The sequence below is a fragment of the Comamonas sp. C11 genome, from assembly GCF_024496285.1.
Classification (GTDB): Bacteria; Pseudomonadota; Gammaproteobacteria; order Burkholderiales; family Burkholderiaceae_C; genus Comamonas; species Comamonas testosteroni_F.
Map to the genome: position 1 here is coordinate 454,784 of NZ_CP101743.1, position 55,302 is coordinate 510,085.

Below are 55,302 nucleotides of genomic sequence, written 5' to 3' on the forward strand. Positions count from 1 at the left end.
GCCGTGGCAGCATGGCCAGCTATGCCGCCTACGCCGAGGTGCTGGAAAGACATGGGCAGGGCAAGGGGCGCGGCTTTGCCGCCGAGGCCGAGCACCGGCAATGGGTGAGGGACGTGCTGGCCGCCTTCGACCGCTACCGCCTGCTCTGCGCCGTGCGCGATGGCAGCTGGGGTGTGGCGGGCCTGAACCGCGCGGTGGAGCAGGCATTGCAGGCCATGGGCGCCATACGCAAGGAGGGCGAGTGGTATATGGGCCGTCCGGTGATGGTCACCCGCAACGATGCGCAGCTGGGCGTGTTCAATGGCGATATCGGCATGGCACTGCCCAGCTTTGCCGACCCGGCGCGGCTGCGCGTGTACTTCATGCAGGGCGAGCATCTGCACCATGTCAGCACGGCGCGCCTGGCCCATGTGGAGACCGCATTTGCCATGACGGTGCACAAGAGCCAGGGGTCGGAGTTCGAGCACACGGCGCTGGTGCTGGCCGCGCAGGGCGGCAATGTGCTCAGCCGCGAGCTGGTCTACACCGGCATCACGCGGGCGCGCAAGGCGTTCTCGCTGTGGACCGAAGTGCCCGGCCTGCTGGTGTCGGCGATGGGCAGTCCCACGCAGCGCAGCAGCGGTTTGCTGGGATTCATGGAGCGTGCTCAGTAGCCTATGGGGGAGACTCTGTTTTGATAGCCGCTACCGCAGTTCAGGTAAGCACTGGAGGCTTGTTTCGCTCAAGCTGTACAGGTTTCCCATTTGGCCTGGCTCGAAGTGATGAGCCTGTGACGCCGGCGAAGTCCAAGCGCGAGACGGCCAGCAAGGGCCGCCCCGCAGCCAGGGGTGTCGCCCCTCTTCGGGGGAAGGCGCGGGGCCGCCCAGGCGAAGCGGCTCAGGGGATCAGTGTTCGTAAACCGCTTCCCAGTTGGCAAATCCCTTGACCTCGATCGGGTTGCCGCAGGGGTCGGTGAAGAACATCGTCCACTGCTCGCCGGGCTCGCCTTCGAAGCGCACCTGCGGCTCCAGAATGAAGGCCGTGCCAGCGGCTTTGAGGCGTTCGGCCAGGGCCAGCCAGTCGGGCTTGAGCAGGATCACGCCCAGGTGGGGCATGGGCACCATATGGTTGCCGACCTTGCCGGTGTTGCTCACGGCAAAGGGTTTGCCCAGGTGCAGGGAGATCTGGTGGCCGAAGAAGTCGAAATCGACCCAGGTGTCGGTGCTGCGACCCTCGCGGCAGCCCAGCACGCTGCCGTAGAAGCGGCGGGCCTGGTCAAGATCGGTCACGTGGTAGGCGAGATGAAAAGCGCTTTGCATGATGGAGCCGAGCGTAGCATCACCGGATCGAGCCAGGCGCCCAGGCGCATCAGCGCGCAGCCTTGGCCTGTATCCGTGCCATCAGTTCCTCGGTGTTGCTCTTGCGGTCGGCGTTGACCTTCTGCACCGTGGGACGTTCGCCCATGCGGGCCAGATAGTCGCGCACCGGCAGCTCGGCCAGCAAATCGCTGCCGCCCACGATCTTGCAGGCGCTGCTGACCAGGGGCAGGTGCACGATGGCGCTGCAGTCGGCCAGCGTGAAGCTGTCGCCCGCGATGAACGGGGTGTCGAAGCGGGCCAGCTTGGCGAAGGCTGCAATGTTCTTTTTCAGCTGCTCCAGCGTCTTGTCGCGCGCGCCGTCACTGATCTTGCCGCCGAAGAAGGCCTGGGGGTAGAGGTTGCGCGCCACCAGCTCCAGGTGCAGGTTCAGATAGACGCAGAGTTCGCGGACCTTGGCGGCAGCAAAGGGGTCCGAGGGCAACAGCGGCACCTTGCTGGACAGCGTTTCCACATATTCGATGATGGCGTCGGACTCGCTGATGGCGCCATGCTGGGTGCGCAGATATGGCACCTTGCCCAGCGGCGATTCCTCGGGGTTGGTGCTGCCCAGCCAGGCGAGTTCCTCCGCGAAGGGAATCTGCTTTTCCATCAAGGCCAGCTTGACCTTGTTGTAGTAGTTGCTGGCCGAAAATCCGCACAAAGTCAGCATGCTTGTCTCCTGAACGGTTGCTGTGAATAGGTCACGACTTACGCAAAACGGGTCCAGCCAAGACGACTGCCTTGGGAGGCAGGCCGATGCTGCATTCTTGTTTGCGTCAGTCCCATAGAGATAGGTATCCGTGGCCACGCTATCGTAGAGGCAAGTGGTGCAAGCCCTGCGTCGCCAACCGGATAGCGGGCCAGCTCCTACAATCGCCCCATGCATTGGCGCGCACACCCTCCTCGGCACGAACCGGCAGCCCTTATGGCGCGCTGGGCGCTGGGGGCATGGTTCTGCGTGCTGCTGGTCAGCATGATCACGCCCTGGGCGCGCGCCACGCCGCCTGCCGGCTGGGAGGCTGTGTGCACGGCCAGCGGCAGCACACACTGGGTGCCCAGCCCCGCCAGCGACGATGCCGCCACCCCGCATGGACTGGATTGCGCGCTGTGCCTGCCGCTGCTGGCGCCGCCGCCAGCGCAGCAGCCAGATCCGGGCAGTCACCGTGCCATTCTCGATGCCCTGCCTTGGGCCGATGTTGCTCGCAGAGCTTTTGTCTCCACCCTGCCGCCCGTACGCGCACCGCCCTTTGAGACTCTGAAAAACATAGCTGAGGGCGCTTGATGGTCAAGCGCTTCAGATCGATTTGAGATTGATACGACTTATGCCAATCAGGCTCAAGCAAGGGCTTCGTTTCAAGAAGACCATCTTGATGCACCCTTGTTTGCGTAAGTCCAGACTGAATTTGAATGGAGATGGTTTCATGAATATGCGTCGTTTTACCGTGATGGCCCTGGGTTCGCTGGTCGGTTCGCTGCTGGTTTCCGGTGCCGCCTGGGCCCATGCCGATGCTGCCCATGTCAAGGTTGAAAATGCCTGGGCCCGCGCCAGCGTGGAGGGTCAGCAGGCCTCGGGGGCCTTTATGCGCCTGACGGCCCAGGAGCCGCTCAAGCTCGTGGGCGTGGAAACCACGGCTGCTGCAGTGGCCGAGGTGCACGAGATGAAGATGGAGGGAGACGTGATGCGCATGCGCGCCATCGAGGCGCTGGATCTGCCTCAGGGCGTGGCCGTGGAGCTCAAGCCCGGTGGCTATCACCTGATGCTGCAGCAGCTCAAGGCCCCGCTGGTCAAGGACAGCCAGGTGCCCGTGACCCTGGTGTTCAAGGATGCCAAGGGCGCAGTTTCGCGCCTGAGCCTGCAGCTGCCGGTGCGCGTGGCAGCCCCTGCGGCGGCCGGTGCCGGGCATCAGCACATGGGCCATGGCGCGCATCAGCATTGATGACTTGAGCCAGGGCTGCGGCCTGCTCCCTTGTTTGCTGCGAACATCGCAAGTGCAGTAAGCTAGTTCCGCATCCGGCCCTGTCCGGATGCGGATTCTGGTATCCATCCCTGCAGTGGAGAGCACTATGAGCGGCGACGCATCGGCATTTGGTTTCGGCAAGTTCATTCCTGGCTTTGATTTTCTGCAGGGGCTGGCGCAAAGCGCTGGCGCTGCGGCCAACCCCATGGGCCGTGTGCCGCAATGGGTGGCTCCCACCGTCAGCGTGGAAGAGGTTGACAAGCGCATTGCCGAGCTGAAAGCCGTGCAGTTCTGGCTGGAGCAAAACAGCCGCGCTCTGGCCGCCACCATCCAGGCGCTGGAAGTGCAGCGCATGACACTGTCCACGCTCAAGGACATGAATGTCAGCATGAGCGAGCTGGCCAAGTCCTTTCCTTTCCCCGGTGCAGCGCCGGTAGAACCCGCAGCGACAGCCAATACCGGCTGGCCCATGGGCAGCGCCACGGCCAAGGCTGCGGTAGCAGAGCCGTTGGCAAGCCCTGTGCCCGAGCCTGAAGCACAGGCTGCGGCCCAAGAGGAGCAGATCCATGCCGAGGCTCCTTCTCAGGCTGCCTTGAGTCAGGCCATGCAATGGTGGGGCGCGCTGACCCAGCAGTTCCAGCAGATTGCGGCCAAGGCCATGGCAGAGCCCGTTCCGCCCGAGACCCTTGCCGCTGCCCAGCGTGCGACCGAGATGGCCAGCGGTTTTGCCAAGTCCACCATGGAAAAGGTGATGGCGCAGGCTGGCGGCTTTGGCGCTGCAGGTGCAGCAAAGAGTGCAGCAAAGAGTGCAGCAAAGAGTGCAGCGGCGGCCGAGCCCAGGCCTGCACGCAAGGCGGCGGCCAAGACCGGTCAACCCCAAGCGGCAGCCGGCAAAACGGCAGCCGCTAAAAAAACTGCTGCCAAGCAGCCTGCTGCTAAAAAGACGGCCGCCAAAACCTCTGCTACCTCGCGCAAGCCCTGAGCAATCCCTTCCCGCTAAGGTGGAAAATCGTGGTTGCAAGGCATCCACGCTCCAGCAAGAACAGGAGGGCTTATGTCACTGTTTCCCGTCGCTCATGCCAGCCATGAAGACTGGCGCGCTGCGACTGAGCAAGTCGTGCTGCAGCTGCGTGGGCAGTTGCTGCGCCAGTCACTGCAGCCGCACCGGCTGGGTCTGGTCTATATCGCGCAGGGGCTGGTGCCCCATGCGCAGCCCCTGTTGGCGCTGCTGGCGCGCGAGTTGCCCCAGGTCACCGACTGGGTGGGCAGCTCCGGTCACGCCGTACTGGCCATGGAGCACGAGTATTCCGAAAGCTCCTCGCTGGCGGTCATGCTGCTGGACCTGCCCGCCGCCCATTACCGCGTCTATTCCGGCGTGGCACCGCTGGCGCAAAGCGGCGCCGAAGCAGGATTCGAGGCGCATTCGGCCCTGGTGCACTCCAGCATCGATCAGCCCGATCTCGCTGAGCTGCTGCTGGAGCTGTCCGAGCGCATCAGCACTGGAAATCTGTTCGGGGCGCTCAGCAGCGAGCAGGGCGTGCAGTTTGCCTGCCGCGCGGAAGATCTGCCCCGGCTGAGGGCGCAGGCCAGCGTCGGTATCTTTCATGCCGGCTTTTCCGGCGTGGCCTTCGATGCCGACGTAGCCTGCATTTCAAGACTGGCCCAGGGCTGCGCGCCTTTGGGTGCGGGGCTTGCGATTACCGAGGCCAGAGGCCCGGTGGTGCTGGAGCTCGAAGGCGAGCCTGCCTTGCCACGACTGCTGCAGATGCTGGATGTGGAAGCCAGCCCCAGCGCCGGCGGCGGCTGGCAGGCTGCGTTGTCGCAGCTGCGCAAGACCCAGGCCGCGATTGCACCGCTGGGCCGGGGTCTGGAGCGCGGCGCGCTGACCGACGAGGCCCAGGTGCTGCATATCGTGGGGCTGGACCCGGTGCGCCAGGGCGTTGCGCTGTCGTCGCCCGTGGAGGCCGAGCATACGGTGATCTTCTGCCAGCGCCAGAACAGCGCGGCCCGTCATGAACTGATGCAGATGGGGGCGGCCCTCAAAGATGCGCTGCAGCCCGACTTTGCCGATGCCGGCCCCGAGACCATGGCCGAGGCGGCCCAGCCCCAGCACATACGCGGTGCCATCTATGTGAGCAGCAAGGGACGGGGCAGCGAGCTGTTTGGCGGCGCCGATGCCGAGCTCAAGCTGCTGCGCCATGCGCTGGGGCCTGTGCCCCTGATCGGCCTGGTGGCCGAGGCACAGCTGATGGATGCGCATGTGCATCAGCTGGCCGGCGTGCTGACGGTGTTTACCGGTAGGTAGCCCGAAATTTGATAGCTGCTAGCGCTTGATAAAAATGGCTTTCAAAATCAATTGGCTCTGAAGTCATGCATTAACTAGCGCAAGCAGCTATCAAAAAAGAGAGCCGCCCCAAAAACTGGCGCGGCCTGAAATCAGCGATGCGGAGCAAGAGCCGCGTCGCGGCGATGGCATCGTCCCCCTCGGCAAAGCCGCTCAGGGGGTGGAATACAGTTCCACGCCCAGATTCAGCATCAGGCGATTGGCCCAGCCGAACAGTGCGGCCGAGTGCAGCATGTCCAGGATTTCCAGATCGGACAGACCTGCATCACGCAGCGGCTGCAGATTGTGTTTGCCAAAGTTGCCCGGCGTACGCGTCAGTGCCAGCGAAGCCTGGATGATGGCGCGCTCGCGGGCATTGGTGCCGGCGGTGTCGGGCTCGTCAAACAGCTGGGCCATCACATCGTTGCGCTTGGCCAGCTGCTCGAAGCGCTGGGCATGCACCGAAGCGCAGTACACGCAGCCGTTGGAGCGAGAGACGGCAGTTGCCGCCACTTCACGCTCGGCGCGGGACAGGCCGCCGGGCGCATACATGATGGCGTTGAAGGCCTGGGAGCGCTCCAGCAGCACCTGGGGCTGGCGAGCCAGCAGCAGGTAGAAGTCCATGCTTTTGGCCTTGGGGTGGCTGACTTCCAGCACATGCTGCTGCTCGGGCGTGGCGGTGTCGGGGTCCAGCACCTGCAGCCAGGCCTTCCAGTCCAGTGTCTCGCTGGTAAAGCCGTTGCGGCGCAGCGGCTCGCCGGGCGGAGGCAGATTGGCGGGGTGGACAAAGGGCGCGGCATCGGCAGGCTGGGCGGCAGGCGCTTCGGTCGCGCCGCCCAGCTCGCCCATGGCCTTCACACCCGCCAGCAGGCGGGCCTGATAGGCCACAAAGCCGATCAGCTGAGCCAGCAGCACGGTGTCGTTGAGCGACAGACCGGCGGCCGGAATGGCCAGCAGCGCTGCCTGATCGCTCTGGGCCGGGTTCAGGGCCAGCGTGCGCACAAAGTGCAGCATGGCATCCATGCGCGCCTTGCCAGTCTGGGCGCCGGGCTGGTCGAGGATGGCGCGCAGCTCGGGCGTGATGGCTTGGCCCAGGGCCTCGGCGCGCGCACGGTATTCTGCTTCGAGCACGTTCACGCCGCTGACACGGGCCTGCTCGGCAGCCAGCACCAGGCGCTCGGCCTGGGTCAGCGCGCTGTCCAGCTGATTGCCCAGCAGCAGGTCTTCGCAGGCCTGGGTGGCCAGAGCGACTTTTTCGCGCTCGTGGCGGGTGGTGAATGTGGGGCCGCCTTGCTCGAGGCCGGCCAGTCGGTCTATGGTGTCTGTCATGCGAAGTTTCCTGATTTAGGGGTGCAGCTGGCGGATGCGCGCAGCGCTGTCGGCTGCGGTCCATTCCGTGCCGTCCAGTTCGGGCTCGGCATAGGCCTTGAGCTTGTCGAAGTGCTGCTCGATATCGTTCAGATAGAATAGCGAGGCCAGACCTTGCGCGAGTTTGCGCGCCCCGTCGCTGATGGCGGGAATATCGCCCGACACCGTGCCGTGCGAGAGCGCAGCGGGGTAGCAGAAGCAGTGGATCCGGTCGAGACCGGGAAGGTCTCCCTGGAACTCGAACAGCGGCCCCAGATCGGGCGATGCCGACAGCTCGGCATCTTCATCGCCGGCCTCGGGCGTGAAGCGGCTGTTCCACAGCTTCACGTGCGGCGCGATGTCGGCAAACTCGGGACGCAGGCTCCAGTCGATGGCAAAGCCCGTGGAGACGATGAGAAAGTCCAGCAGGAACACGCCGGCCGAGGTCTGCACCTGCAGCTTGTCGCCCGCTTTCTCCACGCCCTGCACGGCGCAGCCCAGATTGAAGAAGGCGTTGTCATGGCGCGAGACGCGCAGCGTGCTGCCGTGGGGCGGCGGCACCTGCTGGGCGTTGATGTAGTGGCGGATGCGCCATTTCCAGGCATCGGGCAGCAGATACTGGCCGTGGGTCAGACCGGGCACGCCCGAGCCCTTGGACTTGTTGATCAGCGGCAGCTGCTGGCGGCGGATCAGCATGTCCACGCTGGCTGCGCCGTTTTCGAGAGCCGTCGCTGCGCTGTCCATGGCCGAGGCGCCGGCACCGACCACGCCCACATGCTTGCCGGCCAGCGTGGCGTAGTCCATGGCGTCCGAGGAATGGGCCCAGAACTTCCTGTCCACGCCCCGCATGAAGGCGGGAACCGTGGCGCCGCCCAGACCGTCGCGGCCTGTGGCCAGCACCAGGCGGCGGGTCTGCCAGGTGGCGATCACGCCATTGGCCTTGACATCGACTTCCACCACGCCATCGGCCTGCGGGCGCACGGCTATGACTTCATGGCCGTTGCGCACATCGGCGTTGGTCACGCGGCGGTACCAGCGCAGATAGTCCATCCACTGCAGGCGCGGGATCTTGTCCAGCGCCGTCCAGGCGTCCAGACCGAACTGGGCGATGAACCAGGCGCGAAAGGACAGGGCTGCAACTCCCATGGCGGGGCCGGTCAGCTCCTTGGGCGAGCGCAGGGTTTCCATGCGCGCCGTGGTGGCCCATGGGCCTTCGAAGTCCGGAGCCGACTTGTCCAGCAGCACGGGCTTGATGCCGACCTGCTGCAGCGCCATGCTGAGCGCGAGACCGGCCTGACCGGCGCCGATCACGAGCACGTCATGCACCGGCAGCCCCTTGCGCGTGGAGGGGGGAATCCAGGCCTTGGCAGGCCAGCCCAGAGTGACGAAGTCGTCACGCAGGCGCTCTTCCAGCACTGCAAGCCCCGTGGCGGCTGTCGTAGGAGTTGAAATTGACATAGCTAAAACCCAAAAGCGCCTGAGGCTTGAGCCGCAGACGCATCAAACAAACACCGATAACTTAACACTGCTTGAACTCGAAGCAGGACCAAGCGAGAGACACCGAGGAAGGGCCTGGGCGGCCCCGCCGCCCCGCACCGAGGGTGTCGTTGCTCTCCCTTAGCGCGCAGTGCGTAGAGAGAGGGGGAAGCGGCAGGGCCGCTCAGGGGGTGTTAGTCAATACTTATCTTGGCATCCTTGACCACCTTGGCCCATTTGATGCGATCTTCATGCACGGTCTTCTTGAACTGCTCGGGTGTCTCTTCGCGGATGGTGTTGCCCTGGGAGACAAAGCGCTCGCGCACCTCGGGTTGCTTGAGCACGTCGTTGACCGCCAGGTTGAGCTTCTTGATGATCACCGGGTCCGTGCCCTTGGGCGCGAAGATGCCGAACCAGATGGAGCTGTTGAAGCCCTTGGTGCCCGGCAGGCCGCTGGCGGCAATGGTGGGCACTTCCTTGACGGCTTCCACGGGCTTGGCCGTGGTCACGCCCAGCAGGCGCACCTTGCCGGCCTTGTAGTGGCTCAGCACGGTCTGTACCTGGTTCATGATGCAGCAGGTCTCGCCGCGCAGCACCGAGGTGATGGCTTCGGGGCCGCCCTTGTAGGGCACATGCACCATGTCCAGGCCCAGACGCGAGTTGAACTCTGCGAACGCCATATGGGTGCCTGCGCCATTGCCGGTGGAGGCGTAGTTGTACTTGCCGGGATGGGCCTTGACCTCGTCGACGAACTCCTTGAGGTTCTTGACGTTGATCACATTGGGATTGATGGTCAGCACATTGGCCACGTCCACCAGCGGTGCGACGGGCACAAAGTCGGCCTCCACGTCGAACGGCAGCTTCTTGTACAGCGCGGCATTGCTGCCATGGGTGGCGGCAGTGCCGAAGTAGATGGTGTAGCCATCGGGCTTGGCGCGGGCCACAAACTCGCTGCCGATATTGCCGGCTGCGCCGCTCTTGTAATCAATGATGACGGGCTGGCCCAGGATCTTGCCCAGCGGCTCTTGCGCCACACGACCGATCACATCCACACCCGAACCCGCGTTGAAGCCCATGATCATGGTGATGGGCTGGTGCGGATAGCTGGCGGCGCCGGGGTCGGCTGCCTGGCTGGCCAGAGGAAACAGGGCGGCGGCCGCCGCTGTGGCTACAAGACCGGAGATGGAACGGGGCAGCAAACGCATGATGGGACTTGTCCAGAGGAACCTTGAATGCCGTGAATTGTGTCCGTAATTTAATGATTTGCTTCTATATGCTTATGCAGCATTAAGCTTGTGGGGTTAATGCAAAAAAGCCCAGGTCTCTTGCGAGACATGGGCTGAAATCCGCTGGAAAGTGATGACTCGGAGGGCCAGCGGAGGGAGCGATCAAGGCTTGAAGCGTCAACAGGCGCTTAGCGACGATACGGGTTGTGGGGGTTGCGGTCATGGCGGTTGGGCACGCCGTCACCGTCCCTGTCCCAGCGGCTGGCCCGGTAGTCCCAGCGGTTGCCGTGCTGCACCCAGGCGGGCTGGCGGTACACATAGCCGGGGCGGTTCTGCACCCAGTGGCCGGCGCGCCAGACATGGCGGTGGCCGCGCGGCTCCCAGTAACCAGGGGCCCAGACATAGCCGCGGCGCGGAGCGGGCACGGCTTCATAGCGGACAGGGGGCGGTGCGTTGAACTGCACGTTCACATAGGCGCCCTGGCTGGCGCCCGCCCAGTAAGCGCTTTGGGCCTGTGCGCTGCCGGCAAAGCCCAGCAAGGCGAGTGCGCCTGCGGCAGCGACGGTTTGGATGGTGTTGCGGATTGTCAGCATATACGCCTCCTTCATGGGTAGCGGGCTGTCTGTGGGTCCAGGCATCCCTTGGGCTTCATGTTGGAAGGCCAGCGTCAACCGTGGGTTGCCGCTGTGCGAAGTCTTGCAATCTTGTGTGTCTGTTTGGTGAAGAATGTATAAAACAGGCAGATAACGCAGATGCAGCAAGCGCATTTAGCTACATATTTGGGAGTGGCCGTCTACCGGCGCAAGGCCGCAAAGGCGGGCAGCTCCCATTTGCGCATGCCCAGCACCAGGGTGTAGCCCTCGATCTTGTTGGGCCCCAGGCGCTGATCCTGCAGATGCTGCTGCGAAAAGTCCTGACCGATGCGCTGGATACGCTCCACGAAGCTGGGCGCCAGGCTGGGGGCGATGGAGCCATGCACCAGCAGCATGGTCTCGTCCTCGCCGGCAAAAGTGCCGCCGAAGTAGTCCAGCACGGCGTTCTCGCGGAAGAAGTCCATCACCGGGCCGTTGGTCTGCCAGCGGAAGGTCTTGGCCAGGCGCAGCTTGTAGCGGTTGCCGGGACGCAGCTCGATGATGCCGATGCGGTCCAGCTGTGCCAGATAGCCTATGCCCTCGGGCTCGCTGATGCGGTAGGTGGCGACGATCTGCTCCAGCGTCCATTGGCTGAGCACGCAGATGGCCGTGAGCAGCAGCTTGCGGTCGGCAACCACGGCAATCTCCTGCTCGCGCGTGATCTGTTGCAGCAGCGGCCGGCTGTCGGCCACATTGCGCGCCAGATCGGCAAAGTCCAGGTGCAGGGCGCGGCAGATCTCGTCGATGCGCGACAGCGGCATGTCGCCCTTGGCCAGCATGCGCTTGACGCTGGATTCGGCCATGCCTATGGCCTGTGCCAGGTCGGCATAGGTCATCTGCGCGGCCTTGAGTTCTTTCTTGATGGCGGTGACGAGATCGGCGGTCGTGCTCATGGTATCGGTTGGTAGTACTGGCAGTGCAGCGATATGGGGCAAGTTTAGAAGATTGATGCCGCTGCTTCGGCTGATTTCCATACTGCGCGGCAATCACACAAGGAAGCGCCATGCAACTGCATACCTCATCGATCACGAACGTGGAAATGACGAGCCCCGAGACCTCGGGCACGCTGGAGCAGCGCTTTGCCTTGTTCGGGGGCATGGCCTTGCTGTTCACGCTGGCACTGCTGATGCCCGGCATGGCCCAGCCCGAGCACTATCACGCCTTTGCCGACCAGCGCGGCTGGCTGGGCCTGCCGCATGCAGCCGATGTGTTGAGCAACCTGGGGTTTGTGCTGGCCGGACTGGCGGGCGGGCTTGCGCTGTGGCGTGCCGACTATCAGAAGCTCAATGGCACGGCGCGTGCCCTCTGTGCTCTCTTCTTTGCGGGCCTGCTGTGCTCGGGGGCGGGCTCGGCCTGGTATCACTGGGCGCCGCAGGATTCGAGTCTGGTCTGGGACCGGCTGGGCATGAGCCTGGCTTTCGCCGGCTTGCTGGGTCTGGCGGTGCAGACGCGCATTGACGACATCAGCGCCTGCATCACTGCCGGAGTATTGCTGGTGGCAGCACCCGCCAGCGTGGCAGTCTGGGCGCAGACCAGCAATGTGCTGCCCTGGGTGCTGGTGCAGGGCGGCGGCATGCTGACTCTCCTGTGGCTGGCCTTTGTGACGCCGCGTCGTCACGCACTGCCCGTGGAGCTGGGCTGGGTGATCGGTCTGTACTTCGTGGCCAAGCTGCTGGAGTTGTCGGACGGCGATGTCTTCGATGTGACCGCGCACGCAATCTCCGGCCACAGCCTCAAGCACTGGGTGGCCGCCGCCGCCGCATGGCCTGTGCTGCGTGCCTTGCAGCAGTGGCGCGAGTCGTAATATTCATAGCGGCTAGCGCATGTTCAACAAGCGCCAGCGGCATAAAACCTACAAAAAAATCCGGGCAAGTTGGCACAATGCCAGCAGCGCCACAGGGAGAGATCCATGAATTCCACGCCGACCGTCCATACGGCCGCCACTGCACAGCAGCATGCCCACCCCAACCAGTTTGCCCTGCTGGGCCAGCGCCGCTTTGCGCCGTTTTTCTGGACGCAGTTTGCCGGTGCGGGCAATGACAATCTCTTCAAGTTCGCCTTCACGGTGATGGTTACCTATCAGCTCAGCGTCTCGTGGCTGCCGCCTTCCATGGCGGGCCTGGTGATCGGTGCGCTGTTCACCCTGCCTTATCTGCTGTTTTCGGCCACTTCGGGCCAGCTGACCGACAAGTGGGACAAGACCCGCATGTTCCGCCTGGTCAAGAATCTCGAGATCGCCATCATGCTGATTGCGGCCTGGGGCTTCGTTCAGGCCAATGTACCGGTGCTGCTGCTGTGCGTGTTCCTCATGGGACTGCACTCCACGCTGTTCGGCCCCGTCAAGTTCGCCTATCTGCCCCAGGTGCTCAACGACCGCGAACTCACGGGCGGCAACGGCATGGTGGAGATGGGCACGTTTGTCGCCATCCTGCTGGGTCAGGTCGCCGGTGGCCTGCTGATCGCCGTGCCAGAGGTCGGTCATATGCAGGTCGCCATGGCCTGCGTGGCCGTCGCGGTCGTGGGCCGCATCTGCGCGCAGTTCATTCCTCACGCACCGGCCACCGATCCGGGCCTGATCATCAACTGGAATCCGTTTACCGAAACCTGGCGCAACCTCCAGCTGGCTCGTCAGCAGCCCGTGGTGTTCCGCTCGCTGCTCGGTATCAGCTGGATGTGGTTCTTTGGTGCGGTGTTTCTCTCGCAGTTTCCCAGCTTTGCCAAGGAGGTGCTGCATGGCGACGAGCATGTGGCATCGCTGCTGCTGGTGATCTTCTCGGTGGGCATAGGCATCGGCTCGCTGCTGTGCGAGGTGTTCAGCCGTCGCCAGGTTGAGATCGGCCTGGTGCCGCTGGGTGCGATTGGCATGAGCGTGTTTGCGATTGATCTGTTCTTTGCCACGCGCGCGCTGCCTCCGTCCGAGCTGATGGGCGTGAGTGCCTTTTTTGGAGAGGCCAAGCACTGGCGCGTGATGCTGGATCTGGGCCTGCTGGCGCTGTCGGCGGGCATTTACAGCGTGCCCATGTATGCGCTGATCCAGATGCGCAGCCAGCCCACGCACCGCGCGCGCATCATCGCAGCCAACAATATCCTGAACGCGCTGTTCATGATCGCCTCGGCTGTGCTGGCCGGCGCCCTGCTGGCCGCAGGTTGCAGCATTCCACAGGTGTTTCTGATCACCGGCATCGCCAATGCCATCGTGGCGCTCTATGTGTTCCTGCTGGTGCCCGAATATCTGCTGCGCTTTGTGGCCTGGGTCATTACCCACTTTGTCTACCGCTTCAAGGTGCGTGGCGACGAGCATATTCCGCACGATGGCGCGGCCGTGCTGGTCTGCAACCATGTGAGCTTTGTCGATGCCATCTTGCTCATGGCGGCCAGCCCGCGCCCCATTCACTTCGTGATGGATCACCGCATCTTCCAGGCACCGGTGCTGGGCTGGTTGTTCAAGCTGGCCAAGGCGATCCCGATTGCGCCGCACAAGGAGGACCCCGCGACCTATGAAGCCGCGTTCGCGCGGGCCGCAGAGGTGCTGCGCGAGGGCGATCTGCTGGCCATCTTCCCGGAGGGCGGCATCACCTCAGACGGCCAGCTGCAGCCGTTCAAGGGCGGCATCATGAAGATTCTCGACCATGCGCGAGACGACGGCCTGCAGGTTCCCGTCATTCCCATGGCGCTCACCAATCTCTGGGGATCCTACTTCAGCCGCATTGAGTTGCGCGGCGGCAAGAATGTGGCCATGGTCAAGCCGTTGCGCCGCGGCCTGTTCAACCGGGTGGGGCTGGAAGTGGGCGAGCCCGTGGCGGCTGCCGCTGTCACGCCGGCCCTGCTGCAGCAGAACGTGGCGGATTTGCTCAGGCGTTGAGGCTGGACGATCAGGGCAGGAGTCGGATATCACCCATGTAGGCAAGTCCTTCGCCATGGGTGTTGTCCGAGTCCGCCGATACGGTGATGCCGATGATGGTGGGCATGGTCTGCGACTCGTCGCCAAAGGCGTGCATATAGTCGGACGTCAGATTGCGCTGCTCCGTCACCCACTGGCCTTTGTGCGTGCTGCCGCTTTGCAGCACGATATAGCGCATGCGATGCGTGAACGCGTTGTGCATGACCGTCCCTGCGGGCTGCTTGTTGTCCCAGACATAGCACAGCGTCTCGGCCGGAATATCCTCTCCGGTGCTGATTCTGCCCAGACGCAGCTTTGCCCGTTCGCCAAAGCTCAGCTGCGATTTGTCAAAGTCGAAGGACACGCAGAGCTTGAGCGCCGCATCGTCACCGGCTCTGGTTTTGATATCGGCCTTGTCGATCAGCTGATCCACGCGCCAGCGCCACTGCAGCTGCAGATCGGGCGAGGCAGTCAGGTGCAGCGTGTGAACCATATTGCCGTAGGCGTCCTGTGTGCTCACGCGCAGCACATGCCCGCCATCCTGGTCCACCACATTGAAGGCCGTCGGGTTCTTGTTGGGCAGGGTGGCAAAGTGCCAGGGCCCGCCCAGCGGGCCCGGCGGCATCTGCGAAAAAGCGGGAACGCTGCTGCCCTGCGCCAGTGCCGAGACAGCTAGCGCGGACATGGCCGTGGCGAGCACCGCCGCAAGCCGGCTTTGCCGGCGTGAAGGTTTGTGCAGGGCGAAGGTCTGAGAGTGAAGCCGCATGGATTGCCTGATGATTTTTGAAAGTTGTGGGCGCGGGAGTGGGGCAAGATGCACAAGCTGCAGCTGGTTTGAGAGCTGGAAGCGGGCGGTGAGTATCGATTTGCGATACTGCGAGACCTGCCGCTTGCTGATTTTGACAAAACACAGGGCCGAAGTTTCGGGCGCGTGGATGATTCGTTCGTCGCCGCACGGAAATTGCGGCCATTTCAACAACCACCGGGAGCCATTTGTGATCAACGTCCTGACCTTTATCCGTCCTCTTCGCAAAAGCCTGTGCGCCCTGGGCGCGGCCTTTGCCTTGCTGGGCGGCAGTGCGGTCCACGCCCAGAGCGAAGCCTCTCTGGTGCTATCGGCCCTGCCCGTGGCATCGGTGGTTGCAGCGGTATCGGGTGGCGCTTCGGAGGAAGTCGTGGCAATACCCCTGTTTCTGTCGGCCGCTGGTGCATCCGTGATCGTTGAGGCCGTGGAGAGCAGTGCCACAGGCGTGACCTATGTGCTCAAGAATGTGGCAGACGGCACTTCGGCCGTGGTCAAAGTCTCTGGCCAGGCCGCAGGCGCCCTGTCGGTCGGCGTGGGCACGGTGGTGCAGACCAGTGCCACAGCGGCCGGCGTGATTCTGTCCACGGCAGGCAAGGTGCTGGCCTTCATCCCCAACGAAATCGGCAAGGCGCTGATGCACAACGAGCGTCTGTAATTCAAGAAGCTGGAGGCTCGCATGATCAAGGAACCGAAAAGCGTTGTACAAGCCATGGCGCCCGCTCAACGCACCGGCATGCCCATTCCCGGCCCTGTGGTGCTGGCGCTGGGCGCCGCGCTGATTGCCTGGGCGGGCTCGGCCCAGGCCGGTCGCAGCTGTGAGGACCGTCCGCTGACTGCCGATGTCATGGCCAAGGGGCTGAATCTGGCCGCGCGTACCGCCAAGGCGCTGGATGCCGAGTTTCAGAAGAACGGCACCCAGGTCGTGCTGCTGGCGCGCCAAGGGCAGGACTTGAGCAAATACGATCTCAAGTATTCGCACTATGGCTGGGCTTACAGAACACCCGCCGGCCCCTGGCGCGTGGCGCACAAGCTCAACGAGTGCGGCACGGCATCCGGCCATATCTACCGGCAGGGCCTGGGCGAGTTCTTTCTTGACGATATGTGGCGCTACGAAGCCGCCATTCAGATCCCGACACCGGCGGTGCAGCAGGCCCTGCTCAAGTTCCTGAGCGCTCCCACGGTACTGCGCCTGCAAAACGAACCCTACAGCATGGTCAGCTATGTCTGGAGCAGCAAGTACCAGCAGTCGAACCAATGGGCAACCGAGACGCTGGCCGCGGCCATGGAGCCGGCGACGATTCAGAACCGCGCACAGGCTCAGGCCTGGTTGCAGGCCAGGGGCTATGAGCCCGGCGCGCTCATCATTCGCGCGTTCTCGCGACTGGGGGGGCGCATGACGGCAGCCAATATCGCGTTTGACGATCATCCGAATGAAAAGCGCTTTGCCAGTCGCATAGAGACGGTGACGGTGGACTCCGTGACCCAGTGGTTGCAGCGCACGCAACTGGCTTCGGCCGTGCGCACCGTGCAATGAGCTTGAGCCTTGTTGGCTTCAAGATCTTGCTGAATATGCGCATGGCGCTATGTTTTTGGAGTAGTTGAAATGAGCAAGTCTCTGCGTTTGCCCGAAAAATGGTTTCGCCGCGGTCTCTGGCTGGTCGCGTTGGTGTTTGCCTTTTTCCTGATCGGTCTGGGTGGGCTGGTGGTGGGCAATCTACCGCAGCCCAATCGCTCGCTGGAGGTGGAATCCTTTATTCCGCAGGCCGATGCACAGCGCGTGCAGGCCGAAATCGACCAGGCCCGGAAGACGGCCGGCGTGACCCAGAAGGCACTGGACAGGGCTCAGCTCAAGTTCGACGCCGAGCGTGCGCGCTACCAGTCGGCGCGCGACACCTTTGACAACTGGGTGGCGACCCGCCGGGCCACGGAGCGCCCCGAGCAGGATGCAGAGCTGGTGGCGCGCAGCAAGGCTCTTGATGCGCTCAAGCAGGCCGAAGACATGGCCCGTCAGGAGCGCGAGAAAGAGGCTCAGACCCATCTGGAAGCCAACCAGGCCGTCTCCAATGCCGAAGCCGAGATGAGCAGTCTGCGCGAGCAGGCCTATCCTCAATACGAAGCTGCCATGCGCTCCAGCGAGCTGCGCGTGTTTCTGTTCCGCCTGGCCATCACCTTGCCTCTGCTGGGAGTGGCGGGCTGGTTGTTCGCCAAGAAGCGCAAGAGCACCTGGTGGCCATTTGTCTGGGGCTTCATCTTTTTTGCACTGTTCGCCTTCTTTGTCGAGCTGGTGCCCTATCTGCCTGACTACGGCGGCTATGTGCGCTACATCGTAGGCATTTTGGTGACGGTATTGCTGGGGCGCTATGCTATTCTGGCGCTCAACCGCTATCTGGAAAAACAGAAGCTGCAGGAGTCCCTGCCGGAAGAACAGCGCCGTGAGGAGCTGAGCTATGACGTGGCGCTGGAGCGTCTGTCCAAGAATGTGTGCCCGGGCTGCGAGCGCCCAGTGGATCTCAAGAACACCGAGATCGACTTCTGCCCCCATTGCGGTATCGGCCTGTTCGACCATTGCGGCAGCTGCAATACCCGCAAGAGCGCGTTCTCACGCTTTTGCCATAGCTGCGGCACTGCGGCGGGGAAGGTCTTGCCGCGTCTGGATGGGGCGCCGGCGGCTCAGTCGGCGTCCGGGGCGAATGAGGTGAGATGAGTGCTGGCCGGGCAATCCGGCCGCAGGGAGCAGGCCGCGTGTCGGGCTCAGCAAAGCTGTGAACTGACGCGATCGCGCCCGGTGGCCTTGGCCTCATACAAGGCCTGGTCTGCCTGCAGCAGCAGCATGTCCAGGCTTTGATGGGCTTGCAGGCTTGCGGCATGGACCAGGCCAATGCTGACCGTGGCACTCATCGTCTTGTCATTCATGGGCACGCGCAGCTCCCGGATGGCGCGGTTGATGCGTTTGGCGATCTCCTGCGCAGCGGTTGCGTCCACCTTGGGCAGGGCCACGGCGAATTCCTCGCCTCCCATGCGGCCCACGATGTCCTGAGCGCGCAGCACCTGACTCAGGGTCTGGCTGAAGCTGCGCAGCAATTGGTCGCCTCCCGCGTGGCCGAAGCTGTCGTTGATCTGTTTGAAATGGTCGAGATCCAGCATCAGAATGGCGAAGGGCTGGCCATCCTGTCGGCAACGCTCCAGTATTCTTTGTCCCTGTTTCATGAAGGCACCGCGTGCCAGCATATCGGTCAGAAAGTCGTGGTTGACGGCATGGCTGAGCTTTTGCATCAGCTCGTTGCGCGCCATATGCGATCCTGCCACCGCAAGTGGGCCCAGCACCAGCATGCATAGCCCCACGCGAAATGACAAAGCCTCCAGAAAATGTGCGGGTGTGAATTCAAGCGTGCCGAGTGAAATGAAAATGATGTTGCTCAGGCAAAGTGATGCCGTGATCAGCGTCAGACTGAAGATGCGATAGCTCAGCGCGCACCATATGAGAGCCGGCAGCGAGAACGCCAGCGAGCCTGGACCTTTGATCCAGTAGCTGATGGCTTCCAGCGCAATGACAGACAGCAAAGGCAGGATGCGACGCAAGGGGGAGGGCTCGTCCAGATGCCCAGCCGGCTGCTTGCGTGTCGGCCAGGCCAGGATAATGGGCAAAAGCATCATGTAGTTCAGCCATTCGCTGCTCAGCCACATGGAAAAGGCCTGCCAGTGCGGCGTCCCGAAAACGGCGCTCAGCACCGGAGTTCCCAGCAGGGCGGCCGTCAGTGCGCCCAGGCCGCTGCCCACAAACAGCAGCAGGGCGGAGGACTGGCGTTGCATGAACAATGTGGCGTGGCGCTGCCTGTGCATCAGCGCCCAGGCTGCGCCCACACCGGCCATATTGGCGATGCTCAGCAGGATTGCCACATCGAGCCGGCTGCCTGTGAGCAGATCGGCTGCGATATAGGCGGCAGAAACCGCCAGTACCGAGCTCGGGCGCAGCCAGTCAGGGCGGTGCAGCAAAAAGCCCAGCAACAGCGCGTTTGCGGGCCAGATCGCCGATAGAAATCCCATGGGGCGCCCCAGTATGCCCAGCAAGGAGGCCAGAAACACCAGGCTCCCAAGCCCGAGCGCCGCTGCCCATGTCCTGGGGGCAGCGGTCTGCAGCAGCGGCGTTGGCTTGGGTGCGGAGGCGTCGGTCATGGGAGAGGGGTCGCGAGCGTTTCGTGGAGTTTTCTTCAGGGGCTCTTTGCGAATTCGATATCAATCGCCAAAAATGCCTGTTGTTGACGTCAAATGTTGTGGTTTTAACAAAGACATACAGGAAAACGATTACCGAAGCGGTTTTGTAGCGCGCAATTGACGATGTTTTTCATTTGACGGACTCCAGGCAAGCCGGAGGTCGCCGCTGAATGAAAAAAGCCAGAGACTCGCTCTGGCTTTTTGGCGGTTCTGCTGCGGCAGACGATGGGTGGCTCAGACCCCGCGTGCGCGGTCGGCCTTGAATTGGGCGCGGAACTCGGCAAAAGTGCCTGCGTCCAGTGCGTTGCGGATTTCCTGCATCAGGTTCAGGTAATAGTGCAGATTGTGGATGGTGGTGAGCATGGGACCCAGCATCTCGCCGCAGCGGTCCAGGTGGTGCAGATAGGCACGGCTGAAGCCTTCGCGGCCGCCATCGTCCCAGCTCACGCCGCTCTTGCCCGCGCAGGCGTGGCAGGTACAGGTGGTGTCTATGGGCTGGTGGTCCACCTTGTGACGGGCGTTGCGGATCTTCAGATCGCCGTAGCGCGTGAAGATGGTGCCGTTGCGTGCATTGCGGGTAGGCATCACGCAGTCAAACATGTCGACGCCATCGGCCACGCCTTGCACCAGGTCTTCGGGTGTCCCCACTCCCATCAGGTAGCGCGGCTTGTTGGCGGGCAGCAGATGCGGCGTGTGGGCCATGATCTCCAGCATTTCGTCCTTGGGCTCACCCACGGAGACGCCACCCACGGCATAGCCGGGGAAATCGATTTCCAGCAGACCCTGTAGCGATTCCTCGCGCAGATTGGTGTACATGCCGCCTTGCACGATGCCGAACAAGGCATTGGGGTTTTCCAGGCGCTGGAACTCCTCCTTGGAGCGCTTGGCCCAGCGACGGCTCATCTCCATGGACTTGCGCGCTTCGGCTTCGGTGGTCTTCTTGCCGTTGGTTTCGTAGGGCGTGCACTCGTCGAGCTGCATGACGATGTCCGAATTCAGAATCGTCTGGATCTGCATGCTGACCTCTGGCGACATGAACAGCTTGTCGCCGTTCACGGGGCTCTGGAAATGCACGCCTTCTTCTGTGATCTTGCGCATCGCACCCAGCGACCAGACCTGGAAGCCCCCCGAGTCGGTCAGTATGGGCTTGTCCCACTTCTCGAACTCGTGCAGACCGCCAAAGGACTTCATGATGTCCAGGCCAGGGCGCATCCACAGGTGGAAGGTGTTGCCCAGGATGATCTGTGCGCCCATTTCTTCGAGGCTGCGCGGCATCACGCCCTTGACAGTGCCATAGGTGCCCACGGGCATGAAGATGGGGGTCTGGACCTTGCCGTGGTTAAGCGTCAAGGTGCCACGGCGCGCGTGGCTGGTCGGGTCGGTCTTGAGAAGGTCAAACTGCAGCATAGCCCGCTATTTTCCCAGATGCCCGCAAGCACTGCTGCAATAGCCGATGCTTGCCCCAGATTCGCAACCCGTCTTTGCAGCCTGGGCCTACACTGGTGCGCAAGACGAACAGGAGGTTGCCATGCTCAAGATCATGATTGCGGTGGATGGATCGGATGTCGCACTTGAGGCCGTACGCCACGGCATCAAGCTTTTGCAGAGCGGACTGGATGCTCACTTTGTGATAGCTCATGTGCAGAAGGAGGCCACGCTGCTGGAGCTTGCAACCACAGATTCAGATCTGATCGCCAACGCCAGCATCGAAGCCGGCATGGATCTGGTTGCGCCTGCACAGGATCTTCTCAAGGAGGCAGGGGCCTCCTATGAGGTGGAGATCAGCCTGGGCGAAGAGGCCAATACCCTGATCGATATTGCCGAGAGCAATGAATGCGATCAGATCATCATCGGTGCCACGGGCCAGAGCGGCCTGGGCAGCATTCTGATCGGCTCGGTCTCACGCGAGGTGGCCAGACACAGTCGGCTGCCGGTGACGATTGTGAAAATGCCCGAAGTGACCGAGGCGGATGACAGTTCCGCTGAAGAGGCTGAATCCTGATTTGATGGCGCTCTGCGCTTGATCTGTAAGAGCTGGCGGAGATTTGAGTGGAGATCAGGCCGCCCGGCGCTGCTGGCCGGACTCCCGTCTTTGCCAGCTGCTGCGGCTGCCTGCACGATGGGCTGCAAATTTGCCATGCGGCATGTTTGCCAGACGCGTCAGCATCCAGCGGCAATAGCCTTGTACGCTCAGGCATTTGTTGATTTCTTCTTCGGGCAGCGGGCCGGAGACCACGACCAGCCGGTTTGCGCCTTCCCAGTCTCCTGCCATGCGCAGACGGCGCTGCGCTCCCATGGCCCAGGAGTGAATGCGGGTGGGGTGACCATGCTGGTGCACGCGACCGGTGATGCGGTCAAACGCGATGGCGACCAGTTCGGTCTTGAGGCGATAGGGGCGCTCTCCCGTGATGGCGTTGGGTGCATCACGCATGTCGTAGAGATAGTAGAACCCGGACTTGAGCCGATATCGCAGATGCAGTAAATCCATGAACCATGCCCCCCAAGCCTGTGTCACGCAGGACTGCGTGCAGGGCATTCTCCATGAAATTGTCACAAAACGGTGTTTTTTCGGGATCAGGCACCTTCTGACAGGCTCAGCACCTGTCTGAGCTTGCCCAGTTGTTCGTACAGATGGCTGGCGCTTTCGCTGTCCAGCGGCGCCAGCAATTGTTCAAGCCATTGCTCATGGGCGGTGGCCATGGCCTTGAACTGCTTTCTGCCGGTGCGCGTCAGCCGCACGATCATGGCGCGTCGATCTTCTTCGTCGGCCACACGCTCCACCCAGCCTTCGGCCACCAGCTGGTCGGTCAATCCGGTCACATTGCCCCCGGTCACCATCAGATATTCCGACAAGGTCTTCATCCGCAGCCCTTGGGGAAAGCGGCTGAGCTGGGCCAGATAGTCAAAGCGAGGCAGGGTGGTGCCGAACTCCGTGCGCAGCTGGCTGCGTATGACTTGTTCGATCTGTGTGCTGCAGGTGAGCAGGCGAAGCCACAGGCGCACGGCCTGGTGGTCGGAGTCGGACAGGCCGGCCTCGCGGCCAGGCGCCTCGGGCATGTCGATGGAAAAATCCGAATTGTGTTGGGGCATGGTTGGCATGGTGCGCAAACTGGCGTGCTTTGGGTTCAGGGTTTGGCCGGATTTTAGTAAAAAGTTCATGCATTAATAATTTATGTATAAAGTAATTTTCAATGCGTCATTTCTCAACGTGCCAGGAAGGGATTGTTGTCATGAAAATCGTCTGCATAGGTGGCGGCCCCGCCGGCCTGTATTTCGCGCTGCTGATGAAGCAAATGAACCCTGCGCACGAGGTGACGGTGGTGGAGCGCAACCTGCCCTATGACACCTTTGGCTGGGGCGTGGTGTTCTCCGACGCCACCATGGACAATATGCGCGACTGGGACCCGGTGACAGCCGCGCAGATCGAGCAGGCTTTCAATCATTGGGACGATATCGAGTTGCTGTTCAAGGGGCGCAAGATTCGCTCCGGAGGGCATGGTTTTGTGGGGATTGGCCGCAAGCATCTGCTCAATATCCTGCAAGCGCGTTGCGAACAGCTGGGTGTGAACCTGGTGTTCGAGACCGATGTGCAAAGCGACGAGGACTATCCGGATGCCGACCTCATCATTGCCTGCGATGGCGTGAACTCGCGCATCCGCAGCAAATACGCCGACATCTTCAAGCCCGATATCGTCACCCGCCCCAATCGCTATATCTGGCTGGGAACGAACAAGGTCTACGAGGCATTCACCTTTGACTTCGTGCGCACGCCGCATGGCTGGTTTCAGGCGCATATCTACAAATTCGACGACAAGACCTCGACCTTTATTGTCGAAACCACGGAGGAGTGCTGGAAGGCCAGCGGCCTCGATGGCGCCAATCAGGAACAGTCCATCGCCTTCTGTGAAAAGTTGTTTGCGGACAATCTGCAGGGCGAGAAACTGATGACCAATGCCCGCCATTTGCGCGGCTCGGCCTGGATCAACTTTCAGCGCGTGGTCTGCGATCAGTGGTGGTTGAAAAACCGCAAGGGCAGCCATGTGGTGCTGATGGGCGATGCCGTGCATACGGCACATTTCGCCATTGGCTCAGGAACCAAGCTGGCGATCGAGGATGCGATCGAGCTGGCGCGCCAGTTCAAGCAGCGGGGTGATGCGGCTGCGCATATTCCCGAGGTGCTGGCGGCCTATCAGGAAGCGCGTCGCGTTGAGACGTTGCGCATCCAGAATGCGGCCTGGAATGCGATGGAGTGGTTCGAGGTCTGCGGTCAGCGCTATTGCGACCAGCTGGAGCCCGAGCAGTTCATGTACTCCATGCTCACGCGCAGTCAGCGCATCAGCCATGAAAACCTGCGCCTGCGTGATGCGCAGTGGCTTGGCGGCTATGAGAAATGGCTGGCCGAAAGAAACGGTGTCGCGGTCGATGTCAAGGCGCCGCCGCCCATGTTCCTGCCCTATACCCTGCGCGGCATCACGCTGAAGAACCGTATCGTGGTCTCTCCCATGGCGCAGTACTCTGCGGTTGATGGCGTGCCTGGTGAGTTTCATCTCGTTCACCTGGGTGCGCGTGCGCTTGGCGGCGCCGGTCTGGTGTTCGCCGAGATGGCCTGTGTCAGCGCCGAGGGGCGCATCACGCCCGGCTGCCCGGGTACTTATAGCGCTGAGCAAAAGCAGGCCTGGAAACGCATCAGCGACTGGATTCACACCAACACCGATGCCAAGTTCGCCATGCAGATCGGCCATGCGGGTGCCAAGGCCTCGACGCGGCTGGCCTGGGAAGGTACGGATCTGCCGCTGGAGCAGGGCAACTGGCCCGTCATGGCAGCGTCGGAGCAGCAATATCTGCAGGGAGTGAGCCAGATCTCCAGGGCCATGACTCGCGCCGACATGGATGAGGTGCTGCAGCAGTTTGTGCATGCTGCGCAAATGGCGGCCGACATAGGCGTGGACTGGCTGGAGCTGCACTGTGCGCACGGCTATCTGCTGTCGGGCTTTATCTCGCCGCTGACCAATCAGCGCAGCGATGAATATGGCGGCAGCCTGGAAAACCGCTTGCGCTACCCGCTGGAAGTGTTCAAGGCCATGCGCGCCGTTTGGCCGCAGGACAAGCCCATGTCCGTGCGCATCTCTGCCCATGACTGGGTGCCGGGCGGCATCACGCCCGAAGATGCGGTACAGATTGCCAAGGCCTTCAAGGCCGCAGGTGCTGATCTGATCGACTGCTCATCGGGGCAGGTCAGCAAGCTCGAAAGGCCGGTGTTTGGCCGCATGTATCAAACCCCGTTTGCAGACCGCATTCGACAAGAGGCGGGTATTGCGACCATGGCCGTGGGCGCGATTAGCGAGGCCGACCATGCCAACAGCATCATTGCTGCAGGACGTGCCGATCTGTGTGCGATTGCCAGACCGCATCTGGCCAACCCGGCCTGGACGCTGACCGAGGCCGCCAAGATAGGCTACACGCCTATCGTCTGGCCCAAACAATACTTCCAGGGTAAGCGCCAGATGGAAGCCTTGTTCGAGCGCGAAAAGGCCTTGAAATGAAGCATCCCCTGAGCCGCTGCGTGCCAGTTTCCTGAGCGATGGAGAACTCAATGACAGGCGATCTGAACGATCAACATGCGCTGGTGACGGGCGCGGGCCAGGGTATTGGCGAGGCGATTGCACGCCAGTTGCTGGTGCAGGGCGCTCGCGTCACGGTGCTGGGGCGTCGCGCCGAGCCGCTGCAAAAACTGGTGGAAGAACACCCCGGTCAATGCAGGATGGTGCTGGCCGATGTGGCGGATCAATCACAGGTGAAAACGGCGTTTGAAAAGGCAGTGGCTGCGCAAGGTGCCATCAGTATCCTGATCAACAACGCAGGTCAGGCCGGCAGTGCACCGTTCATGAAGATGGATGCCGCGCATTGGCAGCAGATGCTGGCGGTCAATCTCAGCGGCACCATGTACTGCATCCAGCAAGTGCTGCCGGCCATGTCGGCATCGGGCCGGGGGCGCATCGTCAATGTGGCCAGCACGGCAGGACTGGTGGGCTATGCCTATGTCGCGGCCTATGTGGCGGCCAAGCATGGCGTGGTGGGCCTGACACGAGCCCTGGCGCTGGAGTACGCCAAGACCGGGATCACCGTCAACGCCGTCTGCCCCGGCTATACCGAAACCGAGATTGTCAAAACCAGCATTGACCGCGTGGTGGCCAAGACCGGCCGCACACCAGAGCAGGCAATGGCCGAGTTCGTCAAATCCAACCCCCAAGGCCGCCTGGTACAGCCGCACGAGGTGGCTGACGCCGTGCTGTGGCTGTGTGGTCGAGGCGCATCAAGTATTACCGGGCAAGCCATAGCCGTCGCTGGTGGCGAAGTCATGTGACCCGGATTTTTGGAGACAGACATGAGCGAATATGCAATCGATCCAGCGCTGCAAGCTGGCAATCACAAGCTGCTGGCGGGCTATAGGGCCACACATTTCCAGTGGCAGGTGCAGGATGGCGTGGCAACCATCACTCTCAATCGTCCGGAGCGCAAGAATCCGCTGACGTTTGATTCCTACGCCGAGCTGCGCGACCTGTTTCACCAGCTCAAGTGGGCGCAGGATGTGAAGGCGGTGGTGCTGGTCGGCGCCGGCGGCAACTTCTGCTCTGGTGGCGATGTGCATGAAATCATCGGTCCGCTGGTCGCGCTCAAGGCCCCCGAGCTTTTGATGTTCACCCGCATGACGGGCGAACTGGTCAAGACCATGCGTGCCTGCCCCCAGCCCATCATTGCTGCAATCGATGGCGTATGTGCGGGTGCTGGGGCCATCATGGCCATGGCCTCGGACATGCGCCTTGGCACTGCGCGCAGCAAGACCGCATTCCTGTTCAACCGCGTGGGGCTGGCGGGCTGCGACATGGGGGCCTGCGCCATGCTGCCGCGCATCATTGGCCAGGGCCGTGCGAGCGAGCTGCTCTATACGGGACGCAGCCTGGGTGGTGAGGAGGGCGAACGCTGGGGCTTCTTCAACCGTCTGTGCGAACCCGAGAGCTTGCTGGCCGATGCGCAGAAGCTGGCCGCCGACCTGGCTGCCGGTCCCAGCTTTGCCAATGGCATTACCAAGACCATGCTGCACCAGGAATGGGCCATGACCATAGAGCAGGCTATCGAAGCCGAAGCCCAGGCCCAGGCCCTGTGCATGCTGACCGAGGATTTCTCGCGTGCCTATCACGCGTTCGTGGCCAAGCAAAAGCCAGTCTTTCAAGGAAACTGATATGGCAGACACCAGCTATCTGAAATGGCCTTTTTTTGAAGCCCATCACGCTCGTCTGGCCCAGTCGTTGGATGCCTGGGCCAGGCAGAACATTGCGCATGCGCATGGCCCCGATGTGGATGCCGAATGCCGCAAACTGGTCAAGGCCCTGGGCGAGGCCGGGTGGCTGCGGCATGCAGTTGCTGGTACGGCCTATGGCGGCGCGGGGGAGCAGATCGACACCAGAGCCATCTGCCTGATCCGGGAGACTCTGGCGCGCCACGGCGGGCTGGCCGACTTTGCGTTTGCCATGCAGGGTCTGGGCTCGGGGGCGATCTCTCTGGCGGGCAGCGAGGAGCAGAAAAAGCGCTATCTGAGCCTGGTGGCCAGGGGCGAGGCGATTTCCGCTTTTGCACTGTCGGAGCCCGACGCCGGCTCGGACGTGGCGGCCATGGCCTGCGAGGCCAGGCTGGAGGGTGATCACTATGTGATCAACGGCGAGAAGACCTGGATCTCCAACGGCGGCATTGCCGACTTCTATGTCGTCTTTGTGCGCACCGGCGAGGCTGCGGGTTCGCGGGGCCTGTCGGCGCTGATTGTGGAGGCCGGCACTCCGGGCTTTGAGATTGCCGAGCGTATCAACGTCATCGCACCGCACCCGCTGGCGCGTTTGACGTTCTCGAACTGCCGCGTGCCTGCCTCCCAGCTCGTTGGGGTGGCCGGCGAGGGCTTCAAGGTGGCGATGCGCACGCTCGATGTGTTCCGTACCTCGGTGGCCGCCGCATCGCTGGGCTTTGCGCGTCGTGCCATGGATGAGGCCTTGCAGCGCGTGACCAGCCGCAAGATGTTCGGCGGCGTGCTGGCTGATTTTCAGCTCACCCAGGCCAAGCTGGCGCAGATGGCCACGCAGATCGACAGCGCGGCGCTGCTGACCTATCGCGCAGCCTGGTTGCGTGACCAGGGCGAGAACGTGACACGGGAGGCCGCCATGGCCAAGATGACGGCGACGGAAAACGCCCAGCAGGTGATCGATGCCGCCGTGCAGATCTGGGGCGGCCTGGGCGTGGTCAGCGAGCAGCCCGTGGAGCGCCTTTACCGGGAGATTCGCGCCCTGCGCATCTACGAAGGCGCGACCGAGGTGCAGCAGCTCATCATTGGGCGTGAACTTATCAAAAGTCATAGCTGATGGCGCTTTTGTATCAAGCGTTTGATCCTATTTTTGACTGAAAGATCGGAATCATGTCGTACACCGCGCATATCGATACCTTTGCTGCCGACAACCTGCCGCCACCCGAGCAGCAGCCCGAGTTCATTTTCGAGCTGCCCGAGCTGCGGTTCCCCGAGCGCCTTAACTGTGCCGTGGAGCTGCTGGATAGACATGTGAGCGAAGGGCGCGGCGACCGTTTGTGCATTCAGGCCGAAGGCCTGCGCTGGAGCTATGCGGATCTGCAGCTCAAGGCCAATCGCATCGCCAATGTGCTGACGCAGGAGCTGGGACTGCAGCCCGGCAATCGCGTGTTGCTGTGCGCACCCAACAATCCCATGATGGTGGCCTGCTGGTTTGGCGTCATCAAGGCTGGGGGCATTGCCGTGGCCGCCATGCCGCTGTTGCGGGCCAAGGAGCTGTCCACCATCATCGACATAGCGCAAATCAGCCATGCGCTGTGCGATGCGGCGCTGCGCACCGAGGTACAGGGTGCACAGGAAAGAACCAGCACGCTCAAGGCCGTGCGCTATTTCAACAGCGTGGAAGCCGATGCACTGGAGCGTCTGATGGAGCAGGCGGGCGATGACTTCCAGGCCGTGGAAACTGCCGCGACCGATACCTGCCTGCTGGGCTTCACCTCGGGCACCACGGGCGTGCCCAAGGCCACCATGCATTTCCATCGCGATGTGATGGCAGTCTGCGCCTGCTGGCCCGTGCATACGCTGCGTGCCAATGCCGACGATGTGTTCATAGGCAGTCCGCCGCTGGCATTCACTTTCGGGCTGGGCGGGCAGGTGCTGTTCCCTATGTCCATCGGAGCCAGCATGGCCTTGCTGGAGAAAGCCGGCCCCGTGCAATTGGTCGATGGCATTGAGCGATTTGGTGCCAGTGTGGTGTTCACGGCGCCTACGTCCTACCGTGTGATGGCCCAGCAGGGCGAACGCATCCGCCGCACCCGGTTGCGCAAATGCGTGTCGGCGGGCGAGGCCTTGACCGCCTCCACACGCGCGCTGTGGAAGGATGCGACCGGTATTGAAATCATTGACGGCATCGGTTCTACCGAGATGCTGCACATCTTCATCTCGCACCGCGAAGAGGAGGCTCGTCCCGGTGCCACCGGCAAGGCCGTGCCCGGCTATCGTGCCAAGGTGGTGGATGATGGGGGGCTCGAGGTGCCGCCCGGCACCGTGGGCAGGCTGGCCGTGCAGGGGCCAACGGGATGCCGCTATCTCAACGACAGCCGTCAGGCCAAGTATGTGAGCCGGGGCTGGAACCTGACGGGCGATGCCTATCTGATGGATGTCGACGGCTATTTCGTTTATCAGGCACGCACCGACGACATGATCATCTCGGCCGGATACAACATCGCTGCGCCTGAAGTCGAAGAGGCCCTGATGCAGCACGGCTCTGTGGCGGAATGCGCGGTGATTGGCGTGGCCGACAGCGAGCGAGGCCAGATCGTCAAGGCTTTTGTGGTGCTGCGTGCCGGCCATGTGGCCAGCGATGCCATGGTCATGGAGCTGCAGGATTTTGTGAAGAGCCAGGTCGCTCCCTACAAATATCCACGGGCTGTGCAGTTCGTCGATCAACTGCCGCGCACGGCCACGGGCAAGTTGCAGCGCTTTCGCCTGAATCAACCCTGATTGCTATGTTTCTTAAAGCTGCATGCGCCTGATTGAAAAGCGCTGCAGGCAGATTTTGCTGAAGGAATTGTTTGCGTATGAATGAAGTGGCAATGGCTTCAAAACGCTTTGTGACGCAGGTGCCGATTCGTTTTGCGCACTGCGATCCGGCGGGCATCATCTTCTTTCCCCAATATCTGGTGTTGTTCAACGGGCTGGTCGAAGACTGGTTCAACCAGGCGCTGGGCCTGAGCTATGCGGACATGCTGCACAAGGACAAGGTGGGCCTGCCCATCGTGCATCTGGAATGCGACTTTCGTGCCATCACCCGCATGGGCGAAACCGTGAGTCTGGGCCTGTCGGTTGCCAAGCTGGGCAATCGTTCGTTGACGCTCGATGTGGATTGCAGAGGTCCTGAGGGACAGCTGCGCGTGATGGCGCAGAAAGTGCTGGTCTTCACCAGTCTTCAAACCCATCAGGCCATCACTGCGCCGCAACATATCCGCCACGCAATCGAGCGTTGGCAAAGTTCATTCAATCCAACAGAAAACAGGAGTTGAACATGCAAGTACTGCTGCCTCCGGGCTGGCCTCGGCCCAAGGGATATGCGAATGGCGTGGCCGTCAGCGGCCGCCAGATCTATGTTGCCGGCATGATTGGCTGGGACGCCGAGGGCCGGTTTCATACCGACGATCTCGCGGCGCAGGCGAGACAGGCTCTGCACAATATCGTCGAGGTGCTGCAGGCAGGGGGAGCCAGGCCTGAACACATCGTGCGCATGACCTGGTATATCACCGACAAGAAGGAATATCTGGCTCAGCAGGCCGAGATCGGCAAGGCCTATCGCGAGCTGATTGGTTCATTCAACGTAGCCATGACGGCCGTGCAGGTGGCGGCCTTGATCGAGGACCGGGCCAAGGTGGAGATCGAGGTGACTGCAGTCGTGCCCGACTGATTGGCAATCTGCGCATGCATAGCCGCTGGGCCTTGGGCGCAGCGGTTTTCTTACGGCTGCTGCTTTGCAGTTTTACCGTCGTGCAGCGCGGTCTGCATTGGGGCGGCGGAGGCTGAGCTATCCTCGCGCCCAAGGAGCTGCCTTCCAGCCCTTGCAAACCCGCTGTTTTGTGAGATGCCATGAAACCGATATTTGACCCGTACCGACGCCATGTTCTTCAAGGCATGCGTGCCGCAGCATTGCTGACGGGGGGCGCCATGCTGCTAGGTGCCTGTGGCAAGAAGACACCCAAGGCCGCTGTCGTTCCTGTCGGGGCTACCGTGCTGGCGCTTGGAGACTCCTTGACGCAAGGTGTCGGAGCCAATGCAGATGCCGGCTACCCCAGCCTGCTGGCCGAGCGCACGGGTTGGAAGGTGGTGAATGCCGGTGTTTCTGGCGAGACCAGCAAACAGATTGCGGACCGCCTGCCGGGGCTGCTCGATGAGCACAGGCCATCTTTGACGATTCTGTGCGCTGGTGGCAACGACTGGCTGCAGCGCAGGAGCGAGCAAGTCGTGCAAGGCGAGATCACGCGCATGCTGCAGCTGTGCAAAGCCAGGGCGACGCCCGTGCTGCTGGTGGCCGTGCCGGAGCTGAGCCTGGGTGCGGCGTTGACGGGGCGCATGAAGGATCACGCCATCTACCAAACCTTGGCCAAGGACAACCGGGTGGCATTGCTGCCCGATGCCTGGAGCGAGGTGCTGGGCAATAGCGCCTTGCGCGCCGATCAGGTACATGCCAATGCCGCAGGCTATGCGCGGTTTACCGAACTGCTGGTGGCTCAAGCCCGGGCTTCTGGTTTTCTGGCGTAAATCACGGCTCGGCCCGGCGGCAGAGAGCGAAGCCGGCTTCAGAAGTCCAGCAGGCTCAGGCCCACGCTGAGTACCGTGCGCTTGTTGTTGTAGTCGACCAGGCTGTCGCCATAGCCGCTGAACAGCTGAACATGCAGGCGCAGATTGCTCTTGCCGCCGTTCCAGCCTTCGCCCAGGGTGCGCAGCCACTCGATGCGACCGGAGCCCTTGCCCTGGCCCAGCGAGCCTCGTGCGGTCAGGCCCAGGTAGTTCTGCTCGTTGACGTTCCAGCCCAGCTTGACTTCGCCGCGACCGATGTAGTCCTGGATATGGGGGTTGTCGTCCTCGAGCGCGCTTTCCTTCATGCGCTGCCAGGCTTTCAGATGCAGCTGCAAGCGGTTGCCCAGCTCGGCCCCGGTCATCAGATACCAGCGGTTCCAGCTGCGCGACAGCGGGTTGCTCTGGCCGTTCGACTGATGCGCTATGCCTATGCCCGAGTAGCGCCAGCGCCAGCCTAGCGGAAGCTGGGCGTCCGTCGGGTAGACGTAGAACACCTCGGGCTCGTGGTCGGTGGTGCGGAAGGGGCGCGAGATATCGCCATTGAACAGCTGCCAGTAGGACTGCTGGGTATAGCCAAACCACAGCGAATCCTTGCCCGACGAGGTGGGACCGGTCAGCAGGCCGGAGGCAATCTTGGTACGGGCCGAGAGCTGCAGACGCATCTCATGCTTTTGATAAGGCTGCTCGGTCGCAAAGCCGCGGCTGGGCGAATAGGGCTGCTGATTGACCTCGTCGCCGACGACCACGGAAACGGACATGGGGCGGTAGCCGCGGAAGTTGAAGGTGCCGCAGTCCGTGCCGGGCTCCAGTTCGTAGTAGCGCGAAACCTCGGTGTAGCGAGGATCGCGACAGCCGCCGTTGGTGGGAGAGAGGCCCAGGCCGCTGTCGGAGCCGGCCGTGATTGCCACCGCTGAGCTGGCTGGTGCGGCGTGGTTCGCCGAGGCAGGGTCCGGTGCTGCTTGTGCGCTGGCCGCAGGGGCACTCCAGCTGGTAGCGGGTGGAGCAACAGCCGGGCTTTGCTTGATTGCCCAGGCGTCAAAACATGCCAGACGGTCGGTGTTGCTGGTGGTGGCTGCGCATTGCTGCCAGTTTTCGGGGGAGGGTAGTTCTGCGCTTTTGGCGGTAGCTGGGTTCAGGCTGCCGACCAGCGCCAGGCCGATGCTCAGGGTCAGGGGGTGCGGGGTAAAAAAGCGAATACTCATGGAATCAATCAATGCACAGGCCGGTTGCGGTTGGCAACACCCAGCCCCGCTCAGGGTTGGGCCTTGCGCATGATGAACGCACGTGGTGGAACATTTTCTCCCTCCTGGTAACTGCCGTGAATTTCTGTACCGCAGCTGCCGTCGACCACCTCGCCCAGCCAGGTGCCGGTGATGCGTGAGCCGTCTGCGCTTTCTTCTAGCGTGACCGTGCCCTCATTCACATCGCCCACCATGGGGTGGCTGCCCCCCCGGCGGCTGATGCTGCCCTTGACATTGCCTTCCCATTCGGGATGCGGGCCCAGCACCATGTGGGCGGTTTCTTCGCTGCCGGCGACGGAGCCTGTCCATTCACCTTGCAGCTGCTTGTCGCTCATCTGCCAGTCTTGCGGGCAAGTGCTGGCAGATCTGGAGTCAAACTGGGAAAAAGCGCTTATGGAAAAAGCGCTGGCAGCTATGAAAATCAGAGTTCTCAAAGTCATCTCGGGTCTTCAGTTGGCGGCGCCCGGCGCCGCCTGGTTCTTGCGTGCGGCAAATTCCTCGCGCAGCTTGCGCAGCTTCTCGCGCGGGTCTTCCTTGGCCGTGGCTGCGTCCAGTCCCATTTCCTTGATGAAACGGCTGGGCTGGCAGGCCACCATCTCGCGGCCTTTCTTGCGGCGCTTGGTCCAGCTCACGGCCAGCGTGCGCTGGGCGCGGGTGATGCCCACATACATCAGGCGGCGTTCTTCCTGCAGCCGCGCTGCCGTTTCATCGCTGACCTTTTGCTGCTTGCCGTCGTCGTCGTCCAGCTTGAACGGCAGCATGCCCTCGGTCACGCCGACCTGCATGACATGGGGCCATTCCAGGCCCTTGGAGGCATGGAGGGTGGAGAGCACGACCATGTCCTGCTCCTTCTCGCGCTCGCTGATGGTGGACAGCAGCGCGATGTTCTGCGAGACCTCCAGCAGGCTCTTGACCTCGGTCTGGGGGCCGGCGCCTGCGGCATCTTCTATCTGACCACCGGCGCGCTGGGCCATCCAGTCGCAGAACTCCAGCACATTGCTCCAGCGCGCGGCGGCGACAGACTCACTGTCTTCGCTGTCATACAGATACTGTTCGTAGCCAATTTCCTTGAGCCAGTCGATCAGGAAGCTGCGCGAGGCTTCAAAGCCCAGGGTGTGGCGGGCGCGGTATTCCAGGTCGTTGATGTAGCGGCCGAATTCCAGCAGGCTTTCGAAGGCCTTGCGCGGCAGCGCCTCCTCCAGCATCGCATTGAACAGCGAGCCGAACATGCTGAGCTTGTGCGCGGCAGAGAATTCCCCGAGCTTGCCCAGCGTGGTGTGACCGATGCCGCGCTTGGGCGTGCCTATGGAGCGCAGAAAGGCGGGGTCGTCGTCGTTGTTGATCCAGAGACGGAACCATGCGCACAGGTCCTTGATCTCGGCGCGGTCGAAAAAGCTGGTGCCGCCCGAGACCTTGTAGGGGATGTTGGCCTTGCGCAGTGCCTTCTCGAAGGGTTTGGCCTGGTGGTTGGCGCGGTAGAGGATGGCGAAGTCCTTCCACGCGGGCTGCGGGTTCATATTGGCGCGCAGGCCCTGAATGCGGGCCACGGCGCGCTCGGCCTCATGCTCTTCGGTGTCGCAGTCGACGATGCGCACGGGTTCGCCCTCGCCGAGTTCCGAAAACAGTGTCTTGGGAAACAGCTTGGGGTTGGGGCCGATCACATTGTTGGCGGCGCGCAAGATGGCGCTGGTGGAGCGGTAGTTCTGCTCCAGCTTGATGACCTTGAGCTGCGGAAAGTCCACGGGCAGCTTCTTGAGATTGTCCAGCGTGGCGCCGCGCCAGCCGTAGATCGACTGATCATCGTCTCCCACCGCCGTGAAGTGGGCGCGCTCGCCCACCAGGAATTTGAGCAGCTCGTACTGCGTGGCATTGGTGTCCTGGTATTCGTCCACCAGCACGTGGCCCAGCAGGCGCTGCCATTTCTCGCGCACCTCGGGGTGGCCGCGCAGCAAGCGCATGGGCATGCCGATCAGGTCGTCGAAGTCCACGCTCTGGTAGGCGGTCAGGCGCTCTTCATAGCGCTGCATGATGAGAGCGGTGCTGCGTTCGTTGTCGTCCTGTGCCATGGCCAGGGCCTTGCGACTGTCCCAGCCCTGATTCTTCCAGCCGCTGATGGTCCACTGCCACTGGCGGGCCGTCGCCACATCGGTGGTGCCGCCCGCGCAGTCCTTGAGGATGCCGGTGACGTCGTCGGTGTCCAGAATGCTGAACTGAGGCTTGAGACCGAGAATGTGGCCGTCCTCGCGCACCATGCGCACGCCCAGCGAGTGGAAGGTGCAGATCAGCACCTCCTTGGCCTGGCGGCCTATCAGACCTGCGGCGCGTTCGCGCATTTCCGCGGCGGCCTTGTTGGTAAAGGTGATGGCGGCAATGCGGCGTGGCGCCAGACCGGTTTCGATCAGACGGCCGATCTTGTGCGTAATCACACGGGTCTTGCCCGAGCCGGCGCCTGCCAGAACAAGGCATGGACCTTCGGTGTAATGCACGGCCTGGAGCTGAGCGAGGTTGAGACCAGCAGACATGAAGCAGAGTGACCCATCATCAAAAACAAGGACTGGGAGCATACCGCTTCGCTGTAAAGAGCCCTGATGACAGCGCTCACAACTGACAAAAATCAGGGACTCAGCGAGCGTTTCACCTACACGTGCGCTCTCCTGTTACTTGAATAATTGTTGTAATAAGGTGTTAGTTGTGTAGCGTGAAGATTGCATTGTTCCGGCCTTGATCCCGATAGCGCCAGCGAATTTTCGATGGTTGAGGGATTCATGGTCTTTTCCTCAACCCTCAGGGTGTTGTGCATGGCGAGAACCATCGGTGAAGTGAGCTTGGCCGCAGAACTTTGGACGCCTGCCGTGCAGCAGCGCTTTGAAGCGCTGTTCGCAGTCGCCGCGCGCAAGTCGCTTTCCGGCTGGCGTCAGGTTCCGCGCCATGCGGCCGAAGTGCTGGTGATTGAAGGGCTGGAGAGCCTGCTGGCCAGGGCAGAGGCGAGAGCTCCTTGCGTGGTCTATATCGGCGGCGAGCCGGCCATGCAGCCGCTGGGGCGTTCTTCCCAGGGCTGGGTAGTACATCTTGATGTGGACTTCACGTTGTCCGACCTGATCGACATGCTCGATCGTGCCGCGGTTTTCCTCATGGACTGGAGGGCCCGGCACAGGGACGGTGAGCCCCTGTCGCCGCAGCGTGCCTTGCAAGAGCTTCAGTTGCAGGGAGTCGACTGTACGCATTGCTTTCAAATCAAATCCTGGGTTGCTTTGCCTGGCAGCGACAACAGCGCGCAGAACATGCGCGTGCTGGCGCTGCTCGCGCGTGGGCCTATCGATGCCAGATCGCTGGCGGAGCACGCCGGCATTGAGATATCGCAACTATCGACCCTGCTGTCCCTGCCTCAGGTTCAGGCAGTCCTGCGCTGCAGTCTGCGCGGCTCCGAGGAACCCTCTGCTGCGCAGAAATCAACTACCCAGAAGCAGCCGGCCGCTTCCGTGACGCGTCAATGGCTCAGCAGGCTGACGGGCTGGATTACCCGTGGAGGACGTACATGACATCTTTCATGCCCATGCAGCCTGGTCAGGGCCTGCTGCGGGTGAGTCTTCTGGGGCCCATGGGCATCGGCAAGACCACGGCGCTGCGCAGCCTGTGCGGGGAATTCATGGCGGGCAGCGATGTGCGCAACCTGGACAAGGCGACACACGGCAAGGAGTTCACCACGGTAGGGGCGGAGTTTGGCGAGATCGACCTGGGCTCTGGCGAGCGATTGCAACTGGTAGGCAGCCCCGGTCAGGATCGTTTCGATTTCGTGCGCCGCTGGGTGCTTTCTGCATCGGTGGGAGCGCTGCTGATGGTGGACGTCAACGATGTAGGCGCGGTGGACTACGCCTGCGAGATGCTGACGGGGATCGCAGAGCTGGATCAGGCGCCATTGATGGTCATTCTGAGTTGCCGTCCCGCCAGCGGAGCAAGGATGGAAGCATTCAGCTCGGCCCTGGTTGCCAAAGGCCATGACCTCACCCCGCTTGTTGAGGTCGATCCACGCGATCGCCAGCAGATGCTGGATGCCCTGAGCGTGCTGGCATCGCTGCTGTCCTTGCAAAGTCAGACGCTATGAAGACCCATACCTCCCTCGTGATTCCGCCACATGCCGTGGAGGCAGGTCAGGAAATCCTGGCGCGCGTGGTTGCCCCGGTGGCGGGCGTCCACATCGCCTTGCTCTGTACCCCAGACGGTTTCGAGATTGCTGCGCTGCGCATTCGCAGCGAACTGCCGACCGAGCGACTGTCGGCCATGGCGGGCTCGCTCATGGCCATGGCCAAGGCCGTGGCCAATGAGATCGGACACAGGGATTGCAAGCGCCTGACTTTCGAGACGGAGTCGGGCACGGTGGTCTTCCAGGCGGTGAGCGGCTCCTTCCCGGCCGTTCTCTGCCTGGTGGTGGATCAGAACGCCTTGCTGGGTCGCGCGCTCTGGGCGGCCGGTGAGGTCGCCACAGGGTACCTGCCCTCTTGATCACAGGTTCACTGGAGTTCTGAGTCTGAGTGGGTGCGCATCTGGCGCACGAGTTCCTTGTCTTGCTTTTTTTCTCAAAAGGTGGATTTATGGCCTCTATCCAGGATTCTCTGAACGCTCTGATGACCACAGACGGTGCTGTCTGTGGCGCTCTCGTGGACAGCTCCAGCGGCATGCTGATGGGCAGCGTAGGCGGCGGCGTGGACATGGAGCTGGCTGCGGCCGGCAACACCGAGGTCGTGCGTGCCAAGATCAAGACCATGCGCATGCTCAATCTCAACGACCAGATCGACGACATACTGATCACTCTGGGCAAGCAATATCACATCATCCGTCCCGTGGCCGCCAATGACGGCGTGTTCTTCTATCTGGTGCTGGACAAGGCTCGTGCCAACCTGGCGCTGGCGCGCCGCAAGACTGCAGATGTGGAAAAGGAACTCAGGCTCTGACGCGCTGTCCTTGTACCTGTCACAGCAGCCTGCCTTGCGCAGGCTTTGTTTTTGGGTAGGTCTGCACTGAAAAACTTTCATCGAAGGCCGTGAGAGGGTTGGAGCCGGGCGCTGTCACAATTTGCCGGTGCTGTCCGTTCTACTCATCACCTTTCCCTTCTTTGCGCTGGTGGCCTGCGGCTTTGCCGCCACATGGCGCGGCATTCTGCCCCAGGCCGCGATCCCCGGCCTCAATGCTTTTGTGCTGTACTTCGCGCTGCCCTGCATGCTGTACCGCTTTGGCGCGCAGACACCGATTCATCAGTTGCTCGACATCAACGTCACCCTGGTCTATCTGCTCTGTGCAGCGCTGATGGTGGGCGCGACCGTGCTGCTGACACGCGCACGCCTGGGCTGGAACGATGCCGCATTCGGCGCTTTGGTGGCCGCGTTTCCCAACACCGGTTTCATGGGCGTCCCCATGTTGGCGGCGCTGCTGGGCACGCAGAGCGCGGGCCCGGTGATCGTGACCATGGCCATCGACATGGTCATCACCACCTCGGCCTGCATTGCACTGTCGCGGCTTGATCTGGCGGGAGGGCAAGGAATCTGGCTGGCGGTGCGTAATTCGCTCAAGGGCATGGCATCCAATCCCATGCCCTGGTCGATTCTGCTGGGCGGTCTGGCGTCGGCCATGGGCTGGGTATTGCCCGGTCCGGTGGACAAGACCGTGGCCATGCTGGCTGCCGCAGCTTCGCCGGTGGCATTGTTCACCATAGGAGCCGTGCTGGCGCGCTCGCAGATGAACAGCCACGAGCGCGTGGCTGCGCGCGACTATGTGCCGATTGCGCTGGCCAAGCTGGTCGTCCATCCGCTGCTGGTCTGGGCCGTCGGACTGGCCGCAATCTCCATGGGCCAGGGGCTCCAGTACGAAACCCTGGTGGTGCTGGTGCTGCTGGCGGCTCTTCCCTCGGCCAGCAATGTGTCGCTGCTGACCGAGCGCTACGGCGCCCACAGCGGCCGCGTGGCGCGCATCATTCTGGTATCGACCAGCCTGGCTTTCCTCAGCTTCTCCGCCGCCGTGGCGCTGATGACCTGATCCAAAACAAGAGCGGCTTGCACAAGACCAGCCTGTGCAAACCGCTGTTTTGGCTAAAAACCGTAAATCAAACACACACCTCAACAAAGAGACACCGAGCAAGGGCCTAGGCGGCCCCGCCGCCCCGCAGCGAGGGTGTCGTCCCCCTCCGGCGCTCAGCGCCAGAGAGGGGGAAGGCGCGAAGCGCCTCAGGGGGAGTGTTCAATACTCCCAGAACATCCGCTGCAGTTCCTTGGTGTTGGCGCCCTTGGTCAGCGCCAGCATGGTCAGCAGGCGTGCCTTTTCGGGGCGCATATCGTGGGCGACCACCCAGTCGTACTTGTCGTCGGGCTGCTCGGCATTGCGCAGCACAAAGCCGTAGGGAACGCGTGACGAGCGCACGATGAGCACGCCCTTGCCGCGTGCATCCTGCAGCGGCTTGACCATGCGGTCGGCCACCGAGCCATTGCCGGTGCCGGCATGGACGATGGCCTTGGCACCGGCATCGACCAGGGCATTCACGGCCGTGGGCTGAACGCTGCCGTAGGCATAGACGATGTCCACCTGAGGCAGCTTGTCGATGTTGTCGATGTTGAACTCGGAGTTCATGGTGTGGCGCTTGACGGGGGCGCGGAACCAGTAGTTCTTGCCCTCGACGACCATGCCCAGCGGGCCCCACTGGCTCTTGAAGGCACCGGTCTGGATGTTGATGTCCTTGTTCACATCGCGGGCGGTGTTGATCTCGTCATTCATGGTGACGAAGACCCCCTTGCCCCTGGCGTCCTTGGAGCCGGCCACGCTGACGGCATTGACCAGATTCAGCGCGCCATCGGCGGACAAGGCCGTGCCCGGGCGCATGCTGCCGACCACGGCAATGGGCTTGTCGGTGTGCACGGTCAGACTCAGGAAGTAGGCCGTCTCGGCCAGCGTGTCCGTGCCGTGGGTGATGACAATGCCGTCCACATCGGACTGCTTGGCCAGTTGCGAGACACGCTTGGCCAGGGTCAGCAGATTGTCGTTGGTAAAGCTCTCGGAAGCGATCTGGAACACCTGCTCGCCGCGCACATTGGCGATCTGGGTCAGCTCGGGCAGGCCGGCCAGCAGCTTGTCCACAGGTACCTTGGCGGCCGTGTAGGTAGCGCTGTTGACGGTCGAGGCACCGGCACCCGCAATCGTGCCGCCCGTGGCCAGCACCACCACATTGGGCTTGGCCGCCTGCGCCTTGGCCGCCTGCGCGGCCGCAGGCGATGCATCCTGCGCCAGGGCTGCGCCGGGGGCGGACAGAACGCCCAGAACGGCAATGGTGGCGGCCAGCAAGGACTGGCGGAAGACTTGTTTTTGCATGAAGTAGTGCTCCGTGATTGAATGAAGCGGCCTCTTGTGGAGCCGAACTTCACACAATGCAATAGCCATGCCGGTTTGCCCATTCGCGCAAATCCCGATGGATTTGCCAAGCGTCTGCGGTTTATATAAATTGATAGCTGTCAGCGCTTATGGGTAAAGGGCTGAAGAGCTAAAAACCTTAAACTTCAGACGACTTTAGATGCTGAGCGGATCCACATCCACCAGCCAGCGCACCAGCGGCCTGTGCTCGGGCAGGGTGCGCAGCCAGTGCAGATACTGCTGCCAGGCATTCAGAAAGCGCAGCAGGGCGCTGCGGTTGCCGGCTTCCAGCAGCATCTGGGCGCGCTCCACATTGGCCACGCGCTGCACCGCCATGGGGATGGGCGGGTAGATGAACACCTCGTCCAGATAAGGCAGTTTGGCCTCTCTTGCGACCTGGGTGGCGGCATTCAGAAACGCCTGGGCGGCTTCCTGGGTGCGTGCATCGGCCCGGACTATGGCCTGGAAGGCATAGGGCGGCATGCCGGCATCCAGCCGTTCCTTGAGCTGCTGCCTGGCAAACGCCGGGTAGTCATGCTTGCGCAGTGCGGTGTAGACGGCGTTTTGCGGGTCGTGGCTTTGAATCCACATTTCCGGATGGCTGCCCTGGGCCTTCACATATTGCGCGTCGCGCCCGGCACGCCCGGCGGCCTGCATCAGCAGGCAGAAGAGCCGCTCCGGGGCGCGATAGTCGCTGGAGTACAGCGCGCTGTCGGGTTGTACGGCCGCCACCAGCGTGATGCGCCGAAAGTCATGGCCCTTGGCCACCATCTGGGTGCCTACCAGCACATCCACATCGCCGGCATGCACCTGGGCCAGCTGCTGCTCCAGGCTGCCCTTGGCCTTGGTGGTGTCGGCGTCGATGCGCGCCACGCGGGCAGGATTGCCGTCGGGGCGCTGCACATTGCGCAGCAGCCGCTCCAGCTCTTCCTGCAACTGCTCCGTGCCCTTGCCCAGTGGCAGGATGTCGGGGTTGCCGCAGCTGGGGCAGGCAAACGGTACACGCTGGGTAAAGCCGCAGTGGTGGCAGCGCAGCGTGCGGTCGCCCTTGTGAAAGACCTGGTGAGCGCTGCAATGGGGGCAGTCGCTTTTCCAGTTGCAGTCGGCGCAGAACAGCACGGGGGCAAAGCCTCGGCGGTTGAGCAGAATCAGGCTTTGCTCGCCGCGTTTGACGCGCTCGGTGATGGCCTCGATCAGCGGAGGCGAGAACACGGCGCGTTTGGGCTGCTGGCCCATGTCCACCATTCTCACCCTGGGAAGGCTGGCCGCGCCGGAGCCGGCCGCGCCTGATCCGGCCGCGCCGATGCGGCTGGGCATATGCAGGCGCAGGTAGCGGCCGACATCGGGTTCCGAGGCATGCCAGCTCTCCAGCGACGGGGTGGCGCTGCCCAGAATGACCTTGGCGCCGGTATCGCGCCCGCGCCAGATGGCCAGATCGCGCGCCGAATAGCGCGCGCCTTCCTGCTGCTTGTAGCTGGCGTCATGTTCCTCGTCGACTACGATCAGCGCCAGATGCGGCACGCTGGCAAAAATAGCCATGCGCGTACCCAGTACGATGCGGGCGCGGCCCGTGTGAGCGGCCAGCCAGCTTTTGAGGCGCTGCGGGTTGGTCATGCCGCTGTGCATGCTGACTACGGCGTCCTTGCCGTACTGAGGCACGAAGCGGGCGACAAATCGCTCTTCCAGCTGAGGCGTGAGGTTGATCTCTGGCACCATCACCAGGGCTTGGGCCTCTGGGTTGGCGTCCAGCACGGCTTGCACTGCGCGCAGATAAACCTCGGTCTTGCCGCTGCCCGTGCTGCCGTAGAGCAGGAACGGGCCTGGGTTTTGCTCAATTTGCTCGAAAACCGAGGATTGCTCGGCGCTGAGTGCGACCCAAGGCGTTGCGCTGCTGGCGTCCGGCGTGTGATCCATCGTCTCGGTGCTCGCTTGCGCTGCTTCGGTGGCTTGTGCCTTCTTGCGCTTGCCGGCTGGCGTCTTGACTGTCTTGGGCGGAGCCAGCCGCCGTGCCAGTTGTTCGGGCGACATATCGCGCAACTGAGGTGGCAAGGCGGTGACGGCAATCTCGCCCAAGCTGCGCTGGTAATAGTGCGCGGCAAAAGCCACCAGCCGTCGCCAGGCCTGGTTCAGCGGTTCTATGCCCTGCAGCAGGCCGGCAATGCTGCGTAGTTCCACCCCGTCTGGAATGGCTTCGGGGGCAGCGGGTGTATCCCAGACCACACCCAGCAACTCTCTTTTTCCCAGAGGAACGCGCGCCAAGGTGCCGGGCTCCAGCCATGCATCGCTAACGTAGCTCAACAGATCACCTACGGCGCTGTGGGCAGGGGTCTGGACGGCAACGTAAACGATATGGGACATGGAGTTGGATCAGGGGAAGGCGCTGCAGAGGCCGCGGTTCCTCAGAGCTATAGCAGATTTTGAGGCCTGCAAAGGCTTTGCGTTCTGTGGATAACTTTGTGAGAAACAATGTGCGAGAAAGGCCTGGGCAAGTCCTGTTCGTGTTTTTAAGCCTGCAGGATGGTTGAGCAGTTGAAGAATTAATTTATTTAAAACAAAGACTTATATGTATTCATGAGGCGATGAGGAGCTTGCTTCGGCGGAGTGTTGGCAGGGAGTCTGCTTTGCCATATCTGTGCATAAATCAGGCGGCGAGTCACTGTCAACCGAGAAGCTCCCTAAACCTAAATGCTTTCAAACCGCGGTGCAAAGTCCTTAACTTCTCAAAAAATAGCACTAGAGCCAGCAGCCATGAGGCATGCACTTATCTTGAAGCACTCATATGTGGATAACTTCCGTCAATCGATGCCAAGGTGGATGAAAAAATAAAAAAGCGCCAAGCACTGCTGGCGCCGAATTTTTCAGGGTCCGAGATTTAGTGATTTGAAATCAATGATTTGCTGCCGCTTTGCTGCATCTCAGGCCGGCAATTGTCGTTCAATAACCATTTGATCTTATCGGGTGATTGGGCCCGTTGTTCTGCAACAAACGCCTGGGAAGGCACTCGTTGCAGGGGAATCAGCCCTTTGTGCGCAGCAGGCGCGAGTGGCTGTGCACAGCTTCGACCAGCGCGGCCACATGTTCGGGTGGGGTGAACTGGCTGATGCCGTGACCCAGATTGAAGATGTGGGTGGGGCCGGTGGTGCTCTTGTCGGTATGGGGCTTGCCAAAGCTGTCCAGCACGGCACGCGCCTGGGCGGCGACCTGCTCGGGTGCGGCAAACAGCACATTGGGGTCGATATTGCCCTGCAGCGCCTTGCCTGGGCCGCCGACCTCGCCGCCCACGATGGCGCGAGCCTTGCCCAGATTGGCCGTCCAGTCCAGACCCAGCACTTCGCAGTCGATGTCCTTCATGTCGGGCAGCCAGATACCACCGCCCTTGGTGAAGACGATGCGGGGCACGTCGCTGCCGTCCACGCCGGTGCGCTTGAGCTGAGCCAGCACGCGCTTGGTATAGGCCAGGCTGAATTCCTGGAAAGCGCCGTCGGCCAGCACGCCGCCCCAGCTGTCAAAAATCATCACGGCCTGGGCGCCGGCATCGATCTGGGCGTTCAGGTAGGCGGCCACGCTGTCGGCGTTGACTTCCAGGATGCGGTGCATCAGGTCGGGGCGCGAGTACATCAGCGACTTGACGGTGCGGTAGTCATCGCTGCCCTTGCCCTCGGTCATGTAGCAGGCCAGAGTCCAGGGGCTGCCCGAGAAGCCGATCAGCGGCACACGGCCATTGAGCACCTTGCGGATATTGGTGACGGCGTCAAACACATAGCGCAGCTTGTCCATGTCGGGTACGGCCAGCTCCGCCACGGCGGCCTCGTCGCGCACGACCTTGGCAAAGCGCGGCCCCTCGCCTTCGGCGAACGACAGACCAAGGCCCATGGCGTCGGGCACGGTCAGGATGTCGCTGAACAGAATGGCCGCGTCCAGAGGGAAGCGATCCAGCGGCTGCAGGGTCACCTCGGTGGCATAGTCCACATTGGTGGCCAGGCCCATGAAGCTGCCGGCCCTGGCGCGGGTGGCCTTGTACTCGGGCAGGTAGCGTCCCGCCTGGCGCATCAGCCACAGGGGCGTGTAGTCGGTAGCCTGGCGACGGCATGCGCGCAGGAAGGTGTCATTGGTCAGGGGGGCGAAACTCATATGCCGATTGTCGCCCACTCCGGCTTTCCCATTCACCACAATCCCGAGCAGCATTTCAGCTCTCTGTGCAGCGATGGCCGTTGCCAGGGCTTGTCATGAAACCGTCATCCAAATGTCTCGTGGGCTTCATCTGCGTTTTCCACAATGACGCCACGCAGACACACCGTGTGGCACAGGCAGGCCGCCAACTGCGTCCAACACCGGAGGAAAGCAGACATGAGGCATCCCGAGATTCTTGATGCGCTGAATGGCCAGAGCATCGCGACGACACCGTCATCGGCACCCTCGCTTTCCCATCGCCCTGTCAGTCCCGCACATGCTGCAGCGCCCGCTTTGCGCCTGCAGGTGCGCTGGGCCCGGCATCTGGACGAGGTTCGCCAGGCTCAGCGCCTGCGCTACCAGATCTTTGCCGAGGAAATGGGGGCTGTGCTGCAGACCCCCGTGGCGGGTCACGACATCGATGTCTTTGACGATTTCTGCGAGCATCTGATGGTCTGCGATGAAGAGCAGAACAAGGTAATCGGTACCTATCGTCTGCTGACCCCCGCCCAGGCCCAGCGCGCCGGCGGTCTGTACAGCGATCAGGAATTCGATCTCTCGCCCATCAACGCCTGGCGTGCGCAGATGGTCGAGCTGGGGCGCAGCTGCGTGCACGCGGAGCATCGCCAGGGCGGCGTGATTCTGGCGCTCTGGGGGGCGTTGGCCGAATTCATGCAGCGCAACCGGCTCGAAGCCATGGTGGGTTGCGCCAGCATTCCCATGCAGTACCCGGGCCTGGCCCATGGCGAAGGCCCGGCACGCATCTGGCAGCAACTGCGCCAGAGCCATCTGGCCGAGCCCGAGTTGCAGGTTCGCCCCCGCGTAGCCCTGCCCGAGGAGCTGGCACATATCAGCAATGTCTCGGCTGATGCGTTGAAGGTCGAGCCGCCAGCGCTGATCCAGGGCTATCTGCGTGCCGGCGCCAAGGTGCTGGGGGCGCCGGCCTGGGACAGCGACTTCAATACGGCCGATCTGCCCATCATGATGCGCATGCAGGATCTACCCTCTCGCTACCGCCGACTGTTCGGGCGCATGAAGGCCTGAGGCGAGGACGGAATGCAAAAAGCCTGTGGTCATGCCACAGGCTTTTTTGATGGCTGGACGGGTCATGCAGCGTGGCTGGGCTCATCTTCCAGGCCTTCGGCAAACAGGCCCAGCGCTGTAACCATCAGGCCCAGCATGAGGAAGGCATAGGCTGCAATGGACAGCACCAGACTCATGCTGTAGCCCCATTGCAGAACCGAGCAGGCCCAATCCCAGGATACATAAAGCGCGCTGCACTGATTGCTGGCCGGCATGTGCACATACCAGGTGACGGCGATCCACATCAGGATCAGCATCACCACCGTGGTGCGAAGCTTGTGTGATGGCGTCTGGTCCATGTTCTTGAGCAAGACCAGTGGTATGGCTCCGCCCCAGACAAACATCATCAGCCAGCTGAAGGCAGGAACCTGCGCCAGTGCCTGTTCCAACCAGTGCATCTTGGGCATGCTGTTGATGCTGGCCAGGACGTCCCAGGCAAAGGGCAGGGCCAGACCGGCTATTGCCAGACTGGCCAGCGCCAGTGCACGCAACAGGCAAAGACGTTTGTGAGACGGCTGGTGGATAAGGTTGGCATGCATGGCTTACCTCCTGTGCAGTTCAGGCAGTCCGCAGTGGTCAACGTGTGCAAGGCTGGCAAAGGCTGGAAACTGCGGTTGCGCCTGGCTTGTGGGCCTCTCCAGTCTAGAGCTTTTGCATGGTTTGTGCCATAGGCACTGTGCGCCTGCTCGAAGTCGCTCTCTACTCCAGGCCGAAGCCATGTCAGGTATTGCCGGTTTGACCAGGGCGAGGCCGATGTGCCCAGTCGTAAAGTTGATTGCGCCAGGTTCAGTGAGCTTGCCGGGGCTGGCATCTGCCCACTCCTGGGGCTAAGCTTGGTCTGCTCGACTCAGGGCCATGGCCCCGCAGCGCCGGGCAAAGGAGTTCTTATGCTGAGCCATTCTGCTGTGACGACGATGCTGCCGGTGATGGATATGGCGCGTGCTCGTGCTTTCTACGAGGAAGGCCTGGGTCTGCAGCCAGGAGAGCTGCGGCCCGATGGAAAGTTTGTCTACCTGGTTGGCGGTAGTGCACTGGCCCTGTTTCCAAAGCCTGGCGGTACCAAGGCCGAGCACACGGCCATCAGCTTCCGGGTGCCCGATATCGCTGCCAGCATTCGGGAACTGCAAAGCCGGGGTGTGGTGTTTGAGGACTACGACTTCCCTGACTTCAAGACTGTCGACCATGTCTGCGTGCTGGGGTCCGAGAAGGCCGCCTGGTTCAAGGACACGGAGGGTAACTACCTCTGTCTGCACGAGGAGGTGGTGCCAGCCTGAATTGCGTCATGCTCTGCGCGCAGCAATGGCCTAGATCTGTTTGAGTGCGTCAAGTACCTCGCTCTTGGAGAGCAGCTCGCTCATCACCACAGGCGGCTTGCCGGGCAGGTACAGCACGTAGACGGGGACGCCGCTGCGCCCCAGCGATTGCAGTGCCCGGGTGATGGCCGGGTCCTGGCGTGTCCAGTCGGCGCGCAGCAGCTGCACCTTGTGCTGCTCGAAAGCTGCCAGCACCTCGGCATTGCTCAGCGTGGTGCGCTTGTTGACCTGGCAGGTCACGCACCAGGCGGCCGTGAAGTCCACAAACACCGGCTGGCCCGAGGTCCGGGCAGACTGAACCTTGTCTGCCGACCAGGGTTGCCAGAGTTCACCGGCCTGTACCCTGACCTGATCCACAGGCTCGGCCTTGATCAGCGGCAGTGCGTAGTAGGCCACGCCAATGGCCAGCAGCAAAGCGACGGCGCCGAGGCTGATGCGGCTCTTGCCGCTCAGGCCCAGGGCCCAGATCAGCGCGGCCAGCACCAGCAGCAGCGCCAGCAGGGCCGCAGCGGCATCCATGCCGCCCTGATGGCCCAGCACCCAGACCAGCCAGACCACGGTGGCAAACATGGGGAAGGCCATGGCGTGGCGGAAGGTCTGCATCCAGGGCCCGGGGCGGGGCAGCCAGCTCACGACGGCTGGCACGAAGCTGGCCAGCAGATAGGGCAGGGCCATACCCATGCCAAGTGCGGCAAACACCGTCAGCGCCTGTGCCGCTGGCATGTCGATGGCAAAGCCCAGCGAGGCACCCATGAAGGGCGCCGTGCAGGGCGATGCGATGGCCACGGCCAGCACGCCGGAGAGAAAGGAGTCCAGCATCGGGTTGCGCGCCTGGGCACTGGCAATGCTGCTGGGCAGCAGACTGCCGAACTCGAACCAGCCGGCCAGATTCAGTCCCAGCACGGTGAACAGCGCCGCCAGCAGCGAGACCACCACGGGCGACTGCAGCTGGAAGCCCCAGCCCAGTTGCTGGCCCGCCGCGCGCAAGCCCAGCAGCAGTGCGCCGAGTGCCACAAAGGACAGCACCACGCCCGCGGTATAGGCCAGGCCGCCCAGTTTCTGGGCATGGCGGTTCTGGCCATGACCCGAAAACCCCAGTACCTTGATGGCCAGCACAGGAAACACGCAGGGCATGAGGTTGAGGATCAGGCCACCGATCAAACCGCCCAGCAGGGCCGCCCAGAGGCTGCCTGCACTGGCCGCATTGCCTGCAGGTACGGTCTGTGAAGCGGTCTTGTTGGCTTCCAGCGCTGCGGCCAGGGCCGGGGAAACGCCTGCAAGCGCGGGGGCGCTCCAGCGGCCCTGCACGGCCAGTTCGCTGCGCCAGCCAGCGCTTTCGCCCCGCTCCAGCGCGGCAGCGCGCTCGGCGGGCGGCAAGGCCAGCACCACGGCCAGCTGCGCTGCGGTTTCGCCGCGCATATCGGACAGCGGCATGTTCTCGCCCACCCAGACCTCACCGTCCCAGTGCTGCTTCCAGTCCTTGCCCGACTCTGCGGCATGCTTGAAGGTGTCGGCATTCTCGGGATAGAACTCCAGTGTCTTGCCCTTCAGGCTGGCGGGCAGTCCGGGTATGCGCAGCGTCACACGGTCGTCGGGCAGGTTCGCGCCTTCGGCCTTGCCGGACTCGACAAGGGCCTGGCCGCCCTGGCTCAGCGCCTGGGGCTGGCCGGCCTGGGCCTGCACAAAGGCCTGGCTTTGCGGGGCGCTGCTGCCCTGAACCGGGATCTGCAGCTGGAAGTTGCCGGACTCGGGAATGCATTCCACGCGGCAGACCAGCCATTCGGCGGCCAGGCCTACGTCCACCATGCCGGAGGCCGGTGCCTTGAAGTCGGCCGCGACCTTGATGGGTACGGGCAGCAGCACCGTGTCTTCATAGCCATAGTTGACCAGGGGTCCTACGCGCAGCGCATGAGGCAGCGGCCATGCAATGGGGCCAGCCTCCAGGCCCGGTGGCAGTTGCCACTGCAGCACCGTGGGCAGGCCCGAATCGCCGGCATTCTTCCAATAGGTATGCCATTCGGGCTGATGGGTGATCTTCAACCCCAGCCAGAAGACCTCGCCGGCGGTGACGCCCTCGGGAGCCTGGGCCACCAGCTCGGCCTGCACACGCGGCGTCTGCACGGTGGAGCCACCCGAAGCCGCATTCTTGAGCAGGATCTGCGCGCCGGCACCGGTGGAAAAGGCACAGAACCAGACGGTCAGCGCCAGCATCAGCCAGAGTGAAAGGCGCTGCGAGAGGCTGCGGGGTCCGGTGGTCAGGGAAGGGGCTTGAGAAGACATGGCGGACGGTGGGAGTCTGTGGCGGTGTTTTTGGTTCCCTGCACGGGGTGGCCGATTGGCAAAACCAATGCTTGCATAGGCGCATGGTATTGGACAGAAGGCGCGGGCGGACTCCATCATGGCCCGGCCAACAAGGCTCAAACAGCCCGCAGCCGGAGCCGGTCGCAGGAGTCCGTTGCCGGGCAACTACAGGAGACAAGCATTATGGTGAATACCTCACGCCGCCGCTTTCTTGCCACCTCAGCTGCCTGTGCTGCCAGTGCGCTGCCCTGGCATGCAGCCGCTGCGCCAGCCTATCCGGACAAGTCGGTACGGGTCATCGTGCCGTTTCCTGCCGGAGGCACCACGGACGTGGTGGCGAGGCTGACCATGCAAAAGCTCGGCGAAATCACGGGGCAGTCCTTTGTGGTCGACAACAAGGGCGGCGCCAACGGGGTCATCGGCTCGGAGCTGGCGGCCCGCGCCGCACCCGATGGCTACACGCTGCTGATGAACACGGCGGGAGCGCAGACTCTGAGTCCAGTGCTCTACAAGACCGGCTACGAGGCGCTGGCCAGCTTCGAGCCCATCAGTCATCTATGCGATGTGGGCTTTGTGGTGATTGCGCGCAAGGACCTGCCCGTCAACAGCATGCAGGAGCTGATCGCCATGGCCAAGCAAGGCCGGCCGCTGAGCGCCTCCTCGGGCAGCAGCATGATTTCGCTGATCACCGAGCAGTTCAAGAAAGTGCTCGAGGTGCCCGGCATCGTCAATGCCCAGTACAAGGGCACGGGCCCGCAGATGCAGGCCGTGGTGGCGGGCGAGGTGGACTTCTCGTTCGACTCCTTCACCTCGGTGGAAATGATTCGCGCGGGCAAGGTCAAGGCCCTGGCCGTGCTGCTGCCCCAGCGGGCCCCGACCTTTTCCCAGGTACCCACGCTGCGCGAGCTGGGCGTCAGTGGCATGGATTTCAGTTCCTGGTCGGGCCTGCTGGCGCCCAAGGGAACGCCTCAGGACATCGTGGGCTATCTGGCCCAGCAGATGGACAGGATCATGCAGATGCCCGATGTGCTGGCCAGGCTCGCCGGCTACAACTACCTGCCGCGGCGCAGCACGCCCCAGGAGTTCGGGCGGCTCATCGCCGCCGACCACGAGCGCTGGAAGCGCGTCGTCAAGGAAACGGGCATCACCCTGGGTTAGCGTCGCGCGGTGGCTGCCCCGCATCCGCGGCCAGGGTGGCCACGGTACTGGGCGGCTGACCGCCCACCTCGGCAGGGATGGCGATGCGCTCGCAGGGGGCGGCCCGGTCTATCAGCGCATCGCCATCCACTGGGGCCTGTGCTTCGAGTTCCTCTGCCGCCCGTGCCGGCGCCTCTTTCTCTGCGGGCTGTGCCGGGGCCTGGGCTGCAGCCGGCAGCATGTGCGCCTTGCGCCAGCGGCCCCAGCGGTAATAGGCCAGCATCATCAGCATGGAGCAGACGGAGCTGATGGGAAAGCTCCACCAGATGGCATCCACGCCCATCACGGGTTGAAGCCAGCGCGCCACGGGAACGCGTATGCCCCACATGGCAATTGCCAGAATGAGCACCGGCGCCATGACCGCCCCTGTGGAACGCACCACGCCGGCCAGCACAAAGGTCACGCCGAAGAAGAGAAAGGATCCTATGGCAATGTGGTTGAGGTGGCGGGCCACCTCCAGCGAAGGACTGCCGCCGGGCAGAAACCAGCCCAGCACATGGCGGTCCAGCAGCACGATGAGGACAATCAGACTGCCCGTCAGCACAAGATTGCCCAGCATGCCGGCATTGGCCGTGGCGCTGACACGCTTCCAGAGCCCTGCCCCCACGTTCTGCGCAGCCATGGACGAACAGGCCGCGCCTATGGCCATGGCCGGCATCTGCACATAGGTCCACAGTTGCAGCGCGGCGCCATAGGCGGATGCGGTCTGCACGCCATGCTCGTTGACCATGGAGATCATGGCGATCATGGCCAGCGAGATCATCACGATCTGCACGCCCATGGGCAGGCCCTTGACCACCAGAGTGCGCACAATCGTCAGATCGGGCTTGAACAGACCGAGCTGCCTGCGACCTATCCATAGCGGATGGCGGCGCAGGCGCAGCCACCCCAGCAGGGCAAAAAAGCTCACGGCATTGGCAATCAGCGTGGCGACCGCCGAGCCCTGGATGCCCATGCGCGGCACAGGCCCCCAGCCAAAGATCAGCAGAGGGTTGAGCGCCATGTCCAGCGCCACGACGACGAGCAGGAACCAGAACGGCGTTCGGGTGTCTCCCGCGCCGCGCAGGGCCGCCGTCACAAAGCTGAACATGAACAGCAGCGGAATGGCCAGAAAGATGACCTTGAGATATGCCTCGGCCAGCAGCAGCGCTGCCTCGGGTGTGCTCATCCACTGCATGAGATGGCGCGACAGTGGCCAGCCCAGCAAGGCAATCAGCAGTGAAACAATACCAAAAAACGTAGCGCTGGTGCCCAGTACACGCTTGGCTTGCGCGATGTTTTTTGCGCCAATGCTCTGGGCAATCAGGATATTGGTTGCCATGCTGATGCCGAACACCGCACCGATCAGCGCAAACATCACATTGTTGGCATTGGCGGTGGCCGTGAGCGCGGCCTCGCCCAGGTGACCGCCGACCCAGATGGCATTGACCGAGCCGTTGAGCGACTGCAGCACATTGCCGGCCAGAATCGGCAGGGCAAAGACCAGCAAGGTGCTGGCAATCGGGCCCTGGGTCAGGTCGCGGGTCTGGGGCTTGGAGGTGGCGGTGCGCGCACTCTGGCGCGGGGCGCTTGCGGAGGCTTCGGGCATCGGGCCATTGTGGGGCAAGTCGTCCGGTTGCGGATGACGGGAGGCCGGACCGAAGTCGGGAGCGAGACGTGGTTTTGTGGAGCCGGCGCAGCTACGATGATGGTCATGAGCAATACCCCGACCACTCCCGCAAGCGCGCTTCCCCGCTGGCCGTCACGCTTCTGGGCCCAGGCCTCGGCCCATGACTTTGCCCTGGCCCAGCGCAATGGTCTGGCCGCCGATACCGTGGCCGTGCTGCCCGTGGCTGCGGTGGAGCAGCATGGGCCGCACCTGCCGCTGTCTGTGGATGCCAGCCTGATAGAGGGCGTCATCGATGCCGCTCTGGCGCAGCTGCCCGCCGAGCTGCCGGTGCTGTTTCTGCCGCCGCAGAACATCGGCTTTTCGGTCGAGCATACGCACTATGCGGGCACTTTGAGCCTGCAGCCCGCGACGCTGATTGCGCTGTGGACGGAGCTGGGCGCCTGCGTGGCGCGCGCCGGCATCAGGAAGCTGCTGCTGCTCAACGGTCATGGCGGCCAGGTCAGCGTGATGGACATCGTTGCGCGCGAGCTGCGCATCCGGCACGGCCTGCTGGTCTACAGCGCCAGCTGGTTCGGGCTGGTGGACGACGCGGCCAACCAGCAGTTCTGCGCGCATGAGCACCGCTTCGGCATTCATGGCGGCGAAGTGGAGACCTCGATGCTGCTGCACCTGGCGCCCGAGACCGTGCATATGGAGCGTGCGCAGAACTTCGCTTCCAGCTCGGAGCAGCGGGCCGGCAAATACCACTTCATCGGCAATGGCCGCAGCGCCAAGCTGGGTTGGGCCATCGAGGACTACAACCCGGCCGGTGCCGTGGGCAACTCCGCCGCCGCGACGGCCGAGCGCGGTGCGGCCATGGTGCATTCATCGGCGCAGGGCCTGGTCAGGTTGCTGGGCGAGATTCATGATCTGCCCCTGAGCACGGTGGGAAACCAGCCGCAGCCGCTTTGAATTCAGGAGCTTCTTACACAATAACAGCCTGCATTTGCAGGCTGTTTTGTTTTGAAAATAAATGCTATCAAACGCTAGAAGCTACTGAAAGCATAGTCCTCGCTGTCATTGCTTCGGTATTTTTGCCTGAGCAATCACATCGCCCCAGCGCCTGATTTCCGATTGCAGCAGCTTGGCGGTCTGCTCTGGCGTGCTGGCCTGGGCCTGCACATTCAGTTCGCGCAGCTTCTTGGCGACCTCGGGGTTGTTGACGGCGGCGTTGATTTCCTTGTTCAGACGCGCGATCACGGGGGCGGGCGTTTTGGAGGGCGCAGCCAGGGCATTCCACGACGAAGCCACAAAGCCCTTGACGCCGGATTCCTGGGCCGTGGGCACATTGGGCAGCAGCGGCGAGCGCTTCTCTCCCGTCACCGCGAGCAGGTTCACGGCCTTGGAATTGATCTGGCCCATGATGGGCGTGAGAATTTCCACGGCTGCATCGATCTGCTTGCCGCGCAGCGCGGTCACCACGGCGGGTGTGCCGTTGAAGGGCACGATCTGCGCATCGATGCCGGCCGTGGTCTTGAACAGCTCGGCCGCCAGATGCTGGGTGCTGCCCACGTTGATGCTGCCCAGATTCAGCTTGCCGGGATTGGCCTTGGCATAGCTCACCAGCTCGCCCAGGTTCTTGAAGGGCGACTTGGCATCGGTGATGACGCCAATGTCAAAGTAGCCCAGCGTGGAGATGGGCGTCAGGTCCTTGACCATGTCGAAGGGCAGGTTGTTGAACAGATTCACCGTGACGGCACTGCCGTTGGACATGAGAAACAAGGTATGTCCGTCGGGCGCAGCCTTGGCCACGGTCTCGGCCGCCACAATACCGCCCGCGCTGGGTTTGTTGTCTATGACCACGGGCTGGCCGAGCTGGGTGGACAACTGCTGGGCCACCACACGGGCCGTCACATCGGCCACGCCGCCGGCCCCGAAGGGCACGACGATGCGGATGGGGCGGTTGGACAGGCCCTCGGCCAGGGCGGTGGCGGCAAATCCGCTCAGCAGGGCAGCCCCCGCTGCGGCGCTGACCAGGGATTGGGTAAAACTGCGGCGTTTCATGCTTGTCCTTCTGTCTGAAACTTTTATTCAGAGAGTGTGCCGCCGAAAAATGCCCAGAGGCAGCAGCAAAGCGTTCTGTCTGCTATGCCGCACAGGTATGGCTAGTTACCGCTTGCTTGCAGGGCAGCCATTCCCCAGTGATGCATGGCCTCGCGCAATATCAGCAGGGCGGCCGCATGTTCAGCGGTCTGCGGCAGCTGCGGGTCGGCATGGCCGGGCTGTTGAGCTTGGCGTGCCAGCAACTCGAACAGATTCTCGATCGCATCGCGCGAGGCCTGTGTGGCTTGCGGGTCTGCCGTGGAACTGTGGATCAACTGCCTCAGCAGCGGGTCTGCCGTTTGCAGCATGCTGGCACCTGCAGGCAGCCAGCGCCCGGCCGGCATGATGGCATCCTCCACATCGGCAATCGCGTTTTCCAGCGTCAGCGCATCGGGCATGTGTTGGCCAAATGCATTGACCAGGGTGGCAAGGCCTATGGGGATCCGGTGCTGCTGAGGGCCGATGTCGAGCGTCAGTGCCGTATCGCCAAGGCTGAGAAAGATGGAGTCCATGCCGGCTTTGTAGCACTTTGCGTTGGCCGGCTCCGGGTCTGAGGGGTGATCAGGCGGCGGTGACCCAGTCTCTGTACTCGAGCCCATCCAGATGATTGAGCGTGTTGAAGCTTTGCAGCATCAGGCGCTTGGGACTGATGCTGAACTCTGTCACGGCAATATTGCGCAGCCGCATATTGAGGGCGATGGTCACCTCGGGGGCGGTGCCAAGCACCTGGCCCACGGCAGTGGAGATGGGGCCGCCGCTGCTGACCAGCAGCACGTTGCGGCCGCTGTGCTGGTGACGTATCTCCTCGAGCACCTGGTGCACTCCATCCGCAAAACCGTTCCAGTCAGGCATGCCGGCCGGGCTGATGGTGCCTCCCATCCATTGCGCCAGCGCGTCGCACAGCAGGCGGAAATGATGGCGGTACAGCTCGGGCGTATCGGGCCTGGGCAGAGGAGCCGGGTGGATGGCGCGCAGCAGGGCTTCGCTGTCGTACTCGTTGAGTCCGGGCCGGCTTTGTGCCTCGGTGCTGGAAGCGCTTCCCAGGCCCTGGACGATGCCGGCCAGCGTCTGCTGATGGCGCTTGAGCGTGCCTGCATAGACGGCATCGAACTTCATACCTCGCTCACGCCAGTACTCGCCAAGACGCACGGCCTGATCCTGGCCGCGTGGGCTGAGCTGGTCGTAATCATCCGCGCCAAACGAGGCCTGGCCATGGCGCACAAGGTAGAGGTTTCCCATGGCGCGGATGTTGGGCCTTGGCCGCTTGCTGCGCTGTCATGCCTGCGACCAGGTGGCGCTTGGGTGACAGCGGACTGGTTCGCATTTCCGCATCCCGCATCGGGATTGAGGTGCGGGCATGGCATGGCGCTCGGTTAAGATAGTTGAGAGCGATTCTCAAAAACATAAAAATACGCTCCGCTTTTGGTACTGGTTCACGGGTCTCCTGCGCTTGGCTGGAAGGAGGCTTGTCGGTTTCGAGGCGGAGCGTGTTTTTTTATGCCTGTTCACCTTCTGGAGCCCTCCATGTTTCGACGACCCCTGTTTGCACTGGCCGCCGTTGCCAGCCTGTGCGCCCCTGTGCTGTCCGCCCACGCCGAGGACATCACGCTCTACACCACCCGTGAACCTGCTCTGATCCAGCCCTTGCTGGCTGCCTTCACGGCGCAGACCAAGATCGGCGTGAAGACGGTGTTCGTCAAGGACGGCCTGCTGGAGCGCGTCAAAGCCGAAGGCCAGCGCTCGCCTGCCGATGTGCTGATGACGGTGGATATCGGCAATCTGCTGGATCTGGTGGACGGTGGCGTGACTCAGCCCGTCAAGTCCAGCG

General features: G+C 62.7%; 53 protein-coding genes (2 of these 53 only partly in view). 29 read left to right on the forward strand and 24 right to left on the reverse strand.

Annotated elements, in window-relative coordinates:
• On the forward strand, positions 1–653 hold the final stretch of the coding sequence (recD, locus tag NOX35_RS02070) for an exodeoxyribonuclease V subunit alpha (RefSeq protein WP_256495564.1). 1,438 nt of this gene lie to the left of the window's left edge; only the last 653 of its 2,091 coding nucleotides appear in the window; its start codon lies off the left edge, out of view; it ends in the stop codon at positions 651–653.
• Positions 654–884: 231 nt separating this feature from the next.
• On the opposite strand, the gene NOX35_RS02075 is transcribed toward recD, so the two are convergent.
• Positions 885–1,298 (reverse strand): VOC family protein, encoded by a 414-nt coding sequence (locus NOX35_RS02075; protein WP_182285417.1) that lies wholly within the window; start codon positions 1,296–1,298, stop codon positions 885–887.
• 49 nt (positions 1,299–1,347) lie between these two features.
• Positions 1,348–2,007: a glutathione S-transferase gene (locus tag NOX35_RS02080; RefSeq protein ID WP_256495565.1), complete on the reverse strand. Its 660-nt coding sequence runs from the start codon at positions 2,005–2,007 to the stop codon at positions 1,348–1,350.
• Positions 2,008–2,262: 255 nt separating this feature from the next.
• Between NOX35_RS02080 and NOX35_RS02085 the strand changes: the two genes are divergently transcribed.
• From NOX35_RS02085 to NOX35_RS02100, 4 genes are all read left to right on the forward strand, one after another.
• Entirely contained in the window at positions 2,263–2,619 is a 357-nt protein-coding gene (locus NOX35_RS02085; protein ID WP_182285419.1) for a DUF2946 family protein, read from the forward strand.
• Positions 2,620–2,758: 139 nt separating this feature from the next.
• Positions 2,759–3,274, forward strand: coding sequence for a copper chaperone PCu(A)C (locus NOX35_RS02090; protein ID WP_182285420.1), 516 nt, complete (start codon positions 2,759–2,761; stop codon positions 3,272–3,274).
• A 127-nt stretch (positions 3,275–3,401) separates the two neighbouring features.
• The gene (locus NOX35_RS02095; RefSeq protein WP_256495566.1) at positions 3,402–4,277 is read left to right on the forward strand and encodes a PhaM family polyhydroxyalkanoate granule multifunctional regulatory protein; all 876 of its coding nucleotides are present in this window, start codon (positions 3,402–3,404) and stop codon (positions 4,275–4,277) included.
• Between the two features lie 72 nt (positions 4,278–4,349).
• Positions 4,350–5,600, forward strand: coding sequence for an FIST N-terminal domain-containing protein (locus NOX35_RS02100; protein ID WP_256495567.1), 1,251 nt, complete (start codon positions 4,350–4,352; stop codon positions 5,598–5,600).
• 192 nt (positions 5,601–5,792) lie between these two features.
• Here NOX35_RS02100 and NOX35_RS02105 read toward each other — a convergent pair whose 3' ends face one another.
• The 5 genes from NOX35_RS02105 to NOX35_RS02125 all read right to left on the reverse strand — a co-directional run bounded on the left by NOX35_RS02105 (position 5,793) and on the right by NOX35_RS02125 (position 11,192).
• Entirely contained in the window at positions 5,793–6,947 is a 1,155-nt protein-coding gene (locus NOX35_RS02105; RefSeq protein ID WP_256495568.1) for a peroxidase-related enzyme, read from the reverse strand.
• A gap of 15 nt (positions 6,948–6,962) precedes the next feature.
• Positions 6,963–8,423 carry an NAD(P)-binding domain-containing protein gene (locus tag NOX35_RS02110; RefSeq protein ID WP_256495569.1) on the reverse strand — a complete coding sequence of 487 codons (1,461 nt, stop codon included), beginning with the start codon at positions 8,421–8,423 and terminating at the stop codon, positions 6,963–6,965.
• Positions 8,424–8,635: 212 nt separating this feature from the next.
• Positions 8,636–9,646: a tripartite tricarboxylate transporter substrate binding protein gene (locus tag NOX35_RS02115; RefSeq protein ID WP_182285425.1), complete on the reverse strand. Its 1,011-nt coding sequence runs from the start codon at positions 9,644–9,646 to the stop codon at positions 8,636–8,638.
• 209 nt (positions 9,647–9,855) lie between these two features.
• Complete coding sequence (locus tag NOX35_RS02120; protein ID WP_182285426.1) at positions 9,856–10,260, reverse strand: YXWGXW repeat-containing protein; 405 nt, start codon at positions 10,258–10,260, stop codon at positions 9,856–9,858.
• 200 nt (positions 10,261–10,460) lie between these two features.
• Positions 10,461–11,192, reverse strand: coding sequence for a helix-turn-helix transcriptional regulator (locus tag NOX35_RS02125; protein WP_003065639.1), 732 nt, complete (start codon positions 11,190–11,192; stop codon positions 10,461–10,463).
• A gap of 110 nt (positions 11,193–11,302) precedes the next feature.
• Between NOX35_RS02125 and NOX35_RS02130 the strand changes: the two genes are divergently transcribed.
• Positions 11,303–12,103, forward strand: a complete 801-nt coding sequence (locus NOX35_RS02130) for a hypothetical protein (protein WP_182285427.1) — start codon at positions 11,303–11,305, stop codon at positions 12,101–12,103.
• Positions 12,104–12,208: 105 nt separating this feature from the next.
• A complete protein-coding gene (locus NOX35_RS02135; protein ID WP_256495570.1) occupies positions 12,209–14,161 on the forward strand; it encodes an MFS transporter in 1,953 nt (650 codons plus the stop codon).
• A gap of 10 nt (positions 14,162–14,171) precedes the next feature.
• Here NOX35_RS02135 and NOX35_RS02140 read toward each other — a convergent pair whose 3' ends face one another.
• Positions 14,172–14,945: a DUF3047 domain-containing protein gene (locus NOX35_RS02140; protein ID WP_256495571.1), complete on the reverse strand. Its 774-nt coding sequence runs from the start codon at positions 14,943–14,945 to the stop codon at positions 14,172–14,174.
• Positions 14,946–15,114: 169 nt separating this feature from the next.
• Between NOX35_RS02140 and NOX35_RS02145 the strand changes: the two genes are divergently transcribed.
• The 3 genes from NOX35_RS02145 (at position 15,115) to NOX35_RS02155 (ending at position 17,688) form a co-directional block, all read left to right on the forward strand.
• Positions 15,115–15,639 (forward strand): hypothetical protein, encoded by a 525-nt coding sequence (locus tag NOX35_RS02145; protein ID WP_256495572.1) that lies wholly within the window; start codon positions 15,115–15,117, stop codon positions 15,637–15,639.
• 21 nt (positions 15,640–15,660) lie between these two features.
• Positions 15,661–16,518, forward strand: a complete 858-nt coding sequence (locus NOX35_RS02150) for a DUF2145 domain-containing protein (protein ID WP_182285430.1) — start codon at positions 15,661–15,663, stop codon at positions 16,516–16,518.
• Between the two features lie 69 nt (positions 16,519–16,587).
• Positions 16,588–17,688: a serine endopeptidase gene (locus NOX35_RS02155; RefSeq protein WP_256495573.1), complete on the forward strand. Its 1,101-nt coding sequence runs from the start codon at positions 16,588–16,590 to the stop codon at positions 17,686–17,688.
• A 47-nt stretch (positions 17,689–17,735) separates the two neighbouring features.
• Here the strand turns inward: NOX35_RS02155 and NOX35_RS02160 are convergent, their stop codons facing one another.
• Both NOX35_RS02160 and tgt read right to left on the reverse strand, forming a co-directional pair.
• On the reverse strand, positions 17,736–19,157 hold the full coding sequence (locus NOX35_RS02160; RefSeq protein WP_256495574.1) for a sensor domain-containing diguanylate cyclase: 1,422 nt from the start codon (positions 19,155–19,157) through the stop codon (positions 17,736–17,738).
• A 273-nt stretch (positions 19,158–19,430) separates the two neighbouring features.
• A complete protein-coding gene (gene tgt, locus NOX35_RS02165) occupies positions 19,431–20,603 on the reverse strand; it encodes a tRNA guanosine(34) transglycosylase Tgt (protein ID WP_182285433.1) in 1,173 nt (390 codons plus the stop codon).
• Positions 20,604–20,724: 121 nt separating this feature from the next.
• Here tgt and NOX35_RS02170 point away from each other — a divergent pair, with 121 nt between their 5' ends.
• Positions 20,725–21,198 (forward strand): universal stress protein, encoded by a 474-nt coding sequence (locus tag NOX35_RS02170; protein ID WP_182285434.1) that lies wholly within the window; start codon positions 20,725–20,727, stop codon positions 21,196–21,198.
• Between the two features lie 54 nt (positions 21,199–21,252).
• Here NOX35_RS02170 and NOX35_RS02175 read toward each other — a convergent pair whose 3' ends face one another.
• Entirely contained in the window at positions 21,253–21,732 is a 480-nt protein-coding gene (locus NOX35_RS02175) for a hypothetical protein (RefSeq protein WP_052084858.1), read from the reverse strand.
• A gap of 38 nt (positions 21,733–21,770) precedes the next feature.
• Positions 21,771–22,295, reverse strand: coding sequence for a MarR family winged helix-turn-helix transcriptional regulator (locus tag NOX35_RS02180; protein WP_371878512.1), 525 nt, complete (start codon positions 22,293–22,295; stop codon positions 21,771–21,773).
• A 131-nt stretch (positions 22,296–22,426) separates the two neighbouring features.
• Here NOX35_RS02180 and NOX35_RS02185 point away from each other — a divergent pair, with 131 nt between their 5' ends.
• The 8 genes from NOX35_RS02185 to NOX35_RS02220 all read left to right on the forward strand — a co-directional run bounded on the left by NOX35_RS02185 (position 22,427) and on the right by NOX35_RS02220 (position 31,050).
• On the forward strand, positions 22,427–24,739 hold the full coding sequence (locus tag NOX35_RS02185) for a bifunctional salicylyl-CoA 5-hydroxylase/oxidoreductase (protein WP_256495575.1): 2,313 nt from the start codon (positions 22,427–22,429) through the stop codon (positions 24,737–24,739).
• Positions 24,740–24,789: 50 nt separating this feature from the next.
• The gene (locus tag NOX35_RS02190; RefSeq protein ID WP_182285436.1) at positions 24,790–25,560 is read left to right on the forward strand and encodes an SDR family NAD(P)-dependent oxidoreductase; all 771 of its coding nucleotides are present in this window, start codon (positions 24,790–24,792) and stop codon (positions 25,558–25,560) included.
• Positions 25,561–25,581: 21 nt separating this feature from the next.
• Positions 25,582–26,436, forward strand: a complete 855-nt coding sequence (locus NOX35_RS02195) for an enoyl-CoA hydratase family protein (RefSeq protein WP_256495576.1) — start codon at positions 25,582–25,584, stop codon at positions 26,434–26,436.
• Between the two features lies 1 nt (position 26,437).
• Positions 26,438–27,601, forward strand: coding sequence for an acyl-CoA dehydrogenase family protein (locus NOX35_RS02200; RefSeq protein WP_256495577.1), 1,164 nt, complete (start codon positions 26,438–26,440; stop codon positions 27,599–27,601).
• Positions 27,602–27,654: 53 nt separating this feature from the next.
• Positions 27,655–29,265: a benzoate-CoA ligase family protein gene (locus NOX35_RS02205; RefSeq protein ID WP_256495578.1), complete on the forward strand. Its 1,611-nt coding sequence runs from the start codon at positions 27,655–27,657 to the stop codon at positions 29,263–29,265.
• A 77-nt stretch (positions 29,266–29,342) separates the two neighbouring features.
• Positions 29,343–29,804, forward strand: coding sequence for a thioesterase family protein (locus tag NOX35_RS02210; protein ID WP_182285440.1), 462 nt, complete (start codon positions 29,343–29,345; stop codon positions 29,802–29,804).
• A 2-nt stretch (positions 29,805–29,806) separates the two neighbouring features.
• Positions 29,807–30,199, forward strand: a complete 393-nt coding sequence (locus NOX35_RS02215) for a RidA family protein (RefSeq protein ID WP_182285441.1) — start codon at positions 29,807–29,809, stop codon at positions 30,197–30,199.
• Between the two features lie 179 nt (positions 30,200–30,378).
• Positions 30,379–31,050, forward strand: coding sequence for a GDSL-type esterase/lipase family protein (locus NOX35_RS02220; protein ID WP_182285442.1), 672 nt, complete (start codon positions 30,379–30,381; stop codon positions 31,048–31,050).
• Positions 31,051–31,088: 38 nt separating this feature from the next.
• Here NOX35_RS02220 and NOX35_RS02225 read toward each other — a convergent pair whose 3' ends face one another.
• From NOX35_RS02225 to NOX35_RS02235, 3 genes are all read right to left on the reverse strand, one after another.
• A complete protein-coding gene (locus NOX35_RS02225) occupies positions 31,089–32,291 on the reverse strand; it encodes a phospholipase A (protein WP_256495580.1) in 1,203 nt (400 codons plus the stop codon).
• A 50-nt stretch (positions 32,292–32,341) separates the two neighbouring features.
• Complete coding sequence (locus tag NOX35_RS02230; protein ID WP_256495581.1) at positions 32,342–32,665, reverse strand: hypothetical protein; 324 nt, start codon at positions 32,663–32,665, stop codon at positions 32,342–32,344.
• A gap of 114 nt (positions 32,666–32,779) precedes the next feature.
• Complete coding sequence (locus NOX35_RS02235) at positions 32,780–34,852, reverse strand: ATP-dependent helicase (RefSeq protein ID WP_182285445.1); 2,073 nt, start codon at positions 34,850–34,852, stop codon at positions 32,780–32,782.
• A gap of 228 nt (positions 34,853–35,080) precedes the next feature.
• Between NOX35_RS02235 and NOX35_RS02240 the strand changes: the two genes are divergently transcribed.
• The 5 genes from NOX35_RS02240 to NOX35_RS02260 all read left to right on the forward strand — a co-directional run bounded on the left by NOX35_RS02240 (position 35,081) and on the right by NOX35_RS02260 (position 38,357).
• Positions 35,081–35,869: a hypothetical protein gene (locus NOX35_RS02240; RefSeq protein WP_256495582.1), complete on the forward strand. Its 789-nt coding sequence runs from the start codon at positions 35,081–35,083 to the stop codon at positions 35,867–35,869.
• A complete protein-coding gene (locus NOX35_RS02245) occupies positions 35,866–36,432 on the forward strand; it encodes an ATP/GTP-binding protein (protein WP_182285447.1) in 567 nt (188 codons plus the stop codon). Before NOX35_RS02240 ends, NOX35_RS02245 begins: the two co-directional genes overlap by 4 nt.
• Positions 36,429–36,830, forward strand: coding sequence for a roadblock/LC7 domain-containing protein (locus tag NOX35_RS02250; RefSeq protein WP_256495583.1), 402 nt, complete (start codon positions 36,429–36,431; stop codon positions 36,828–36,830). The genes NOX35_RS02245 and NOX35_RS02250 overlap by 4 nt, the downstream gene beginning before the upstream one ends.
• 89 nt (positions 36,831–36,919) lie before the next feature.
• Positions 36,920–37,279: a hypothetical protein gene (locus NOX35_RS02255; RefSeq protein WP_182285449.1), complete on the forward strand. Its 360-nt coding sequence runs from the start codon at positions 36,920–36,922 to the stop codon at positions 37,277–37,279.
• Between the two features lie 127 nt (positions 37,280–37,406).
• Positions 37,407–38,357 carry an AEC family transporter gene (locus NOX35_RS02260; RefSeq protein ID WP_256495585.1) on the forward strand — a complete coding sequence of 317 codons (951 nt, stop codon included), beginning with the start codon at positions 37,407–37,409 and terminating at the stop codon, positions 38,355–38,357.
• 201 nt (positions 38,358–38,558) lie between these two features.
• On the opposite strand, the gene NOX35_RS02265 is transcribed toward NOX35_RS02260, so the two are convergent.
• From NOX35_RS02265 to hemE, 3 genes are all read right to left on the reverse strand, one after another.
• Positions 38,559–39,680: an asparaginase gene (locus NOX35_RS02265; RefSeq protein WP_182285451.1), complete on the reverse strand. Its 1,122-nt coding sequence runs from the start codon at positions 39,678–39,680 to the stop codon at positions 38,559–38,561.
• Positions 39,681–39,875: 195 nt separating this feature from the next.
• Entirely contained in the window at positions 39,876–42,077 is a 2,202-nt protein-coding gene (gene priA, locus NOX35_RS02270; RefSeq protein ID WP_256495586.1) for a primosomal protein N', read from the reverse strand.
• 657 nt (positions 42,078–42,734) lie between these two features.
• A complete protein-coding gene (hemE, locus tag NOX35_RS02275) occupies positions 42,735–43,850 on the reverse strand; it encodes a uroporphyrinogen decarboxylase (RefSeq protein ID WP_182285453.1) in 1,116 nt (371 codons plus the stop codon).
• 216 nt (positions 43,851–44,066) lie between these two features.
• On the opposite strand from hemE, the gene NOX35_RS02280 reads away from it, so the two are divergent.
• Complete coding sequence (locus tag NOX35_RS02280) at positions 44,067–44,933, forward strand: GNAT family N-acetyltransferase (protein ID WP_256495588.1); 867 nt, start codon at positions 44,067–44,069, stop codon at positions 44,931–44,933.
• Between the two features lie 62 nt (positions 44,934–44,995).
• On the opposite strand, the gene NOX35_RS02285 is transcribed toward NOX35_RS02280, so the two are convergent.
• Positions 44,996–45,511: a hypothetical protein gene (locus NOX35_RS02285; RefSeq protein WP_256495589.1), complete on the reverse strand. Its 516-nt coding sequence runs from the start codon at positions 45,509–45,511 to the stop codon at positions 44,996–44,998.
• Between the two features lie 348 nt (positions 45,512–45,859).
• Between NOX35_RS02285 and NOX35_RS02290 the strand changes: the two genes are divergently transcribed.
• Positions 45,860–46,246, forward strand: a complete 387-nt coding sequence (locus NOX35_RS02290; protein WP_256495590.1) for a VOC family protein — start codon at positions 45,860–45,862, stop codon at positions 46,244–46,246.
• 30 nt (positions 46,247–46,276) lie between these two features.
• Here NOX35_RS02290 and NOX35_RS02295 read toward each other — a convergent pair whose 3' ends face one another.
• A complete protein-coding gene (locus NOX35_RS02295) occupies positions 46,277–48,565 on the reverse strand; it encodes a protein-disulfide reductase DsbD (RefSeq protein ID WP_256495591.1) in 2,289 nt (762 codons plus the stop codon).
• Between the two features lie 204 nt (positions 48,566–48,769).
• Between NOX35_RS02295 and NOX35_RS02300 the strand changes: the two genes are divergently transcribed.
• The gene (locus NOX35_RS02300; protein ID WP_256495592.1) at positions 48,770–49,744 is read left to right on the forward strand and encodes a tripartite tricarboxylate transporter substrate binding protein; all 975 of its coding nucleotides are present in this window, start codon (positions 48,770–48,772) and stop codon (positions 49,742–49,744) included.
• On the opposite strand, the gene NOX35_RS02305 is transcribed toward NOX35_RS02300, so the two are convergent.
• Positions 49,731–51,371: an MATE family efflux transporter gene (locus tag NOX35_RS02305; protein ID WP_256495594.1), complete on the reverse strand. Its 1,641-nt coding sequence runs from the start codon at positions 51,369–51,371 to the stop codon at positions 49,731–49,733. The two genes, NOX35_RS02300 and NOX35_RS02305, sit on opposite strands and share 14 nt — an antisense overlap.
• Positions 51,372–51,467: 96 nt before the next feature.
• Between NOX35_RS02305 and NOX35_RS02310 the strand changes: the two genes are divergently transcribed.
• The gene (locus NOX35_RS02310; protein WP_256495595.1) at positions 51,468–52,343 is read left to right on the forward strand and encodes a creatininase family protein; all 876 of its coding nucleotides are present in this window, start codon (positions 51,468–51,470) and stop codon (positions 52,341–52,343) included.
• 105 nt (positions 52,344–52,448) lie between these two features.
• On the opposite strand, the gene NOX35_RS02315 is transcribed toward NOX35_RS02310, so the two are convergent.
• From NOX35_RS02315 to NOX35_RS02325, 3 genes are all read right to left on the reverse strand, one after another.
• Positions 52,449–53,435 (reverse strand): tripartite tricarboxylate transporter substrate binding protein, encoded by a 987-nt coding sequence (locus NOX35_RS02315; RefSeq protein WP_182285461.1) that lies wholly within the window; start codon positions 53,433–53,435, stop codon positions 52,449–52,451.
• A 101-nt stretch (positions 53,436–53,536) separates the two neighbouring features.
• Positions 53,537–53,986 carry a hypothetical protein gene (locus NOX35_RS02320; RefSeq protein ID WP_182285462.1) on the reverse strand — a complete coding sequence of 150 codons (450 nt, stop codon included), beginning with the start codon at positions 53,984–53,986 and terminating at the stop codon, positions 53,537–53,539.
• 49 nt (positions 53,987–54,035) lie between these two features.
• Positions 54,036–54,713, reverse strand: coding sequence for a histidine phosphatase family protein (locus NOX35_RS02325; RefSeq protein WP_256495596.1), 678 nt, complete (start codon positions 54,711–54,713; stop codon positions 54,036–54,038).
• 285 nt (positions 54,714–54,998) lie between these two features.
• Between NOX35_RS02325 and NOX35_RS02330 the strand changes: the two genes are divergently transcribed.
• Positions 54,999–55,302, forward strand: partial view of an extracellular solute-binding protein gene (locus tag NOX35_RS02330; RefSeq protein ID WP_256495598.1) — the 5' end (the start) only. The gene runs 725 nt beyond the window's last position; 304 of the gene's 1,029 nt are visible here — the first part of the coding sequence; the start codon lies at positions 54,999–55,001; the stop codon falls past the right edge of the window.

What these genes read in the sequence shown, in the direction of transcription:
- NOX35_RS02075 (WP_182285417.1), bottom strand. Translation starts at nt 1,298, where the DNA reads ATGCAAAGCGCTTTTCATCTCGCCTACCACGTGACCGATCTTGACCAG.
- NOX35_RS02080 (WP_256495565.1), bottom strand. Translation starts at nt 2,007, where the DNA reads ATGCTGACTTTGTGCGGATTTTCGGCCAGCAACTACTACAACAAGGTC.
- NOX35_RS02085 (WP_182285419.1), top strand. Translation starts at nt 2,263, where the DNA reads ATGGCGCGCTGGGCGCTGGGGGCATGGTTCTGCGTGCTGCTGGTCAGC.
- NOX35_RS02090 (WP_182285420.1), top strand. Translation starts at nt 2,759, where the DNA reads ATGAATATGCGTCGTTTTACCGTGATGGCCCTGGGTTCGCTGGTCGGT.
- NOX35_RS02095 (WP_256495566.1), top strand. Translation starts at nt 3,402, where the DNA reads ATGAGCGGCGACGCATCGGCATTTGGTTTCGGCAAGTTCATTCCTGGC.
- NOX35_RS02100 (WP_256495567.1), top strand. Translation starts at nt 4,350, where the DNA reads ATGTCACTGTTTCCCGTCGCTCATGCCAGCCATGAAGACTGGCGCGCT.
- NOX35_RS02105 (WP_256495568.1), bottom strand. Translation starts at nt 6,947, where the DNA reads ATGACAGACACCATAGACCGACTGGCCGGCCTCGAGCAAGGCGGCCCC.
- NOX35_RS02110 (WP_256495569.1), bottom strand. Translation starts at nt 8,423, where the DNA reads ATGTCAATTTCAACTCCTACGACAGCCGCCACGGGGCTTGCAGTGCTG.
- NOX35_RS02115 (WP_182285425.1), bottom strand. Translation starts at nt 9,646, where the DNA reads ATGCGTTTGCTGCCCCGTTCCATCTCCGGTCTTGTAGCCACAGCGGCG.
- NOX35_RS02120 (WP_182285426.1), bottom strand. Translation starts at nt 10,260, where the DNA reads ATGCTGACAATCCGCAACACCATCCAAACCGTCGCTGCCGCAGGCGCA.
- NOX35_RS02125 (WP_003065639.1), bottom strand. Translation starts at nt 11,192, where the DNA reads ATGAGCACGACCGCCGATCTCGTCACCGCCATCAAGAAAGAACTCAAG.
- NOX35_RS02130 (WP_182285427.1), top strand. Translation starts at nt 11,303, where the DNA reads ATGCAACTGCATACCTCATCGATCACGAACGTGGAAATGACGAGCCCC.
- NOX35_RS02135 (WP_256495570.1), top strand. Translation starts at nt 12,209, where the DNA reads ATGAATTCCACGCCGACCGTCCATACGGCCGCCACTGCACAGCAGCAT.
- NOX35_RS02140 (WP_256495571.1), bottom strand. Translation starts at nt 14,945, where the DNA reads ATGCGGCTTCACTCTCAGACCTTCGCCCTGCACAAACCTTCACGCCGG.
- NOX35_RS02145 (WP_256495572.1), top strand. Translation starts at nt 15,115, where the DNA reads ATGATTCGTTCGTCGCCGCACGGAAATTGCGGCCATTTCAACAACCAC.
- NOX35_RS02150 (WP_182285430.1), top strand. Translation starts at nt 15,661, where the DNA reads ATGATCAAGGAACCGAAAAGCGTTGTACAAGCCATGGCGCCCGCTCAA.
- NOX35_RS02155 (WP_256495573.1), top strand. Translation starts at nt 16,588, where the DNA reads ATGAGCAAGTCTCTGCGTTTGCCCGAAAAATGGTTTCGCCGCGGTCTC.
- NOX35_RS02160 (WP_256495574.1), bottom strand. Translation starts at nt 19,157, where the DNA reads ATGACCGACGCCTCCGCACCCAAGCCAACGCCGCTGCTGCAGACCGCT.
- tgt (WP_182285433.1), bottom strand. Translation starts at nt 20,603, where the DNA reads ATGCTGCAGTTTGACCTTCTCAAGACCGACCCGACCAGCCACGCGCGC.
- NOX35_RS02170 (WP_182285434.1), top strand. Translation starts at nt 20,725, where the DNA reads ATGCTCAAGATCATGATTGCGGTGGATGGATCGGATGTCGCACTTGAG.
- NOX35_RS02175 (WP_052084858.1), bottom strand. Translation starts at nt 21,732, where the DNA reads ATGCCCTGCACGCAGTCCTGCGTGACACAGGCTTGGGGGGCATGGTTC.
- NOX35_RS02180 (WP_371878512.1), bottom strand. Translation starts at nt 22,295, where the DNA reads ATGCCAACCATGCCCCAACACAATTCGGATTTTTCCATCGACATGCCC.
- NOX35_RS02185 (WP_256495575.1), top strand. Translation starts at nt 22,427, where the DNA reads ATGAAAATCGTCTGCATAGGTGGCGGCCCCGCCGGCCTGTATTTCGCG.
- NOX35_RS02190 (WP_182285436.1), top strand. Translation starts at nt 24,790, where the DNA reads ATGACAGGCGATCTGAACGATCAACATGCGCTGGTGACGGGCGCGGGC.
- NOX35_RS02195 (WP_256495576.1), top strand. Translation starts at nt 25,582, where the DNA reads ATGAGCGAATATGCAATCGATCCAGCGCTGCAAGCTGGCAATCACAAG.
- NOX35_RS02200 (WP_256495577.1), top strand. Translation starts at nt 26,438, where the DNA reads ATGGCAGACACCAGCTATCTGAAATGGCCTTTTTTTGAAGCCCATCAC.
- NOX35_RS02205 (WP_256495578.1), top strand. Translation starts at nt 27,655, where the DNA reads ATGTCGTACACCGCGCATATCGATACCTTTGCTGCCGACAACCTGCCG.
- NOX35_RS02210 (WP_182285440.1), top strand. Translation starts at nt 29,343, where the DNA reads ATGAATGAAGTGGCAATGGCTTCAAAACGCTTTGTGACGCAGGTGCCG.
- NOX35_RS02215 (WP_182285441.1), top strand. Translation starts at nt 29,807, where the DNA reads ATGCAAGTACTGCTGCCTCCGGGCTGGCCTCGGCCCAAGGGATATGCG.
- NOX35_RS02220 (WP_182285442.1), top strand. Translation starts at nt 30,379, where the DNA reads ATGAAACCGATATTTGACCCGTACCGACGCCATGTTCTTCAAGGCATG.
- NOX35_RS02225 (WP_256495580.1), bottom strand. Translation starts at nt 32,291, where the DNA reads ATGAGTATTCGCTTTTTTACCCCGCACCCCCTGACCCTGAGCATCGGC.
- NOX35_RS02230 (WP_256495581.1), bottom strand. Translation starts at nt 32,665, where the DNA reads ATGAGCGACAAGCAGCTGCAAGGTGAATGGACAGGCTCCGTCGCCGGC.
- NOX35_RS02235 (WP_182285445.1), bottom strand. Translation starts at nt 34,852, where the DNA reads ATGTCTGCTGGTCTCAACCTCGCTCAGCTCCAGGCCGTGCATTACACC.
- NOX35_RS02240 (WP_256495582.1), top strand. Translation starts at nt 35,081, where the DNA reads ATGGTTGAGGGATTCATGGTCTTTTCCTCAACCCTCAGGGTGTTGTGC.
- NOX35_RS02245 (WP_182285447.1), top strand. Translation starts at nt 35,866, where the DNA reads ATGACATCTTTCATGCCCATGCAGCCTGGTCAGGGCCTGCTGCGGGTG.
- NOX35_RS02250 (WP_256495583.1), top strand. Translation starts at nt 36,429, where the DNA reads ATGAAGACCCATACCTCCCTCGTGATTCCGCCACATGCCGTGGAGGCA.
- NOX35_RS02255 (WP_182285449.1), top strand. Translation starts at nt 36,920, where the DNA reads ATGGCCTCTATCCAGGATTCTCTGAACGCTCTGATGACCACAGACGGT.
- NOX35_RS02265 (WP_182285451.1), bottom strand. Translation starts at nt 39,680, where the DNA reads ATGCAAAAACAAGTCTTCCGCCAGTCCTTGCTGGCCGCCACCATTGCC.
- priA (WP_256495586.1), bottom strand. Translation starts at nt 42,077, where the DNA reads ATGTCCCATATCGTTTACGTTGCCGTCCAGACCCCTGCCCACAGCGCC.
- hemE (WP_182285453.1), bottom strand. Translation starts at nt 43,850, where the DNA reads ATGAGTTTCGCCCCCCTGACCAATGACACCTTCCTGCGCGCATGCCGT.
- NOX35_RS02280 (WP_256495588.1), top strand. Translation starts at nt 44,067, where the DNA reads ATGAGGCATCCCGAGATTCTTGATGCGCTGAATGGCCAGAGCATCGCG.
- NOX35_RS02285 (WP_256495589.1), bottom strand. Translation starts at nt 45,511, where the DNA reads ATGCATGCCAACCTTATCCACCAGCCGTCTCACAAACGTCTTTGCCTG.
- NOX35_RS02290 (WP_256495590.1), top strand. Translation starts at nt 45,860, where the DNA reads ATGCTGAGCCATTCTGCTGTGACGACGATGCTGCCGGTGATGGATATG.
- NOX35_RS02295 (WP_256495591.1), bottom strand. Translation starts at nt 48,565, where the DNA reads ATGTCTTCTCAAGCCCCTTCCCTGACCACCGGACCCCGCAGCCTCTCG.
- NOX35_RS02300 (WP_256495592.1), top strand. Translation starts at nt 48,770, where the DNA reads ATGGTGAATACCTCACGCCGCCGCTTTCTTGCCACCTCAGCTGCCTGT.
- NOX35_RS02305 (WP_256495594.1), bottom strand. Translation starts at nt 51,371, where the DNA reads ATGCCCGAAGCCTCCGCAAGCGCCCCGCGCCAGAGTGCGCGCACCGCC.
- NOX35_RS02310 (WP_256495595.1), top strand. Translation starts at nt 51,468, where the DNA reads ATGATGGTCATGAGCAATACCCCGACCACTCCCGCAAGCGCGCTTCCC.
- NOX35_RS02315 (WP_182285461.1), bottom strand. Translation starts at nt 53,435, where the DNA reads ATGAAACGCCGCAGTTTTACCCAATCCCTGGTCAGCGCCGCAGCGGGG.
- NOX35_RS02320 (WP_182285462.1), bottom strand. Translation starts at nt 53,986, where the DNA reads ATGGACTCCATCTTTCTCAGCCTTGGCGATACGGCACTGACGCTCGAC.
- NOX35_RS02325 (WP_256495596.1), bottom strand. Translation starts at nt 54,713, where the DNA reads ATGGGAAACCTCTACCTTGTGCGCCATGGCCAGGCCTCGTTTGGCGCG.